Below are 51,632 nucleotides of genomic sequence, written 5' to 3' on the forward strand. Positions count from 1 at the left end.
GCTACAGCAAACGCCGCAGCAGCACGACCGCCACGACGCCGACCGCCACCGCGACCGCCATCGGCACGCGCCGGGCGATCAGGCAGACGAGCGCGGCGGCCAGCGCGTCCGACGGCCGCGACAGCGCGGCGGGGGCGACCAGCGCCACCAGCACGGCGCCGGGCGTCGCCTCCAGCGCCGCGTTGGCGGCCGGGCCGAGCCGGACCCGCGCGATCAGCCACGGCCCGCCGACCCGTGTCAGCCACGTCGCCAGCGCCCCGCCAAGGACGACGGCGAGGACGCTCCAGTCCAGCTCCAGCGCCTCAGGGCTCATAGCGCACCCTCCCCCGCCCCTGCCACGCCGCAACCGCTCCGCCCGCCACCGCCCCGGCCAGGATGTGCCACGGCCCGCCGGGCGACAGCGTGTGCACCGTGAGCGCCGCGGCGGCGCTGGCCAGCCAGGGCGGCAGCGACCTGACCCCGCGCCAGAACCCGGCCAGCAGGCAGAGGAAGACGGCGATGAAGGTGAAATCCAGCCCCCAGGCGGCGGGATCGGCGATCAGCGCCCCGGCCAGCGTCCCCGCCACCGTGCTGCCGAGCCACGCCAGATAGAGCGTCACCCCGACGCCGTACCAGTAGGCGAAGGCCAACCCCTCGCCCCGGCGCAGGGCCAGCGCCCAGACCTCGTCCGTCATGAAGAACAGCGCCGCCCCGGCGCGCGGGGCGGAGACGCCGCGCAGCCGCGGCGCCAGCGTTGCCCCCATCAGCAGATGGCGCAGATTGACCAGCAGGATGGCGCCGACCACCGCCAAGCCGGCGGTGCCCTTGCCCCACAGCTCGACCGCGACGAACTGCGAACTGCCGGCGAAGACCAGCCCGCTCATCAGCCCCATGTCGAGCGGCGACAGCCCGGCCTTGGCGGCGAGGCTGCCCAGCAGGAAGCCGAAGGGAACCGCGCCCGCCACCACCGGCAGGGCATGGACGACGCCCAGCGCGAACTCCTGCCGCGGGGACGCCGGAATGGTGAGAGTGTCGGTGCTCATGGCGGGAAGATTAGGCGGCGACGGCGGCGGTGTCTTGGACGGGATTGCTGCCGCGGCGGTAATGGCCGGGGGCGACGCCGACCCGGCCCTTGAACACCCGGTTGAAGTGCGCCTGATCGCAGAAGCCGCAGGCCAGCGCCACCTCGGCCAGCGGCAGCGGCCCGGCGAGCAGCCGCTTGGCGTGGCTGACCCGGCGGTCGGTCAGATAGCCGTGCGGGGTGGTGCCGACCGCGGCGCGGAACACCCGCAGCAGGTGGAAGCGGCTCAGCCCGGCCGCCGTCGCCAGATCGGCGAGTTCGACCGGGCTGTCGAGGTGGGCGTCGAGATACTCGCGGGCCCGGCGCACCGCCACCGGCTCCGGGCCGGCGGGGCGCGGGCGGGCGGTCAGGTCGCCGTGGCGCAGCGCCAGTGCGGTGAAGGCGCGCAGCGCGTCGATGTCGGCGCGCAACGGCTCGTGGTGTGCTCCCTCCAGCCCGTGGTGTAGCCCGGCGATGGCCTGGAACAGCTCCGGATCCTCGAACACCGTGGTGGCGAAGCGCGGCACGACGGGCTGCCCGGTCGCATCCTCCAGCAGCCGCTCGAACAGGGCGGTCGACGGGTAGAACATGCGGTAGGCGAAGCCGTCGTCCGCCGGCCGGCCGTCGTGCAGGATCTCGGGGTCGAGCGCCACCACCTGGCCGGCGTGGGCCGCCAGATCGACGACGCCGCAGCGGAACAGCTCCGTCCCGGCGGTGATGACGCCGACGACGAAGGTCTCGTGCGTGTGCAGGGCGTAGCTGTGGCGCTGGAACCGCGCGTTCAGGCACTCCATGCCGTCGAAGCGCGGCTCACGCCACAGCCGCGCGAAGTCGCCGCGCCCGGCCGGGGTCCCGGATTCCGCGTGCCCGGGGTTTGCATGGGTGAGTGCGCCGTTCTGGTCCATCGCCGCAGTCTAACAGCCGGGCGCGGCCATCGTCTTGGACAGGATTGCGGCAGCGCCGGAAGGTCGGTCCAGCGGCACGTTACACACGGTTACAGAGCGGGGGCTCGACGGATATCATCCGGTTACATCGGGGCGCGATCCTGGGGCCAACAAGAGAGACACCAAAAAAAGGCGATCCCCATGTCCACCACCACCTCCTCCACCGCCATGCCGTCGGCATCGCGGTCCTCCGCCTCCAGAACCCTGACGCGCGACGTCGTCACCCCCGTCACCATCGTGACCTTCGTCGTCTCCACCGTCACCGGCATCATGCTGCTGGGTCACTGGAACGCTGGGCTGGTGCGCTTCTCGCACGAATGGCTGAGCGTGGTCTTCTCCGCCATCGCGCTGTGGCACCTCGTGAAGAACTGGCGGGCCTTCACCGGCTATCTGAAGCGCAACGCCGCGCGGGCCGCCTTCGCCACCAGCCTGATCCTGTCGATCATCGTCACCGGGATGACCGGCACCACCGGCGGCGGCACCGTCAATCCGGGCGCGGTGTTCGGCGCGCTGTCCGGCGTCAGCCTGGACACCGCGGCGCCGGCGCTGGGCCTGCCCACCGACCAGGCCGTCGCCGTGCTGAAGGCCGCCAACATCGACGCGGCGCCGGGCGAGACCCTGACCGCCATCGGCACCCGCGCCGGGTCGAGCGGCGCCGCCATCGCGACGCTGCTGGCCAGCAAGCGCCCGCGCTGACGGCGGTCACACGTCAGCGTCACACGTCAGCGTCACTCTTCGGCGTCGTCGTCGCTCAGCAGATAGTCGATGTCGCCGCCGTCGAGGGCGCTGACCAAGCCCTTGCCTTCGATGGTGGCGGCGGACAGGCTGCCCTTGCGCCGCTGCAGGTCGAGGATGCGTTCCTCCACCGTGTTGGCGGCGATCAGCTTGTAGACGAAGACCGGCTTGTCCTGGCCGATGCGGTAGGCGCGGTCGGTCGCCTGATCCTCGGCGGCCGGGTTCCACCACGGATCGTAGTGGATCACCGTGTCGGCGGCGGTCAGGTTCAGGCCGCGGCCGCCGGCCTTCAGGCTGATCAGGAAGACCGGAACCTCGCGGTTCTGGAAGCGGTTCACCGGCTCCGCCCGGTCCAGCGTGCGGCCGGTCAGCTCGACATAGGGGACGGCGGCCTTCTCCAGTTCGATCTTGATCAGGTCGAGCATGGTGGTGAACTGCGAGAAGATCAGGATGCGCCGGCCTTCCGGCACCATCTCCGTCACCATGTCGACCAGGGCGGCCAGCTTGGCGCTCTGCCGGACCTTGGCGCCGTGGCCGCCCAGCGCGGCGATGGATTTCAGCAGCCGCGGGTCGCAGCAGACCTGCCGCAGCTTCAGCAGCGCGTCGATCACCGCGATGGCGTTCTGGCCCAGGCCGGATCCCTTGCCGCTGGCGGCCAGCGCCGCGCGCACCGTCTCGTTCACCGACAGGCGGATCGTCTCGTACAGGTCGCGCTGGTCGCGTTCCAGGTCGATGCGGACCACCACCTCGGTCTTCGGCGGCAGCTCCTTGGCCACCGCCTCCTTGGTGCGGCGCAGCAGGAAGGGGCGGATGCGGCGCATCAGCAGGTTGGCGCGGGTGTTGTCGCCGCGCTTCTCGATCGGCACGCGGTAGCGCTTGCCGAAATCCTTGCGGTCGCCCAGCAGGCCCGGCATCAGGAAGGCGAACTGGCTCCACAACTCGCCCAGATTGTTCTCCACCGGCGTGCCGGACAGGCAGAGCCGGTGCCGCGCCGGCAGCGCCGCCACCGCGCGGGTCGCCTTGCCGTCCGGGTTCTTGATCGCCTGCGCCTCGTCCAGCACGATGGTGTGCCAGCTCAGCCGCTTCAGCAGGTCGATGTCGCGGGCGACCACGCCGTAGGTCGTCACCACGATGTGGGCGCGGCCGAGGTCGGCCAGCTTGCCGTGGCGGTCGACGCCGTGCAGCACCACCACCCGCAGATGCGGGGTGAAGCGCCCGGCCTCCGCCACCCAGTTGGGCACCAGGCTGGTCGGCACCACCACCAGGCAGGGGTCGGTCAGCCGGCCCTCATGCTCCTCCATCGCGATGTGGGCCAGCGTCTGGGCGGTCTTGCCCAGCCCCATGTCGTCGGCCAGGATGCCGGCGACGTTGTTGGCGCGCAGGCTCTGCATCCAGGCCAGACCGGCGCGCTGGTAGTCGCGCAGCTCGCCCTGGAAGCCCGGCGGCGGCATCAGGTCGCCCGGCAGGTCGTCGGCGCGCAGCCGTTGCAGGTAGCCGTCGATCTGCGCCGTCTCGTCGCCCCGGCGGGCGATCAGGTCGTCGATGTCGAGCAGCGAATCGGCCTCGGCCAGCGGCACCTTCAGCCGGTCGCCGCTGCTGCGGCCGCTGTCCAGCATCGCCTCCAGCACGCTGAGCAGCCGCTCGATGCGCTCGGCCGGCAGGGCCAGCACGTTGCCGTCGTCCAGCACGATGTGGGCCCGGCCGTCGATGATCCGGGTGGTCGACAGGCCGCCCTTCTCGACCAGCCGCGACAGGATCGGCAGCAGCGGCTGGCGCTCGCCATCGATCTCGACGCCGACGTCGAGGTCGAACCAGCCGTCGCCGGCGTCGCGCACCGCGACCTCGACCTCGGCCCCCGGCTCGATCACCCGGGTGCCGAAATCGGCGCCGACCTCCATCGTCCAGCCGGCCTTGGTCAGGGCCGGCACCTCGTTGGCGAGGAAATGCGCCCAGCGCTCCTCGACGTCGCGGCCGGTCAGCCAGTGGACGCGGGCGCCGCGGGCGTTCAGCGCGCCCTTCGGCGGCTCGACGCGCGCCTGGGCGAAGCCGAGGCCGGACAGCCGATCGAGCGCCGCCTGTTCATCCGCCTTGTCGCGGCGGACGAAGGTGACCGAGCCGAACTCGTCCTCGTAGCGGGCGAACTGGCGCTGGTCGTCGGGCTCGATCTCCACCGGGTTGCCGGGGTCGCCATAGTCGAAGGACAGGCGCAGCACGTCGACCAGCCCGTCGGCCGGCGTCACCACCCGGCCCAGCCGGGCGATCACCCGCGGCGTCCGCTCGACGATGGCCGCCGCGTCGCCGGCGCCGCCGCGCACGCCGGGGATCGGGTTGTCGCGGAAGCTGGAGGGCGGCGGGGCGATGCGCGGCATCGCCGCCGGGGCGGAGCGCGACGGCCCGAACAGGCGCGAGGCCGGCTGGCCGGGCGCCTTGGCGGCGGGCGGCGGCACCGGAGCGGCCGCAGACGGCTTGGCCTTCGGCACCTCGACCACCTGGAGGTCGACCGGGAAGACGGTGCCGGTCGCGGAATCGACGCACCAATAGGACTGGCCCTTCACCAGCACGCTGCGGTCCGGCAGGCCGGTCGGCCGCAGCTTGCGGGTCGCCGGGTCGCGGAAGGTGCGGACGGTGCGGCCCGGCGCCTCGGCCAGCGGGGTGCCGTCGCGCCAGCGCAGCCGCCCGGTCGCCAGCAGGCGGCGCAGCAGGCGGTCGATCGCCTCGCCCCGGCTCTTGGCGACGGGGGTGCGCTCGCCACCGCCACCGCCGAGCAGCCGGGCGATGGCACGGTCGGCGTCGCCATCCAGGCTGCGCGGCGCCTTGGCCAGCACGTCGCGCGGGCTGGCCGGCGCGGTGTCGGCGCTGCCCTCGGCCACGAACTCCGCCAGGATGTAGCAGGCGATGTCGCCCTGCCCCGGCTCCAGCGTCCAGCGCAGGCTGCGCGCCGCCTCCGGGACGGGCAGCGGCGGAAAAGCGGACGGCGGCGACAGCGGCGCAACTGGCGGTGTGGCGGGCGGTGTGGCGGGCGGCCGGATCGCCGGCGGGCGAACGCCGCCCGAGCCCACCAGCGTCAGCGGCGGGGCCGGCGGCTTCGTCGCCTGGACGGCCATGGACTGGGTGGTCAGCGGCTGGGTGGTGAGCGGCCGGGCCGCCACAGGGACGGCCGGACGCGGCGGCTCGGCCGGCTTGGGCGGGGCGATCGGGGCGTTGACGTCGGCCACGTCGAACAGCGAGGCGCGGCGCCATTCCGGACGGGTGTCCAGCGCCATCATCGCCGCCGCCGCCATGTGGGCGCAGGCGTTGCGGCCGCAGGTGCACAGCCGGTCCAGCACGACGCTGCGCTTGCCCTGCACCGGCGTCACCGTCACCGCCAGCCGGCGGCCGAGGTCGGTGACCTCCGCCTTGATCCGGCCGGTGCCGGGCTCGCCCAGCGTCACCGCGCCGGTCATGATCAGGGTGCGCCCGCGCTGCAGCGTCTTGGCGTCGAAGACGCGGGTCAGGTCCTCCTGGGCGAAGGGGACGACGGCGCCGGCCGAATGGCCACGCGGCAAGGCATCGAAAAGCGACATGCGGGGCGGATGGGTCTCGACCGGAACGAAACGAAAACGGGGCGTCGGTATAGGGCCTTGCGCGGCAGGGCGCAAGCGTCACCTGGGTCGTGGCCGCCGCGACCGGGCGAACCGCGAACGCTCGTCATAGCACAGGATCGCCGCGGCATCACCCCGCATGAACATTTGACCGCCGATGTCGCGTCATCCCGGATGCCCGGGCGTCGGCAGGCCGGCGACGGCACACAGCCCGGCACCGCTGCCAAGCTGATGGGCGACCTTGCGGATGGCCCCCTCGACGAAGGACGGGTCGCCGGCGTGGACCAGCAGCGCCAGCCCGAGCAGCAGCAGCGCCAGCACGGCGGGCGAGGCGCGCAGCCGCGGCGCCCCATCCTTCCGGCTGGTCCACAGGAACAGCAGCACCGACAGGCCGCCGACCAGCAGCCCGGCCATCACCTCCGCGCCCGAATGGGCGGAGACGGCGACCCTGGACGCGGCGATGGCCAGCACCAGCAGCGCGGCGGCGGCCGGCAACCCCAGCCGCAACCAGGGCGACCCGGCGTCGCGCGCGGCCAGCGCGGCCACCGACCCGTAGAAGACGGCGGAGAAGGCGGCGTGGCCGCTGGGGCTGATGAAGCGGTCGCCGGCGAACAGCGCCGGGAACAGCGGCGGTTCCGGCAGGCCGCAGCCATGGCCGACCAGCTTCAGCACGACCATCGCCCCCAGGCAGACGGCCAGCGCCAGCAGCCAGCGCAAGGCCAGCGGCGCCGAATGCCGCCGCCACAGGGCGGTCGCGTACAGGGCGGAGAGGGGGACGAGAAGGCTGCTGCTGCCCAGATGGGTGATGGCACCGCTGGCGGTGGCGAGCATGGACGCTCCAGGCAACGGACAAGAGGGAGGTGGACGGCTCTGGGACATGGTGCGGCGCAGCACGAAGCGCAAGACCCGGCCCGGCGAGGCCGGCTCAGCCCACGCTCAGCCCCCGGTTCAGCCCCCGGTTCAACCGTCGAGCTGGTCGGCCCGCGCGTCGGCGATGACGCAGTTGCGCCCCGACCGCTTGGCCTCGTACAGCGCCTCGTCGGCGCGGCGGACCAGCCCTTCCGCGGTGTCGCCCAGCCGGCCGCCGACCGATATGCCGATCGAGACGGTGACGTTGATCTCGCCGCGGTCGGCCGACACGGTGAAGGGGGTGTCGGCGATGCGCGAGCGCAGCCGTTCGGCGACGATCAGCGCCGCCTCCCCGTCGGTGTCCGGCAGGATGACGATGAACTCCTCGCCACCCAGCCGGGCGACGAGGTCGAAGGTGCGCAGGTTGCGGCTGGACCGCGCCGACACCTCGCGCAGCACCTCGTCGCCGATGGTGTGGCCGTAGGTGTCGTTGACCACCTTGAAGTGGTCGATGTCGAACATCAGCACCGACACCGGCTTGTGGCTGTCGATGGCGCGCTCCAGCAGGCGCGGCAGGTGGGCGTTGACGTAGCGGCGGTTGAAGACGCCGGTCAGGCTGTCGGTCAGCGCCATCGACAGGCTCTGCTCGTAGTTCGAGCGCAGCCGTTCCTGGTAGCGCTTGCGCCGGATCTGGGTGCGGGCGCGGGCCAGCAGCTCGTTGCGGTCGACCGGCTTGACGACATAGTCGTTGGCGCCGAGTTCCAGCCCCTTGGCCACCTGCCCCAGCTCGCCCTCGTCGACCATCAGCAGGATCGGCACCTGCCGCGTCCGCTCGTGCGAGCGCAGCTGCGAGCACAGCCGCAACCCGTCCTCGTTCAGCAGGGTCAGGCTGACCACCACCAGATCGAGGTCGCCGGCCAGCGCGCGTTCCAGCGCCTTGGCGCAGGTGTCGGCGGCCATCACGCTGTTGTGGTCGCGCTGCAGCGTCTCCGTCACCTTTTCCAGGTCGAGGACGGAATCCTCCAGCACCAGCACGCTGGCGTGCTCGAAGGATTCGCTCAGCATGGTGCCGCTGCGCTCGATGACGCCGAACTGGCCCGACGTGGTCTCCCGCAGGCGCCACTCGTCCATCATCATCTTCAGCCGGACCAGCGAGCGCACCCGCGCGAACAGCGCGATGTCGTTCACCGGCTTGGTCAGGAAATCGTCGGCCCCGGCCTCCAGTCCGCGCACGCGGTCGGCGACGTCGGACAGCGCGGTCACCATCACCACCGGGATGTGCATGGTCGCGGGGTCGGAGCGGATCTTCTCGCACACCTCGAACCCGTCCATGCCCGGCATCATGACGTCGAGCAGCACGATGTCCGGCGATTCCCGGCGCACCAGTTCCAGCGCGTCCGGACCATTGAACGCCGTCAGCACATTGAAGTACTCGCGCGTCAGCTTCGCCGCGAGCAGCTTCACATTGGGCAGAACGTCATCGACGACGAGGACACGCGCTGACATGGACGGACGGAATCCTGCAAATTTTCACAAGCGGACTGGTCTGCACGCGAACAGGCTCAGTTGAGAAACTTCTTCACTGTTTCCAGGAACTTCACGACGGATATGGGCTTGGCCACATAGTCTTCACAGCCGCCCTGGCGAATTTTTTCCTCGTCCCCCTTCATGGCGAAGGCGGTGACCGCCACGACCGGGATGGATTTCAGGTCGGGATCGTCCTTGATCCAGCGCGTGACCTCCAGCCCCGACACCTCGGGAAGCTGGATGTCCATCAGGATCAGGTCGGGCCGGTGCCGGCGGGCGATCTGCATCGCCTCCATGCCGTCACGGGTCTGCAAGGTGTCGTAGCCGTGCGCTTCGAGCAGGTCATGAAACAGCTTCATGTTCAGCTCGTTGTCCTCGACGATGAGGACGGTCTTTGCCGGCTTCGCACCGGTCCCCGCTGGGCCGCCCGGTTCCGCTGACATGCATCCTCCCCTGGGCCTGGCCCGCGTTGACACCGCCCGTCTCGCCAGCCCCATGATCCGCGCGCCTTGCGGCCGCGGGCATGCACGCGGAGTCGAGAGTCCGGTATACCCCCTTTCTGAATAGGTCGCGACGGTTAAATTGTCGTTACCCGCGCTCGGAAAAGCGGTCGCGAACCACCGGCCGCAACGCGGCCGCCCCGGCGAAATGCCGAGCCGCACAACCAAATGGAACGTCGCCGGCGCAAAAGACAAAGCCGCCCGTGGAGGCCACGGGCGGCATGAGTTGTCTGTTCCGACAATCAGACAGGCTGTGGAGCGTCCGTCAGGCGGCGGACTTCACCTTGCGCTTGGCATCCCGGCGCCGGGCGTGCTTGGCGCCATACATCATGACGTCGGCCCGGCGCATCACCTCGTCCTCGCTGTCGTCGGCGCCGTAGGGTTGCGTCCCGACCGAGAAGCGCACCGGCAGGGCGTGGCCGCCCCACTCGACATGGCTGGCGTCGGCGATGGCGGCCAGTTGCCGGGCGCGGGCGAGGCCGGCGCCGGTGTCGGTGTTGGTCAGCAGCACCGCGAACTCGTCGCCACCCAGCCGGGCCACGACGTCCTCCTGGCGGACGTTGCCGACGATCAGGCGGGCCACCTGGCGCAGATAGCTGTCGCCGGCGATGTGGCCGTGGGTGTCGTTGATGGCCTTGAAGCCATCCAGGTCGATCATGACGAGCAGGCCGCCGGCGGTGCCGTGGCGGCGGGCGGCGGCAAGCTCGCGCCGGAAATGGCTGTAGAAACCCCGCCGGTTCAGCAGACCGGTCAGCTCGTCCGTCATCGTCAGGCTTTCGAGGTAGGCGATCCGCTCCTGCTGCTGCGCGATGGTTTCCTTGGCCTCGGCGAGCAGGGCGATCGTCTCATCCAGAGCTTGCCGCTCGGTCCCCCGCAGAAGCCCGACGCGCGACGCCAGCGCGACCGGCGACCAGTTCCCCGGCCCGTCGAAACGGTCGGAGACGTGGTGCTTCAGGTCCAGGGCGGCGACGATGGCGTTCATGGGTCGGCTCCTTGATGAAGGTCGGAACACTTCGCCATACCCCTAGCAACAGGTGTGCCAACCCCGCCGACCCGCAGATACGAAGCATTTTATCGATTGCGCCGCGGGCTCATCCTGCCGGGTTGGAGCCTCTTGCCCACCCCGACCCGGCAGCTTTTGCCGTCCGTCGGGAAATCCCTGCCGGGGCGCCGCCCCCAGAACGGCCGGGCACGGGGACAAAAACCGTCCCGGCCGGCCGCTCCCTGGGTCCTCACACCACCCGGTCGGGCGCGGTCCGGCCGGCCATCACGGCGTCGATGTTGTCCAAGGCCCGGAAGCCCATGGCGTTGCGCGTCTCCACCGTCGCGCTGCCCAGATGCGGCAGCAGGAAGGTGTTGGGCAGGTCGCGATAGCCCGGGTGCAGGTTCGGTTCATTCTCGAACACGTCCAGCCCGGCGGCGGCGAGCCGGCCGCGGGCGAGCGCGTCGATCACCGCCGCGTCGTCCACCACGCTGCCGCGCGCGGTGTTGATCAGGATGGCCCCCGGCGGCAGCCGCCCGATCCGGTCGGCGTTCAGCCAGTGGCGGGTTTCCGCCGTGGCCGGGAAATGCAGCGACAGGACATCGCACACCGGCAGCATCGCTTCGGGATCGGCGTGGTAGGTCGCCCCCTCTGCCAGCTCCGGCGGCAAGGGCCGGCGGTTGCTGTAGTGGATGTCCATGCCGAAGGCGCGGGCGCGGCGCGCCACCGCTTGCCCGATCCGCCCCATGCCGACGATGCCGAGCCGCTTGCCGCCGATGTGGGTCCCCATCAGCTGGGTCGGGGTCCAGCCGGTCCAGGCGGCGGCCCGGATCATCCGCTCCCCCTCCGACGCCCGGCGGGCGGCGCCCAGCAGCAGCAGCAGCGCGATGTCGGCGGTGGCGTCGGTCAGCACGTCCGGCGTGTTGGTGACGACCAGCCCGCGCGCCCGCGCCGCCTCCAGGTCGATGTGGTCGGTCCCGACCGAGAAGGTGGCCAGCACCTTGACCCGCGGCGGCAGCGCGGCGATGGCGGCGGCGTCCAGCCGGTCGCCGGCGCAGCACAGCACGGCGTCGGCCCCCGCCGCGGCCGCCCGGGCGGCGATCTCCGCCCCGCTGAAGGCGGTGTCGTCCGGATTGAGGGTCGCCGCATAGTCGCGCGCCGCCCGCGCCTCGACCGCGTCGGGCAGGCGCCGGGTCAGCAGCACGGCCGGGCGGCCGGACGGCATGCGCCCCGATGACGTGTCAAGCGGGTTCTCGGCAGGGCTTGTCATTCCGGCTGTTCCCTTCCATTGATAGGAATTGCGGGTGGCGGCTCTTTCGGACCGCGACGAAAACACCCATACTTCACCTCGAGCCGTCAATCACCTGTGGATCCCGACTTGTTCGACCGTCTTTACGCTCTCCCGGCCGCCCTGCCGGCGACCGTCGGCGCGGCTTTCGTCGCCGGGGCTCTCCTTGCGAGCGTCCCCGCCATGGCCCAGCCGGCCGCCACCTCGCTCGCGGCGGTCGCGGCGAAGATCCAGCCCCACCGGGCGCTCTACACGATGTCGCTGGCGTCCGCGCGCAACGGGTCGAAGGTCAGCGGCGTCCGCGGGCGCATGATGTTCGAATGGGCCGACGCCTGCGACGGCTGGACGACGGAGCAGCGGTTCCAGCTGCGCTTCGTCTACAGCGAAGGCGACGACATGGCGATGAACACCAACTACACCACCTGGGAGTCGAAGGACGGCCGCCACTACCGCTTCAACGTCCGCAAGCTAGTGAACGGCGAACTGGACGACGAGGTGCGCGGCGAGGCCAACCTGAAATCGGCGGACGGCGGTGGAACCGCCCAGTTCACCAAGCCGGAACCGCAGGAGATGGAGCTGCCGCCCAGCACCATGTTCCCGACCGCCCACACGCTGGCGATCCTGGACCACGCCGCCGCCGGCGAGCCCTTCTTCACCCGCACCATCTTCGACGGCTCCGACGCCGAGGGACCGACCGAGGTGTCGACCGTCGTCGGCAAGGCCGCGGCGCCGCTGGAATCCGCCAAAGACCCGCTGCTCAAGGTGGAGAAATCCTGGCCGGTCCGCATGGCCTTCTTCCCGACCCAGAGCGATTCCGCCCAGCCGGAATACGAGATGAGCCTGCGCCTGCTGGAAAACGGCATCGCTGAATCGATGCAGATCGACTACGGCGATTTCACCGTCAACGCCGTGCTGGACAAGATCGAGGCGCTGCCGAAGTCGGGTTGCTGACCGCCACACTCTTTCGGGTTCCACCGTTTCCCTGTTGATCGCGACTCGCGGCTGCGCTTAACTGTGGGTTGAGGTTTTGTGCAACAGGCCGCTCGCCCCATGCGGCGACCGGCCGTCCGAGGGTTCCGTCATGAGCAAGAAGCATGTCCAGATCGGGCAGGTTTTCCAACCGGTCGGCGGTGCCGGCGTCCGTGGTTGGCGGGTGACGGCGACGGTCAACCTGCTGGGCATTCCCCACGCCCGTGTCGTCAGCACCGAGGACGAAGGCGTGTCCAAGACCCTGAGCTGCTCCGTCCTCGCCGACTCCAGCCACTACCGCCTGATCGCCTCGGCCCCGGCCGGCGGCATCGCCGCGTAAGGCGGCTGCAACGCGTTTCGCCCGCTTGGCCACCGTCTCCCGCCAAGCGGGGGAGGGAGTGACGCGGCACGACACCGCCTCCTCCACGCCTCGCCTCCCCTACTCCTCGCCGCGCCGTTCCCGCAGCTTCGCCCAATAGTCCAGGCGCTTGCGGATGTCGCGCTCGAATCCCCGCTCCACCGGCTGGTAGAAGGCGCGCCGCTCCATCCCGTCCGGAAAGTAATTCTGGCCGGAGAAGCCGTCGGCCGTGTCGTGGTCGTACTCGTAGCCCTTGCCGTAGCCGATGCTCTTCATCAGCTTGGTGGGGGCGTTGAGGATGTGCTTGGGCGGCATCAGCGACCCGGTTTCCTTCGCCGCGCGCACCGCCGCCTTGTAGGCGGTGTAGCCAGCGTTCGACTTGGGCGCCGTCCCCAGATAGATGACCAGCTGCGCCAGCGCCAGCTCGCCCTCCGGGCTGCCCAGCCGCTCATAGGCTTCCCACGCGGCGATGGCCTGGGTCAGCGCGTTGGGATCGGCCATGCCGATGTCCTCGACCGCGAACCGGGTCAGCCGGCGCGCGATGTAGCGCGGATCCTCGCCGCCGTCGAGCATCCGGCTGTACCAGTAGAGCGCGGCGTCGGTGTCGGAGCCGCGCAGCGACTTGTGCAGCGCGCTGATCAGGTTGTAGTGCCCCTCCTGCGCCTTGTCGTAGAGCGGGGCGCGGCGCTGGATGGTGGCGGCGAGCGCGTTGGTGTCGAGAACCGTGTCCGGCGGCAGGGCGAACAGCTCCTCGCACAGGTTCAGGCAGAAGCGGCCGTCGCCGTCGGCCATCGCCTTCACCGCCGCCCGCGCGTCGGCGTCGAGCGGCAGGGGATAGCCCATCTCCGCCTCCGCCCGCGACAGCAGCTTTTCCAGCGCGGCGTCGTCCAGGCGGTTCAGCACGAACACCTGGGCCCGCGACAGCAAGGCGGCGTTCAGCTCAAAGGATGGATTCTCGGTGGTGGCACCGACTAGCGTGACGGTGCCGTCCTCGACATAGGGCAGGAAGCCGTCCTGCTGCGAGCGGTTGAAGCGGTGGATCTCGTCGATGAACAGCAGCGTCCCCTGCCCGGCCGCCCGCCGCGCCCGCGCCGCGTCGAAGACACGGCGCAGGTCGGCGACTCCGGAGAAGACCGCCGACAGTGGCTCGAAATGCAGGTCGGTGCTGTGGGCGAGCAGGCGGGCGATGGTGGTCTTGCCGCAGCCCGGCGGCCCCCACAGCACCATCGACGCCAGCCGCCGCGCCGTCACCATGCGGCCCAGCGGGCCGTCGGGCTTCAGCAGATGGTCCTGTCCGACCACCTCGTCGAGCGTGCGCGGGCGCAACCGGTCGGCAAGCGGGCGCGGCGCCGCCGACTCGAACAGACCGCCCCCCGCCCCTGCCCCGGTGTCGCCGCGCTTTGCCATCGGTCGGGCCTCAACGCACCGCGTTGCAGCGCTGGAAGCACTGCTTCAGCTGGTAGCTGCAGTTGTCGGTCGGGCTGAAGGGGGTCGAATCGGCCCGCTCGATGCCGCCGCCCTGGTTGCGGGCCGCCACCGAGTCCATGCAGACATTGTGGCTGCGCTCGCACTGGGCTTGGCAGGACGCACCGGCGCCGGAGCCGTTGTCCAGCCGCAGCGACTGGTCGTCCGCGCCGGCACGCGGCGTCGACGGACCGGGGACCACGGTGACGGTGGGGGCCGGCCCCGAGGCGGCAGGGCGCCCGGCGGGCTTGTCGGCGCAAGCCGAAAGACCGATCAGCGCAACGGCCAGCAGCGGAGCGATAAGACGGACCGGACGGAACATAGCCACGACGGCTCCTATTCTTCTTGTTAAGGAGATGGACATGGGCAGGGCGGAATGCCACACCCCCTGGACCATCCCCCGATCGGCCCCCACTATGCCGATAACCTGAGTAAGAAGGGAATGACTGAAATGACATCGAATTCGGGGAGCGGCCGCTCCCGCCGCGCGTCCTGGCGGTTGTTTCTCGGCCTGCTGGTCCTCGGTCTCGTCATGCTGGTGGCGCGCGCGCTGGCGCTGCCGAACATGAGCATGGGCGAGATGGTGATTCCGCTGATCGGCGGCCTGTTCGTGGCGGTCGCGATCGTCGTCATCGTCCGCCGCGACCGCGCCGACCGCAACGCCCTGCCGCCGTCCCAGCGCAACCGCCAGGACCAGGGCAACCCGGACTGACGCCGCTTCTGGATCAGACGAACTTGAAGCTGAGCAGGCCGCCGACCACCACGACCAGCAGGACGGTGGCCACCAGCATCAGGCGCTTTTCGATGATGTGCTGCACCTGCGGTCCGTAGAAGTGCAGCAGAATGGCAATCATGTAGAATCGGGAAAAGCGCGCGACGATCGAACACAGGATGAAGACCGTCAGGTCGAGGTGGGCGAATCCGGCGGTGATCGTCAGCAGCTTGTAGGGAATCGGCGTCACGCCCTTCAGGATCAGGAACCAGGGCCCGAACTCGCTGAACATCTCCTGGAAATGCTGGAACGACTCCTGCGCGTTGTAGAGGTCGATGATCATCCGTCCGATGCTCTCGAACAGATAGAAGCCCAGGGCATAGCCCAGCAGCCCGCCGATCAGCGACGCGAAGGCGCAGACGTTGGTGTAGAACCACAGCTTCTTCGGCTTCGCCAGGCACATCGGCACCAGCATCACGTCCGGCGGCAGCGGGAAGAAGGAGCTTTCGGCGAAGGAGATCGCCGACATCCACCAGACCGCGTCGTCGCGGGCGGCGAGGCGCTGGATACGCGTGTAAAGAGAACGCAACATTCGACCGGCCATATAAGAGAAAACCCTTCCTCCGGGGGAATGCCCCGAAGGAAGGGTCCAAACATGTCACCGATATCGGCGGCCCCGGCCCGTCCGGCAAGAGCGGTCATCGCTCTTTGCCGACCAAGCCCGCAGACCGGCCGATGACGCGGTCATGTTACTCCGCGGTCTCGGCCTCGGCCTCGACGTCCTGCGTCGGGCCCGAATCGAGGCCCTTGGCGGCGACGTCGCGGTCGACCAGCTCGAACACCGCCATGTCGGCGGCGTCGCCGTAGCGGAAGCCGGCCTTCAGGACGCGGCTGTAGCCACCCTGGCGATCCTTGTAGCGATCGGCCAGCACCGTGAACAGCTTGGTGACCGTGTCGTTGTCACGCAGCTGCGCAAACGCCAGACGACGGTTGGCCAGGCCACCCTTCTTGCCGAGCGTGATCAGCTTGTCGACGATCGGACGCAGGTCCTTCGCCTTCGGCAGGGTGGTGGTGATCTGCTCGTGCTTGATCACCGCGTTCGCCATGTTCGAGAACATGGCCTTGCGGTGGCTGCTGGTCTTGCTGAACTTACGTCCCGAAACGCCGTGACGCATGGCGGTCCTCCTTCATGGCTTGGCCCCCCTCGGGGAGCCGATCGTGAACCCCGCCGCCCAGACGAAGCGCTGGTACGGCTGCGGGTCGGGCCGGTGCGGCCCTGGGAACAGCGCCCTTCCCACACGATGGCGGAAAGGGCGCGAAACGCGCGAGATGCTTAGTACGGCTCTTCCAGACGCTTGGCCAGTTCCTCGATGTTCTCGGGCGGCCAGTTCGGGATTTCCATACCGAGGTGCAGGCCCATCTGGGACAGCACTTCCTTGATCTCGTTCAGCGACTTGCGGCCGAAGTTCGGGGTGCGGAGCATTTCCGCCTCCGTCTTCTGCACCAGGTCGCCGATGTAGACGATGTTGTCGTTCTTGAGGCAGTTGGCCGAACGGACCGACAGCTCCAGCTCGTCCACCTTGCGGAGCAGGTTCTTGTTGAACGGAACCTCCTCGTGCTTCTCCTCGGAGACGGCGTGCGTCGGCTCCTCGAAGTTGATGAACAGCTGCAGCTGGTCCTGCAGGATGCGGGCGGCCAGAGCCACCGCGTCGTCCGGCTTGACCGAACCGTTGGTCTCCACCGTCATCGACAGGCGGTCATAGTCGGTGACCTGCCCGACGCGGGCGTTGTCGACCTTGTAGGACACCTTGCGGACCGGCGAGAACAGGGCGTCGATCGGGATCAGGCCGATCGGCGCGTCTTCCGGACGGTTCTGGCTGGCCGGGACGTAGCCCTTGCCGGTCTCGACCGTCAGTTCCATGTTCAGCCGCGCGCCGTTGTCCAGCGTGCAGATCACCAGTTCCGGATCCATGACCTGGATGTCGGGACCGGTTTCGATCATGCCGGCCTTGACCTCGCCCGGGCCTTCGGCGCGCAGGCGCATGCGCTTGGGACCGTCGCCGCCCATGCGCAGACCCATCGTCTTGATGTTCAGGACGATGTCGGTCACGTCCTCGCGGACGCCGGGGATCGACGAGAACTCGTGCAGCACGCCGTCGATGTGGATCGACGTGACCGCGGCGCCCTGCAGCGAGGAGAGCAGAATGCGACGCAGGGCGTTGCCGAGGGTCAGACCGAAGCCGCGTTCCAGCGGTTCGGCGACCACGTTGGCGAAACGGTCGGCGTCGTCGCCGGGCTGGATGTCCAGCTTGCTCGGCTTAATCAGTTCCTGCCAGTTCTTCTGAAGCACGGATCGACCTCAAGATGCCATCGGGTGAACACGAACCCGCGGGGCCCGAGTCGTTCCCATGCTGAGAGGGCCGCGATGGCGGCGGCCCTCTGTCCCGGAACGGTCGGTCCCCGCGGGTGCGGAAACGGTAGGGGTGCTTTAGACGCGACGCTTCTTCGGCGGGCGAACGCCGTTGTGCGGGATCGGCGTCACGTCACGGATCGAGGTGATCTGGAAACCGATCGACTGCAGGGCGCGCAGGGCGGACTCACGCCCCGAACCCGGACCCTTCACTTCGACTTCCAGCGTCTTCATGCCGTGTTCCTGCGCCTTGCGGCCGGCATCCTCGGCAGCCACCTGGGCGGCGTAGGGCGTCGACTTGCGCGAACCCTTGAAGCCCATGGTGCCCGACGACGACCAGGCAATGGTGTTGCCCTGCGCGTCGGTGATGGTGATCATCGTGTTGTTGAACGAGGCGTTCACGTGGGCGACGCCGGCGGTGATGTTCTTGCGCTCGCGACGACGCAGGCGCTGAGAAGCGGCGGAGGGCTTGGCCATGTTGCGTTCGTCCTCTTACTTCTTCTTGCCGGCGATCGGCTTCGCCGGACCCTTGCGGGTGCGGGCGTTGGTGTGGGTGCGCTGACCGTGGACCGGCAGGCCCTTGCGGTGACGCAGGCCGCGGTAGCAGCCCAGGTCCATCAGGCGCTTGATGTTCATCGCGACTTCACGACGCAGATCACCCTCGACGCGGTAGTCGGCGTCGATGGTCTCGCGGATCTTCAGGACTTCGTCGTCCGTCAGCTCGTTCACGCGACGCTCGGCCGGGATCTCCAGCTTCGAGCAGATTTCCTTGGCCTTGAAGGGGCCGATGCCATGGATGTAGGTCAACCCGATCTCCACGCGCTTCTGCGCGGGGATGTTGACGCCAGCGATACGCGCCACGCTGCTCTCCTCGATCTCGATATCTCAACGGCAGCCCGTCGGGCCGCCTACACACCGAGCAAATCCCGTCCGACACCACGCCGGAACCAGGAACGCACAATGCTGCCCGCCACCTTTGCAAGGCGGCGAGAGGGTGCGACTATAGGAAACCCCCGGAACTTGTCAAGGCCGAATGCTGGTTCGGCCGGTTCCCCGCCACGGACAAGAGCGGTAGGCCGCCCCGTGGCGGAACACAGGCGCGCCCCACCCCTGGATGCGGCAAAGCAGAGGCTTGATCGACGCGAAGTGATGGGCAACAACCGCCGCACGACGATTGCCCGGCTGAACGGGCGACGCCGGCGCACCAGTCTCAGTTCCACCGGCACCCCCTCTGACGGGAAAGGTTCGTGTTCATGACCATGACTGGCAATGCCATCAAGATCCGGCGGTCCCGCCTGACCAAGATCGTCGCCACGCTCGGCCCGTCCTCCGCCTCGCCCGAGGTGATCGCCCGGCTGTTCGAGAGCGGAGTCGACGTCTTCCGCCTGAACTTCAGCCACGGCACCCACGCCGACCATGGCGCCCGGCTGGCGGCCCTGCGCGATCTGGAGGCCCGCACCGGCCGCCCCATCGCGGTGATGGCCGACCTGCAGGGGCCGAAGCTGCGGATCGCCACCTTCGCCGACGGCCCGGTCACGCTGACGGCGGGGCAGCCCTTCCGCCTGGACCTGTCACGCGAGCCGGGGGACCGCAGCCGCGTCGGCATGCCCCATCCGGAGATCTTCGCGGCGCTCAGCCCGGACACCGACCTGCTGCTGGACGACGGGCGGGTGCGGCTGCGGGTGACCGCCTGCGGTCCCGACTTCGCCGACACCGTGGTGGTGTCGGGCACCAAGTTGTCCGACCGCAAGGGGGTCAACGTCCCCGGAGTCGTGCTGCCGCTGTCGCCGCTGACCCCGAAGGACCGCGAGGATCTGGCCTTCGCCCTCGACCAGGGCGTCGACTGGGTGGCGCTGAGCTTCGTCCAGCGGCCCGACGATGTGGCGGAGGCGCGCAAGCTGATCGCCGGGCGCGCGGCGCTGCTGTCGAAGCTGGAGAAGCCGCAGGCCATCGCCCACCTCGCCGACATCATCGAGATGTCGGACGGCATCATGGTGGCGCGCGGCGACCTCGGCGTCGAGTTGCCGGCGGAGGATGTGCCGACCCTGCAGAAGCGCATCGTCCGCGAGTCGCGCCGGGCCGGCAAGCCGGTGATCGTCGCCACCCAGATGCTAGAGTCGATGGTCAGCGCCCCCGCCCCCACCCGCGCCGAGGCGTCGGATGTCGCCACGGCGGTCTATGACGGCGCCGACGCGGTGATGCTGTCGGCGGAAACCGCGTCGGGCGACTATCCGGTGGAGGCGGTGTCGATCATGGACCGCATCGCCCGGCGGGTGGAGCACGACCCGCTCTACCGCACCATCATGGACGCGCAGCACCCCGACCCGCAGCAGACCGCGGCCGACGCCATCACCGCCGCGGCCCGCCAGGTTGCCCACACCATCCAGGCGGCGGCGATCGTCACCTACACCACCTCGGGCTCCACCACGCTGAGGGCGGCGCGCGAACGGCCGGAGGTGCCGATCCTCTGCCTGACCTCGGCGCTGGAGACGGCGCGGCGGATGCAGATGGTGTTCGGCGTCCACGCCGTCCACACCGACGACGTCGCCAACTTCTCCGAAATGGTGCAGAAGGCCACCCGCGCCGCACACGCCGACGGCCTCGCGGCGGAGGGTCAGCGGCTGGTCATCACCGCCGGCGTGCCGTTCGGCACCCCCGGCAACACCAACATCCTGCGCATCGCCTGGGTCGAGGCGGAGTGACGCGGACGAGCACGGCGGGGCGGCGCGGGCGCTATTCGGCCGGAACCACCACCGGCCGGCCGGCGTCCGCGCCGGCATCGGACCGGGCTCCGCCGTCACCGGCACCGTTCTCCGCCATGACCTGCGCCAACGCCGGCTTGTGATGCGCCGGCCGGTGACCCGGCCAGCGGTCGGCAGGGCGCGGCGGCATCTGGCCGGACAGCACCAGCGCGCGGTCGCGGTTGACCTGCGGCAGGTCGAGACTCAGTTTCAGCTCGATGTTCCGCCAGATCTGGCGCAGGCGCTGGACATGCAGGTCCTCGCCGATCGCCTGCACCACCGACTCGAGGTTGGCGAGCGTGATGCCGCGGTCGGCCAGCAGCACCTTGCCCTGCCCGTCGGTCTTCGGGCAGTTCAGCGCCTCCATCAGCCGCGGCCGTGACTCCGGCCGCGCCATGAAGCGCTCGACGTCGAAGATCGTGCGGATGTTGATGGTCCGCAACGCCTCGACCTGGTCGAGATCGAGCGCCAGAAGCAGTTGCGCCTGCGCCACCCAGTCCATCGTCTCGTAGATGCCGTAGGGCGTTTCGACGAACAGAAGAATCGGGTTCGCCGTGGCGAGGTTCTGCACATCCTCGATCTCGAACTCGGCCAGCCGGAACTTGATCGCCGAGTCGATGCCCAGGATCATGTCGATCGGGTATTCGCGGATGAAGGCCTGGGCGCGCGGGTCGATGCGCCGGATCTGCAACTGCGGCACCTTGCTCAGCAGTGTCTGCAGGCCCAGCCGGGGGAAGAAGCCGACCAGGAAGGCGACCAGCAGTTCCGGCACGCGGTCGGTGACCGCGCCCTCCGGCATCACCTGTCCCATGTCCATGTAGCCGTGATGCAGGGTCACCGCGGTGATGCAGGCCAGGATGATATGGCCGGTCACCCGCAGGAAGGAGATCGGCGACAAATCGTAGTTGGAGATGCGGCGGATCAGATAGTCGATCGACCAGACATAGGCGCCGAAAAAGGCGAAGGACAGCACCGCGATGGTCTGGAGTTGGTAATGCACCAGATCCGTCCGCGTGACCTCGTCCACCCCATACAGCGTCATCCCGCTGAACAGGGGCTGGAAATGGTCCAGGCGCTCCTTGCCCAGCAGCATGCCGCTGGAGGTCAGGAAGCCGCTGAAGGACACCATGATGAAGACCAGGACCGGAAAGACATAGGCGCGCCATTCCGACCGCTGGGTCTGGTCCGGCCCCTGCGGCAAGGCCCGATACTTGTAGGCGGCGAATTCGAAGGACGGGATCAGCTGATCATGGTCCTGCCCTTCGATGCGGAACACCGACTCGAGGTCGGCGATGATCTTCTGCCGGACGTTCTTGATGTTGCTGCGCCCGATGAAGATCGTCAGCGGCAGGATGAAGGACAGGCAGAGCAGGCCGAGCGCGCTCAGCACCCGCAATTCACCGATCACCCGTATCGCCTCGTCGAACATACCGCCCCCGCGTGCAGGCACAAACAAGCGACCGCCCGACGGCCGCACCCGGAGCAATCATACTCCCATCGCGGGTTTTTCAGGAATGGGATACCCGTGACAATTGGTAACGGCACCGGCGGGTGTGGCGCCGGCCGCCGCACCGCCTACAGCGCGGTGCCCGTCGCCCGATGGCGGATCGCATCGGCCTGGGCCCGGACGCGATTCAGATGCGGGTTGATCGTCAGCGCCGCGTCGAAGGCCCGCAGCGCCCACTGGTCCTGTCCGAGCGCAAGGTAGACGAGGCCCAGTTCGACCAGCGCACCGAAATGGCGCGGTTCCAGCGACAGGGCGTGGCGCAGGTCCACCACCGCAGCGCCGTAGTCGCCGAGCATGTAATGGGTGGCCGCACGCTTGTTCCACCCCTCGGCGTAGGAGGGGTCGCGGGTGATCGCCGCGTCGAAGGCGTGCAGCGCCGCTTCGTAATCGTCGTCGTTCAGGCTGAAGACGCCGGCGCGCATGTCGCGGACCATCGCCGGGTCGGGATGCTCCAGCCAGAAATCCCAGATATGCTCTTCGACCGATTCGGCGTAGGCGGCGTCGGTGGTGGTGTGCAACGCGCTGAAAAGGCCATCCAAACGCAGGTTTCCTTGACCCGCCCCGGCCGGGACGCCGAGGGTGGTCAGCAACATCACTGTCAAGGAAAAGAAGCGTCGAATCTCCATGCTTCAAATTTGTGCACGGAATCGTCGTCTTGCCAACATTTTTTTGGTTGCAAAACCCTAGCGACTTCGACATGGGCGTTACAAACCCGCCCTAAGGCCGCGGAGATATGACCGGTATGACATCGGGTGAAGCACCAACCCTTTGAAATACCCTCGTAAAAGCCCTTTAAACCGCGCCCCGAAGCACCAGGGCGAAACACCAACGGCCGGCGGATCGCTCCGCCGGCCGTTGGGACTCAGGATTGCAAACCGGACTGCCGAACCGGCAATCAGGCGGCCTTGTTGCGGCCGGCCACGATCTCGTCGGTGACGTTGCGCGGCACCGGCTCGTAGTGGCTGAACTCCATGGTGTAGGACGCACGGCCCGAGGTCATGCCACGCAGCTGGCCGATGTAGCCGAACATTTCGTTCAGCGGCACAGTCGCCTCGACGGCGATGTTGGCACCACGCTCCACCTGGCCGACGATCGTGCCGCGACGACGGTTCACGTCGCCGATCACGTCGCCGAGGTAGGTGTCGGGGGTGACCACCTCGACCTTCATCACCGGCTCCAGCAGGATCGGGCCGGCCTTCGGCAGAGCCTCGCGGAAGCAGGCCTTGGCGGCGATTTCGAACGTCAGGGCGTTCGAGTCGACGTCGTGGTACTTGCCGTCCACCAGGCGGGCACGGAAGTCGACCGTCGGGTAGCCGGCGAGCACGCCGTCTTCCTTCTGGAGTTCCAGACCCTTCTTGACCGACGGGACGTATTCGCGGGGAACCGTGCCGCCGACGGTCTCGTCGAGGAACTCGAAGCCCTCGCCACGCTCGCGCGGCTCGAACACGATCTTCACCTCGGCGAACTGGCCCGAACCGCCGGTCTGCTTCTTGTGGGTGTAGGTGTATTCGATCGGCTTGGTGATCGCCTCGCGGTAGGCGACCTGGGGCTTGCCCATGTTGCCTTCCACGCCGAACTCCGTGCGCATGCGGTCGAGCGTCACTTCGAGGTGCAGCTCGCCCATGCCGCGCAGGATGGTCTGGCCGGTTTCACGGTCGGTCTCCAGGCGGAGCGACGGATCGGCGCGAACCATCTTGCCCAGCGCGATCGAGAACTTCTCCTGCTCGCCCTTGGTCTTCGGCTCGACCGAGACGCTGATGACGGGCTCGGGGAAGCGCATGCGCTCCAGGATCACCGGGTGGGCGGCGTCGCACAGCGTGTCGCCGGTCTCGGTTTCCTGCAGCGAGACCAGCGCGACGATGTCGCCGGCGCGGGCCTCTTCCAGCGCGTTGGCTTCCTTGGCGAACATCTCGACCATGCGGCCGATCTTCTCGCGCTTGCCGCGGGTCGAGTTCAGGATCGACATGCCCTTCGTCAGCACGCCCGAATAGACGCGGATGAAGGTCATCGAGCCGTAGGTGTCGTTCAGCACCTTGAAGGCCAGCGCCGAGAAGGGCGCCTCGTCCGAGCTGGCGCGCTCGCCGTTCGGGTTGCCGTCCTCGTCCACCGTCTTGATGTTGGGGACGTCGGTCGGGGCCGGCAGCAGCTCGACGACGGCGTCGAGGACCTGCTGGACGCCCTTGTTCTTGTAGGACGAGCCGCACAGCACCGGGGTGAAGGCGCTGTTCAGCGTGCCCTTGCGCAGGCAGGCGCGGATGACGTCCGGCGACGGATCCTCACCGGAGTCGAGGTAGGCTTCCATCGCCGCCTCGTCCTGCTCCAGCGCGGTGTCGACCAAGTCGGCGCGCAGGGCCTTGATGCTGGCGACGTTGTCCAGGTCTTCCTTGACGGTCAGGTTGAGCTTCTGGGCGAGATCGTCGGTGATCTCCCAGATCTCCCACTTGGCGTCCTTGTCGTCCGAGAACCAGACATAGGCCTTCATCTCGATCAGGTCGACCATGCCGCGGAAGTTGTCTTCCGAGCCGAGCGGAACCTGGATGCAGACCGGACGGGCGTTCAGGCGGGTGCGGATCATGTCGACGCAACGACGGAAGTTCGCGCCCGAACGGTCCATCTTGTTGACGTAGCAGATGCGCGGAACGTCGTAGTTGTCGGCCAGGCGCCAGTTGGTTTCCGACTGCGGCTCCACACCGGCGACGCCGTCGAACACCACGACCGCGCCGTCGAGAACGCGCAAGCTGCGGTTCACTTCGATGGTGAAATCGACGTGGCCGGGGGTGTCGATGACGTTGATCTTCTTGTCGCGCCAGAAGACGGAAACGGCGGCCGACTGGATGGTGATGCCGCGCTTCTGCTCCTGCTCCATGTAGTCGGTCGTCGTCGACGTCTTGAGATCCTTCGTCTCGTGAACGTCGATGATCGTGTGCTTGCGGCCGGTGTAGTACAGGATGCGTTCGGTCGTCGTCGTCTTGCCCGCGTCGACGTGGGCGATGATGCCGATGTTCCGAATGTCAGACAGTGGCGTTTGGCGCGGCATGTTGCGGTTCCATTGCAGTAACGCGGCAACCGAAGCGCGACCGTCATGGTCGTCCGCTTCGGCGGCAGAGGTTGGTCGGGGTTTTACGGGCGATCTGTTAAGGCGTCATTAACATTCCGTAAACCGACAAGCAAATGTCGGAATATTGAAGCGCGCGGCCCTCACAGCGTTCGGGCCACGCCGGCACACCCCAACCGAGGCTGCCGGGTCGCCCCGTTTTCCGCGGCCTTATTTAGCAGCGGTGACCTGAATTTCAACGAGATATTCGGGCGCCGCCAGCTTGGCCTCCACGGTGGCGCGGGCCGGCGTGTTGGCCGGATCGACCCAGGCCTCCCACGCCTTGTTCATGGCGCCGAAGCTGGCGATGTCCACCAGATAGATGGTGGCGGACAAGAGCTTGCTCTTGTCGCTGCCGGCCTCGGCCAGCAGACGGTCGATCTGGGCCAGGATCTGGGCGGTCTGACGCTCGACGTCGGGCGTCGGCTCGTCGGCGACCTGACCGGCGAGATAGACCGTGTCCTTGTGGACAACCATCTGGCTCATGCGCGGTCCGGTGTGGAAGCGCTGGATCGACATGACGGAAAGACTCCGGGTTCCGAGGCTAAAAAGACGCGCGTACCTCTATGCCATTCCCGGCCCCGCGCGAAGCGAAAAATGCGCCACGGCGGCTCAGGGCTGTCCCGCGATGCCGTCCTTCGCCAAAGATGCGGCAAAACGGGCCGCCGGAACCGCGAAATTGCGCACGGCGGGCGTGTTGCCGGCGGCCACGGCGACTCCGGCCACCGCCCAGCCCTCGCCGGTCCCGCCCGCCGTCCGCACCAGCAACGGCCCGCCGCTGGTGCCGCGCGTCGCGTCGCAATCATGGACCAGCAGGCCCGCGGTGGTCCCCAGGACGCGGCAATCACGGTCGGCCATCAGGATCTGCGCCCGGTCCTGGCTGTAGCCGCCCAGCATCACCGGCGCGCCCGCCGCCAGGGGGGCCGCCGCCACCGGCAGGGGCGGCACCGTGGCGGGGGCCGGCGCATCGAGCGTCAGCACCGCCCAGTCGGCCGACTCCAACGGCTGGCCGGCCGACGGGTCATAGGCCGGGTCGGTGACCACCCGCGCCACCGTGATGTGCTGGCTGTAGTCGCCGCGGGCGTAGCCGAACAGCACATGCAGCGACGATGCCGGCAGGAAGCGGCGGGTGCGCGCGTTGAACAGGCAATGGCCGGCGGTCACCACCGTGCGCGGCCCGACCAGCGCGCCGGTGCAGCGCCCGGCGAGGTTGGTCTGCACCCGCACCACGCTGCGCCACGGTGCGGCGTCGGCGTCCACCGGCGCGCGGCGGTCGCCCGGCCCCACGCCCGGCAGCAACGGCCGCTCCGCCCGCGCGACCGGCGCCGCCATCAGCAGCGCCAGCCCCCCTGCGACCAAAAAGACGCAGGCCCGGCGGCCGGCACCCCACGCATGTTCTTGCTCCGTTTCCCTCAATTCCGTATCCTCCCGGGCATGGCGACGCTGATCATCACCGAGAAATCCAGTCAGGCGAAAGACCTGCGCGCAGCGCTGGGCGACCGCTACGGCCGCATCCTGCCGGCGGAGGGGCACCTGCTGCGCCTCGCCGAGCCGGACGAGGTGGACCCCGCCTGGAAGCGCTGGTCACCGACCCTGCTGAAGCCGGACGGGCTCTACCCCACCCGCCCGGACAGCGGCGGCAACAAGGCGGCGAAGCTGCAGGCGATCACCGCCGCGCTGCGCGGCTGCGACCAGGTGATCCTCGCCACCGACTGCGACCGCGAGGGGCAACTGATCGGGCAGGAGATCCTGGAGCATGCCGGCTACCGCGGCACGGTGCGCCGCGCCCTGTTCACCGCGCAAGACCCCAAGACTCTGCGCGACGCCTTCGCCGCGCTGAAGCCCAACGAGTCGATGCGGCCGCTGTATCAGGCGGCGGTGGCACGCCAGCAGGCCGACCAGATCTACAATTTGTCGCTGACGCGCACCGCGACCAAGACGCTGCTGGCGCCGGGAACCCGCGGCGTCATCGGCATCGGCCGGGTGAAGACCCCGACGCTGGCCATCGTCTGCCTGCGCGAGCTGGAGATCCGCAACTTCAAGCCCGAGGATTATTTCGAGGTGGTGGCGACCGCCACCGCCGCCGGGGGCAGCTTCCAGATGCGCCACGCCCCGGCGCCGAAGGACCGCATCAAGGACCGCGCCGCCGCCGAGGCGATCGCCCGGGCCGCCGACCGCCACCGCGGCCCACTGACCGTCACGGTGGAGAAAAAGCGGCAGGCGCCGCCGAAGCTGTACGACCTGCCCGCCCTGCAGAAGACCTGTGGCCAGCGCTGGGGCTGGACCGCCGACCGCACGCTGGCGGTGGCGCAGGAGCTGTATGACGGCGACGGCAAGAAGCTGATCACCTACCCGCGCGCCGAGGCGCGTTACCTGTCGGAAAACCAGATCGCCGACGCGCCGGCCATCGTCGGCGCGCTGACGCGGCTGCGCGGATTCGCCCACCTTGACGAACACATGGATGTTCGGCGCCCCGTGATCCGCAAGGGCAAGTCCGGCCATTTCTGCGACAAGGCGCTGGACGGGGTGTCGCACCACGCGGTGATCCCGAACGTCAATGTGCTGGATGACCTCGAGTCGCGGCTGAACCGCCTGACCGACGACGAGAAGCGGCTGTTCGCCCTGATCTGCCGCTCCTATCTGGCGGCGGTGATGCCGGATTACGAATACCGGCAGACCAGCGTGACCATGCCGGTGCCGGTGGACGGCAAGCCGGTGGCCTTCCGCGCCGTCGGCCGCATCCCGCTGAAGCTGGGCTGGAAGGCCGCCTTCGGCTCGGCCGAGAGTGACGACCGCTCGGGCGCCAAGCCGGAAGAGGAGGCCGAGCAGACGCTGCCGCCCCTGACCGACGGCGAGCCGGCGACGCTGAGCGACCCCAAGGTGGAGGCCAAGCGCACCCAGGCGCCGCCGCGCTACAACGAAGGCACGCTGGTCGACGCCATGCAGAACGCTTGGCGCTTCGTCGAGGACCCGGCGCTGCGCGACCGCCTGAAGGAGGCGAAGGGGATCGGCACGCCGGCCACCCGCGCCGAGGTCATCAAGGGGCTGCGCAAGCAGAACCTGCTGGGCGCCGACGGCAAATGGCTGGTGCCGACGCCGGCTGGCCTGCACCTGTTCGAGACGCTGCGCGCCGCCGCCCCCACCCTGGTCGACCCCGGCACCACCGCGCTGTGGGAGATGAAGCTCGACGAGGTGGTGGTCGGACAGGCCGATTTCCGCACGGTGATCGACGCCATCGCGGCGGAGGCCGAGCGGTTGATCGGCGCGCTGGTCGGTCAGCGCGGCACCACGCTGGACCTCGGTGTTCCGGCGGCGAAGGCCCGTGTCTCCCGTCGCGGCGCCACCGCCCGCACCGGCGGCCCGGCCCGGTCGGGAACCGGCGCCAAGCCGACCCGCCGTCGCGCCGCCAAGGCCGCTCCGCCGGCCGACAACGCCGCCGGTGGCGGTGAGGCGACTGCGCCGAAGCCGCGCCGCACCCGCAAGCCCAAGGCCGTGGCCACGCCGGCCGCCGTCCCGCACGACGTCCCACATGACATCCCGGGCGGCCCACCGCCGGAGCAGGCGTCAGCCGCGGAGTCGCGCCGACGGCGCGAGCCGACCGACCGCATGGTCGCCTTCGCCCGCAGCCTGGCCGAACGCAAGGGCATCGCCCTGCCCGCCCCTTGCCTGCACGATTTCGACCAGTGCCGCAGCTTCCTCGACCAGCACGCGCGCTAGACCCGCTGTAGGGCCTCGGTACAGAACGAGCGCGCCGCATCGATCGGCGGCGCCGATGCGCAGATTCGTTCCTTTTCGAGCAGAATGGTCGCTTGCCACCACCCGCGCCGCAAGCAATTCTCATCGGCATCGCAATCAATGCTGAGCTTTGCTATGAGAATCTCCCCTCAAGTTCCTCGCCACGCCCTCGCCGCGGCGCTGTCTCTGGTTGCAGCGGTGCCGGCGCTGGCCCAGACCGCCCCCAGCTACAGCGGCGCCACGGCGACGCAGTGCATCCCGTTTGCAAACCCCCAGACCGTGTCGTTCACCTACGCGCCGCGGCTGAACTTCAGCATCGCCGGCAGTTCGACGATCCAGTCGGTGCAGATGGACACCGGATCGGTCGGCATCGCCATGTCCTACGACCAGATCCCGAACTACGACCAGTTGAAGACGCAGCCGGGCGCGGTGGCCGGCACGCAGTATCTGTCGAGCAGCAAGGTCCTGTGGACCGGCACCTGGGTGCCGATGACGGTGACGCTGTACGACCGCAACAACACCCCGGTGGCGACCTCGTCGGTGCCGGTGCTGGGCGTCGAGACGTCCGGCAAGTGCGCCAGCTATCAGACCGATGGACAGATCTGCCCGTCGCTGGCATCGGCGGCGGGCTCGGGAATTCTCTACATGGGCGTCGGTTTCGGCCAGGAGGCCGATTACCAGCCGCAGGGCACGCCGGACAAGAACGTCCTGCTGAACCTGACCAGCATCAACGGCCAGACCATCGCGCCGGGCAGCCTCAACAAGGGTTACGTCATCGGCCGCCAAGGCATCCAGGTCGGCCTGACCGGCCAGAACACCGACGGCTTCCAGTTCGCGAAGCTCCAGCCCTACGCCCAGTATCCCGGTGACTGGATGCCGCCGACCGGCTGCATCGTCGTCAATCCCGACGTGAACGGACCGAACTGCACCAACGCCACCGTCCTGGTCGACACCGGCATCCCGCAGAGCTACATGACCGTACCGCCCGGCATCCAGTTCAGCACGATGCAGCAGGCCGACGCCAGCGAGCCGACGAAACAGATCGGCGTGCTGGCCACCGGCACCAAGGTCGCGGTGAGCATCCCCGGCCTGCCCAACCCGATCGCCACCGACGCCTTCACCATCGGCGGCGGCACCCCGGTTGAGCCGGTGCAGGTCATCCCGTGGAGCACCAGCGAGCGCCCGCCCTTCATCAACACCGGCCGGCACTTCCTGCGCCAGTACCAGTTCCTCTACGACGCGACGCAGGGCTATGTCGGCATGAAGGTCCAGCCGAACGCCTGCGGCGAGCCCTGACACCCGCGCACAAAAAAGGCCCCTCGCGGGGGCCGGTCGTTCTTCGGGGTACCAAGGAAGTGGTGGGCGATGAGGGGATCGAACCCCCGACATTCTCGGTGTAAACGAGACGCTCTACCGCTGAGCTAATCGCCCGATCCGGACGCACACGGACCGGCAAAAACATTGGCCGGCCGGGCAAGAACCCGGCCGGCCGCACTATGCCCCGAACGGGCGAACCGGTTCAAGATCCTGTTCGGATCCCGATCAGTTCAGCGCGTCCTTCAGCGTCTTGCCAGCCTTGAACTTCGGCTGCTTCGACGCCGGGATGTCGATCTTCTCGCCGGTGCGCGGGTTGCGACCCTCGCTCGCGGCGCGCTCGGCCACCGCGAAGGTGCCGAAGCCGACCAGACGAACTTCATCGCCGTTCTTCAGCGATTCGGCGATGCTGTCGAACACGGCGTCGACAGCCTTCGTGGCATCGGTCTTGGACAAACCCGACGCTTCGGCAACATGCGCCACGAGATCGTTCTTGTTCACGCAATCCCCCTTCCGAATTCAGCAAATACTAAAACACAAAAGCCGCCCCACGACTTTGTGGACGCGAAGGATAATCACAGCGTTGGCCGCCCGTCAATTGCAGACGGGCGGCCAACGTCGTTTGGCAGCTGGCATCATGGGCGCGATGGTGGCGGCCATGATCCGGCCGACGCCGTCAGGCCCCGATCAGTGACGCAGGACCTCGCCGGTGTCGCCGGTGGTCTTCTCCGACTGGGCCTTCGCCGCCGCGGCATCGACCTCCGGTTCGGTCCATTCGATCGGCTCCAGCGGACGGACCAGGGCGTTGCGCAGCACCTCGTCGACCGTGCCGACCGGCAGGATCTGCAGGTTGCGCTTCACGTTGTCCGGAATGTCCGCCAAGTCCTTCTCGTTGTCCTTCGGGATCAGCACATGCTTGATGCCGCCGCGCAGGGCCGCCAGCAGCTTCTCCTTCAGGCCGCCGATCGGCAGCACCCGGCCGCGCAGCGTGATCTCGCCGGTCATCGCCACGTCCTTGCGGACGGGAATGCCGGTCAGGACCGAGACGATGGAAGTCGCCATGGCGACGCCGGCGGACGGGCCGTCCTTCGGCGTGGCGCCTTCGGGAACATGGACGTGGATGTCCTTCTTCTCGAACAGCGTCGGCTTGATGCCGAAGGCCACGGCGCGCGACTTGACGTAGCTCTCGGCCGCCTGGACCGATTCCTTCATCACGTCGCCCAGCTTGCCGGTGGTGGTGACGCGGCCCTTGCCGGGCAGGCCCACCGCCTCGATCGACAGCAGCTCGCCGCCAACCTCGGTCCAGGCCAGACCGGTGGTCACGCCCACCAGATCCTCAAGCTCCGCCTCGCCGTAATGGAAGCGGCGGACGCCGGCATACTTGTCCAGGTTGCGGCGGGTGACCGCGACCTTGGCGTTGCCGCCGGTCTTCAGCAGGATCTCCTTGACCGCCTTGCGGCACAGGTTGGCGATCTCGCGTTCCAGCGAGCGGACGCCGGCTTCCCGCGTGTAGTAGCGGACCAGATCGCGCAGCGCGTCGTCGGAGATGGTGAACTCGCCCTTCTTCAGGCCGTTCGCCTCGATCTGCTTCTCGATCAGGTGGCGCTTGGAGATCTCGACCTTCTCGTCCTCGGTGTAACCGGCGACGCGGATGATCTCCATGCGGTCCAGCAACGGCTGCGGCATGCGCATCGTGTTGGCGGTGCAGACGAACATCACGTCGGACAGGTCGTAGTCGACCTCCAGGTAATGGTCGTTGAAGGTGCCGTTCTGCTCCGGATCCAGGACCTCCAGCAGCGCCGACGACGGGTCGCCGCGCCAGTCGGCACCCAGCTTGTCGATCTCGTCGAGCAGGAAGAGCGGGTTCGACGACTTCGCCTTCTTCATGCCCTGGATGACCTTGCCGGGCATCGAGCCGATGTAGGTGCGGCGGTGACCGCGCACCTCGGCCTCGTCACGGACGCCGCCCAGCGACATGCGGACGAAGTTGCGGCCGGTCGCCTTGCCGATCGACTTGCCGAGCGAGGTCTTGCCGACACCGGGCGGGCCGACGAGGCAGAGGATCGGCCCCTTGACCTTGTTCATGCGGTTCTGGACGGCGAGATACTCAAGGATGCGCTCCTTGACCTTCTCCAGACCGTAATGATCGTCGTCCAGCACCTTCTGGGCCAGCTTCAGGTCGCGCTTCACCTTGGTGCGCTTCTTCCACGGAATGGACAGCATCCAGTCCAGGTAGTTGCGGACCACGGTCGCCTCGGCCGACATCGGGCTCATCGACCGCAGCTTCTTCAGCTCGGCGAGCGCCTTTTCGCGGGCTTCCTTGGAGAAGCGGGTCTTGTTGATCTTCTCTTCCAGCTCCGCCGATTCGTCGCGGCCGTCCTCGGTCTCGCCGAGTTCCTTCTGGATCGCCTTCAGCTGCTCGTTCAGATAGTATTCGCGCTGGGTCTTCTCCATCTGCCGCTTGACGCGGTTGCGGATGCGCTTTTCCACCTGCAGCACGCCGATCTCGCCTTCCATGAAGGCGTAGACGCGTTCCAGCCGTTCCGACACCGTGGCGCATTCCAGAAGCTGCTGCTTTTCCGGAATCTTCAGCGCCAGATGCGAGGCGACGGTGTCGGCCAGCTTGCCCGACTCCTCGATCTGGTTGATCGAGACCAGCACCTCGGGCGGGATCTTCTTGTTCAGCTTGATGTACTGTTCGAACTGGGAGACGACGGCGCGGCTCAGCGCCTCCAGCTCCTGGTTCTCGCCGACCTTCTCCTCGACGAGATCGGCCTGGGCCTGGAAGAACTCCTCATTGTCGGCGAACTTGGTGATGGCGGCGCGCTGGCCACCTTCCACCAGCACCTTGACGGTCCCGTCCGGCAGCTTCAGCAGCTGCAACACGGTGCCGACGGTGCCGACGCTGTAGATGTCGGCCGGAGTCGGATCGTCCTGCGCGGCGTTCTTCTGGGTGACCAGCAGGATCTGCTTGTCATCCTTCATCACGTCTTCCAACGCGCGCACGGACTTCTCGCGCCCGACGAACAGCGGCACGATCATGTGGGGGAAGACCACGATGTCGCGCAGCGGCAGGACCGGGTAGAGGGCACCACGGGAGAGTTCGATCATCGGCAGGGCCTCAATGAATGGATCGCCGCCAGCCCGGAAATGGGCCTGACACAGCCCCCGCCTTCTCAAAAGCGCGGGGATCGCCTACGGCACCGGACTAACGTGGCATACCCCCAGCCCCCCTTCAAGGGGCTGAGGGTCGGCCCGGGCGGTTTCCCGCCGCCAAACCAGGGACATCCGACGGCATTCCGGCCGCGTTTGCGGTCGGTCACGCCCTTTTGAGGCGGTTCACATACGCGTCGACGGTGGAACGCAGGGTTCCAGCCTCATCCGACAGCCCGCGCGACGCGATCAGCAGCTCTCCAGACGCGACACGGGTGCTTTCCGCGGTCGCCGCGACCTCGCCGATGTTGCCGGACACCTCGACCGTGCCCTGGGCGGCGGCCTGGATGTTGCGGGCGATCTCGCGGGTGGCGGCGTTCTGCTGCTCCACGGCGGCGGCCACCGCGGCGGCGGCCTCGCTGATCGCGGCGACGGTGCGGCTGATGGCGCCGATGGCGGTGACCGCGTTGCCGCTGACGCTGCGGATCTCGCCGACGCGGACCTGGATGTCGTCGGTCGCCTTGGCGGTCTGGCCGGCCAGGCTCTTCACCTCGCTCGCCACCACGGCGAAGCCCTTGCCGGCCTCGCCGGCCCGCGCCGCCTCGATGGTGGCGTTCAGCGCCAGCAGGTTGGTCTGCGACGCGATGGAGTTGATCATGTCGACCACCGAGCCGATGTCGGACGCCCGGTCGGCCAGGGTCGCGACGATCTCGGCGGTGCTTCCCGCTTCGCGCACCGCGTCCTGGGCGATGCGGGCGGCATCGTCGATGCGGCGGCTGATCTCGCCAATGGAGGACTGGAGCTGCTCCGACGCGGCGGCGACCGTCTGGATGTTGCTGTTCGCCAGCTCCGACGCCGACGCCACCGAGGAGGTCAGGGAGGAGGCGCTTTCCGCCGCCGCCGACAGCCCTTCGGAGTTTCCGCGCACCGCCTGGGCGGTGTTCGACAGATGGCCGACCACCGACTCGAGTTGCTCCACGAACTCCTGCGTCGCCCGTTCCATCACGAGGCGGTTGCGCTCGCGCTCCTCCTGGTCGGACCGGCGCCGGGCCTCGGCGTCGTCGGCCTCGCGGGCACGGGTTTGCAGCACCTCGATCGCCGCGGCCATCTCGCCGATCTCGTCGGTCCGCCGCCGGTGCGGCACATCGACGTCGCGCCGCCCGCCGGCGATCGCCCCGACCACCTGGGCCAGTTCGACGATCGGCCGGGAGGCCCGCCGGGTGATCGCGACCGCCACGCCGAGCAGCGCGGCGAAACCGACAACCACGACCCCGACCGCCAGCATCAGGTGGCGCAACGCCGTGGCATGATGGGCGCTCGCCATCTCACGGCCGACGGAGAAGCCGGCGTCGCGGATGACCAGCAGGTCCTGCAGCAGCGGGGAGGCCGACCGGCGCCATTCCGTGCCGTCCAGATCGTAGGGCTTGCCCGCCCGCGACGCCGTCAGAACGCGGTTCTTGAAGGCGCCGAATCCCTGGATGTAGCCCTTGCGCGCGGTTTCCAGCGCGGTGCGCAGCGCCGGTTCCATCTCGCCGGACACGATGTCGTCTTCGACCGATTCCCAGCTCGCCAGGATGCGCCCTTCCAGCATCATGGCCTCGGCCTCGGTCTCCGCCGGCATCGGCTTGCCGGTGCCCAGGCTGCGGAGGTACAGGACGGATTGCTGGCCGGCCTGTTCGCGCAGGGTGGCCGCGCGCACCGCGATGTCGGCCCGGTCACCGACCGCCGCATCGAGATCGTTCAACTGGTGGCCCAGGCGGGTCATCGTCACGCCGACCTGGCTGGTCACCCGGACGATGCCGGCGAAGAATTGGGCCGAAGCATCGGCCGGCCGGCCGGCGCGGTCCTTGGCCAGCCAGCCGTCGGCCTGGCTGCGCACACCCGACAGGCTGCTCTCCAGCGCGCTGACCTCGCCGGTCGCCTTGGAGTCACCCAGCGCCTTGGCGGCGGCGACGTAGCGGGCGAGCGCGCCGTCGGCCTGTGAGCGCGCCTTCGCCAGGGCCTCGCGGCCAGCGTTGTCGATGGCGCTGCCGGCCGTCAGCGGCAGGTTGACGACGCCCCGTTCCAGCGCCAGCGCCTCGTTCAGCGCCGTCGCGGCACCCAGCACATCGACCATGTCCCGTGCCGCCGACGCCCGGCCGGCCGACGCGGTTTCCTGCAGAGCCAGCCAAGTGGCGGGGACCGCCGCGACGACACCGACACAAGCCAAGCAAACGTAAAGGAAGCTTCGTATCTTCATTGCTCGCCCACCGAAATGTTCTTACACAAACAGCCGGAAGCGGCGAAAGACGAGCCGACAACGACGTGGCTGTCCACCGTGTCCAATGTTCCGGCGACGATCTTATCGCCCTATCTTTTGATATTCGTTAAAAATGCTCTTTGCACTGATATTTTCATCAGGTTGCGTTCGGTGAAATGTTTTTCATCGTTCGGTTTATTCTTTCCTTTGGTCAACTACCGGGCAAAGAAAAAGGGGCGCCGAAGCGCCCCTTTTTCCGTCACGGTACCGATGATTCCAGCCGGTGTCAGGCTCCCGGCGCTTCGCTGCGCCGTTCGGCGTGGACGTAGAGCGGCTTGGCCCGCCCCTCGACCACTTCCTTGTTGACCAGGATGCTCTCGACGCCGGTCAGGCCCGGCAGGTCGAACATCGGGTCGAGCAGGATGGCTTCCATGATCGAGCGCAGGCCGCGTGCGCCGGTCTTGCGGGCAATCGCCTTGTGGGCGATCGCCTTCATCGCGTCCTCGGAGAACTCCAGATGGACGTCCTCCATCTCGAACAGGCGCTGGTACTGCTTGACCAGGGCATTCTTCGGCTTGCTCAGGATCTCGACCAGCGCGACCTCGTCCAGGTCGGACAGGGTGGCCAGCACCGGCAGGCGGCCGATGAACTCGGGGATCAGGCCGAACTTCAGCAGATCCTCGGGCTCGACCTCATGCAGGATCTCGCCGGTGGCGCGCTCCTCGGACGACCGGACATCGGCGCCGAAGCCGATGCTGGTGCCCTTGCCGCGCTGGGCGATGATCTTGTCCAACCCGGCGAAGGCGCCGCCGCAGATGAACAGGATGTTGCTGGTGTCGACCTGCAGGAACTCCTGCTGCGGATGCTTGCGCCCGCCCTGCGGCGGCACGGAGGCGACGGTGCCCTCCATGATCTTCAGCAGCGCCTGCTGCACGCCCTCGCCCGACACGTCGCGCGTGATCGACGGGTTGTCGGACTTGCGGCTGATCTTGTCGACCTCGTCGATGTAGACGATGCCGCGCTGCGCCCGCTCGACGTTGTAGTCGGCGGCCTGGAGCAGCTTGAGGATGATGTTCTCGACGTCCTCGCCGACATAGCCGGCTTCGGTCAGCGTCGTGGCGTCGGCCATGGTGAAGGGAACGTCGATGATGCGGGCCAGGGTCTGGGCCAGCAGCGTCTTGCCGCAGCCGGTCGGGCCGATCAGCAGGATGTTCGACTTCGCCAGTTCGACGTCGTTGTGCTTCGTCCCGTGGGCGAGGCGTTTGTAATGGTTGTGGACCGCCACCGACAGCACGCGCTTGGCGTAGGACTGTCCGATGACGTAATCGTCGAGCACCGCATGGATGTCGCGCGGAGTCGGAACCCCATCGCGGGACTTCACGAGGGTGGTCTTGTTCTCCTCGCGAATGATGTCCATGCACAGTTCGACGCATTCATCGCAGATGAACACCGTCGGACCGGCAATCAGCTTGCGGACCTCGTGCTGGCTCTTGCCGCAGAAGGAGCAGTAGAGCGTATTCTTCGAATCGCCGCTGCTGGACTTGCTCATCGGTACTCCGTCATCTCGCGGGAGGCGTGATCCTTGGGGACCATGCCCGTACGCGGCGCCCCCCGACGCCGGTCCTACTTCAGTTTGTCGCGGACGACGCCCGCGACAAGGTCATGCGCCGATTTTGCGTCGCATCACGAACACCCCCGTCGGCCCCCCGGCGTTGCAGCCCGATGACCGGATCGTGTCACCGCCATTCAACATCAGCGTCACGACCCGATCAACCCTTTGTTGGGTGCACTCAGGAATGGCTGTGGTCGACGCCCGGCCGCTTCTCCACCACCTCGTCGATCAGGCCGAAGGCCTTGGCCTCTTCCGGCGACATGAACTTGTCGCGTTCCATGGCGGTTTCGATGGTGTCGAGGTCCTGGCCGGTGTGCTTGACGTAGATGTCGTTCAGGCGCGAGCGCAGCTTCAGAATCTCCTGCGCCTGGATCTCGATGTCCGAGGCCTGGCCCTGGGCACCGCCCGACGGCTGGTGGATCATGATGCGGCTGTTCGGCAGCGAGAAGCGCTTGCCCGGCGCGCCGGCGGCCAGCAGCAGCGAGCCCATCGAGGCGGCCTGCCCCATGCACACCGTCGACACCTGCGGACGGATGTACTGCATGGTGTCGTAGATGGCGAGGCCGGCCGAGACGTAACCACCCGGCGAGTTGATGTAGAGCGCGATGTCCTTGTTCGGGTTCTCCGACTCAAGGAACAGCAGCTGCGAGCAGATCAGGCTGGCGACGGCGTCGTTCACTCCGCCGATCAGGAAGATGATCCGCTCCTTCAGCAGGCGCGAATAAATGTCGTACGCGCGCTCGCCCCGGTTGGTCTGTTCGATGACCATCGGGACCAGAGCATTCATCTTCGGCTCGAAGTCGTACATGTGTTCTTCCCTGCCCCCGCAGTTGGCTGAACCGGTGATCGTTGCCGGCACGGAACCACATATAGGAACCTTTGGGGGCGGATGGTAGCCCGCCCCCACTCCTTTTGGGAGTTCAGGCCGCCGCGGACTCGTCCCCGGCCTCGTCCTCGTCCTTGGTCAGATCCTCGACGCTGACGGTCTTCTCGGCGACCTTGGCCAGATCCAGGATGTGATCGACCACCTTGTCCTCGAAGATCGGGGCGCGCAGGTTCTCGAGAGCCTGCTGGTTCTGCTTGAAGAACTCGAACACCTGACGCTCCTGACCGGGGAAGCGACGGGCCTCGTTGATCAGGGCGCGGTTCACCTCGTCCTGGGTGACCTGGATGTCGTTGCGGCGGCCCACTTCGGACAGCAGCAGGCCCAGGCGGACGCGGCGCTCGGCGATCGAGCGGTACTCGGTCTTCAGCTCGTCCTCGGACTTGTTGGCGTCCTCGCCGGCGTTGCCGTTCTTCAGCTCTTCCTGCAGGCGCGCCCAGATGCCCTCGAACTCGATCTCGACCATGCCCGGCGGCACGTCGAACGAGTAGGCCTCGGCGAGCTTGTCAAGCAGCTGGCGCTTCACGCGCAGGCGCGACAGGCCGGCATACTCGCCCTTGATGCGGTCGCGGATCGCTTCGCGCATCTTCTCAAGGCTCTCCATGCCGAACTCCTTGGCGAGGTCGTCGTTGACCTCGGCCGGGACGTTCTTGCGCAGCTCCTTGACGTCGACCTCGAACACCGTGGCGGCGCCCTTCAGGCGCTCGTGCGGGTAGTCCTCGGGGAAGGTGACGTTGATGGTGCGGTGCTCGCCGGCCTTGGCGCCGACCAGCTGCTCCTCGAAGCCCGGCACGAAGCGGCCGGCGCCGATTTCCAGCGGGTAGTCCTTGCCGTCCATGCCCGGCAGGGCCTCGCCATCGACCGAGCCGGCGAAGTCGATCACGGCGATGTCGCCGGTCTCGACGCCGCGGTCCTCGGTGACCGGGGCCTGGGTGGAGTGGGCCGAGGCCAGGCGCTGCAGCGCCTCTTCGACCGACTCGTCGGTCACTTCGGCGACCGGCTTCTCCAGCTCGATCGACGAGAAGTCGCCCGGCTCGACGTCCGGCAGCAGCTCGACGGCCATCTTGTAGGAGAGGTCGCCGTTCTCTTCGTACTTCTCGACCTCGATCTTCGGCTGCAGCGCGACGCGCAGGCCGCGCTCGCTCAGCGCCTGGCGCGAGCTGTCGGAGATGGCGTCCTCCAGCACCTCGGACAGCACGCCGCCGTGGTAGCGCTGCTTGATCACGCTCACCGGCACCTTGCCCGGACGGAAGCCCGGCAGCTGGACGGTGCGGCGCAGCTCTTCCAGCTTGCCGTTCACCTTCTCTTCGATGTCCTTGGCGGAGATGACGACCTGAAATTCGCGCTTGAGGCCGTCGGTGCTGGTCTCGGTGATGTTCATCGGAACGAAAGCCTATCTCGTTGTGCCGGCCCGGCGGCGCCCGTCCGGGCGGCCCGAATCCGTGTTTTCCATGCGGTCCAGAGGTTTGCCATGGTGCGGGCGAAGGGACTTGAACCCATACGACCGAAGTCACTGGAACCTAAATCCAGCGCGTCTACCAATTCCGCCACGCCCGCGTTCATGGCAAAAGGCAGCCGCGACGGGTGCCGGGACACCCGCCGGACCGCCGGCGAAGTCCGGTCTATAGCACAGCGGGGCGGAAGCAAACAGGCAAAATGGGGCGGATCGGTCGCAGGCGGGCCGGTCCGCAACCCGCCCGTTCGCGTCAGCCGCCGGCCTTGCCCAGCGAGCGCACCGCCGACGAGGTGATGATCCTCCCCTCGCCGGTGTAGGCCTCGTGGTTGGCGTCGATCTCGCCCAGCCGGTAGCGGTAGTTGATCATCATGCCGCAGGCCTGCTTCAACCCCTTGGTCGAGCGGTCGGCCAGCCAGTTCAGCCGCTCCATCCGGGCGCCGTTGGTCAGGTGGAAATGCGCCACCGGGTCCAGCGCCCGCGCCGGCGCGTTGCCGCCGCGTTCGCTCCGCCGGGCCGGCGCCTGGGCGGTCGTCAGGTAATGGACGCACAGCCGCATCAGCGGCCCGCGCAGGCGCTTCTGCAGCTCCTCGTCCTCGAACCAGTCCGGCCGGGACAGCGCGCGGGCCAGCAGCGGCGTCTCCTCCGCCCCGACTCCGCCTTCGGTCGCGCCGCCACCCCCGCCGCCGTCCTCGTCGTCGGCCTGCTCCAGCGCGGCCAGCCGCTCGGCGATGTGCTCGGCCTCCGGGTTGGTCAGCACGGCGTCGCCGTCGCGGTCCAGCGTGCGCTCGAACCAGCGGCGGAAACCGGGGATCGGCGACAGGGTGGCGTAGTATTTGATGTTGGGAAACTCGGTCGCCAGCCCGTCGACCACCCGCTTGATCAGGAAGTTGCCGAAGCTGATGCCGGCCAGCCCGCTCTGGGCGTTGGAGATCGAGTAGAAGATGGCGCTGTCGGCGCTCTTGGGGTCGCAGACCGGGGCCGACGGGTCGAGCAGCGCCTGGACGTTGTCCGACATGCCCTGGACCAGCGCCACCTCGACGAAGATCAGCGGCTCGTTCGGCATGCGCGGGTGGAAGAAGGCGAAGCAGCGGCGGTCCGAATCGAGCCGGTCCTTCAGGTCCTGCCAGCCGCTGATCTCGTGCACCGCCTCGTACTTGATCAGCTTTTCCAACAGCGAGGCCGGGCTGTCCCAGGTGATCCGGTGCATCTCCAGGAAACCGACGTCGAACCAGGCCCGCAGCAGGTTCTTCAGGTCGTCTTCCAGCGCCTGGAGCAGCGGTTCGCCGCGCGCCATCTCCATCAGCTCGGCGCGCAGGTCGACCAGGAACTTCACCCCCTCCGGCAGGGCGTTGAACTGGGTCAGCAGCCGCAGGCGCGGCGGTTCCAGCGCGCGGCGGAGCGCCCGTTCGGCGTGGCCGCGGGCGACCGGGTCGGCCGCCGCCTGGAAGGTCGCCATCGCGTCCATCACCGCATCGCGGTCGACGTCGAAGTCGCGCGCGAGCATAACAAGGAAGTTCCGCCGCCCCTGCGGATCGAGCGCCAGATAGGTGCGGCCGAGCTGGGCGGCGCGGGCGCGGGCCGACACCTCGCCGCCGCGCGATTCGAGGCAGGCCTCGATCTGCTCCTTCAGACGCTCGGCGTCCTCCTTGGGCAGATGGGTGCGGGGAGGCGCGCCGACCGCGCCACGCGCCGACGCGGCGATCTCGCGCCAGCGGGTGCGCAGGTTGTCCAGCGCGCGGTCGAGCAATCCGGGTTGCACCGCCGCCGCGGGCGGGGCCGGATCCTGGGGTGCCCCCGGGGTTGCAACCGGGGCTGCCTTGGGTGCTGCGGTGTCGGTCGTGTCGCTCATGCCGCCGAGTCTGGCCCCGCCACCGCCGCTCCGCAAGTGGACGCACGGACGCAGCCGTCGGGGACCGCCGTCAGGGGTACCGCGGAAGCCGGGCTTGCCTGGACCGCCGGCCTACGCCTGCCCCTTCAGGGCCTTCAGCACCCCGGGCAGGGCGCCGGGCAGATCGTCGGAGATCAGGCCGGGGCCGACCGCGTGCCCGGCCTCGCCGTGCAGCCAGACCGCGGCGCAGGCGGCGTCGAACGCGTCCATGCCCTGGGCCAGCAGCCCCAGCACCACGCCGGCCAGCACGTCGCCGGTGCCGGCGGTGGCGAGGTCGGGCGGCGCGTTGACGTTGACCACCGCGCGTCCGTCGGGCGCGGCGACCACGCTGTCGGCGCCCTTCAGCACCACCACCGCGCCGGAGCGCGAGGCGGCGGCGCGCACCCGCGACAGCTTGTCGCCGTCCATGCCCACCGAATCGCCGAACAGCCGGGCGAATTCACCCTCGTGCGGGGTCAGGACGCAGCGCGCGGTCAGCCGGTCGAGCAGCTCGTCGGCCGACTCGGCGAAGCTGGTCAGCGCGTCGGCGTCCAGCACGCAGGCCTTGTGGGCGTCCAGCGCCGCCAGCGTCGCCGTGCGGGTCTGCGTCCCCCGCCCCGCCCCCGGCCCGAGCAGCACCGCGTTCTTGCGCGGATCGCCGAGCAGCCGGATGAAGGCGCCGCCGTCCTCCACCGGATCGACGATCACGCTGGGACAGCCGGCGGCGTAGACCGGAAAGGCCTCCGGCGGGCAGGCGATGGTGACCAGCCCGGCCCCGGCCCGCAGCGCCGCCACCGACGCCAGCCGCGCCGCGCCCGTCATCCGCGCGCCGCCCAGGACCACCGCATGGCCGCGCGCGTATTTATGGCCGTCCAGCGCCGGCCAGGGGAAACGGTGGCGCCACAGCGCCGGCCCGTTCACCGCGGTCTGCGGCGCGATGCTGTCCAGCACGCGCTCCGGAATGCCGATGTCGGCCACCACCACCTCGCCGCACAGGGTGCGGCCGGGCAGCAGCACATGGCCCGGCTTGCGGCGGAAGACGGTGACGGTCAGCGCGGCCTGCGGCGCGGCGCCCAGCACACGGCCGCTGTCGCCGTGCAGGCCGCTCGGCACGTCGACCGCCACCACGGTGCGGCCCTCCATCGCCTCGACCACGGTGCGGGCCAGCCCGTCGAGCGGGCGGGACAGGCCGGCGCCGAACAGCGCGTCGATGACCAGGGGGTTGCCCTTGAGGATGTAGGGGTCGGCGGCCTCGATCGGGCCGGGCCAGCGGTCGGCCGCCACCGCGGCGTCGCCGGTCAGGGCGGACCGGGTGCCGAGCAGCGCGAGCCGCACCGGCCAGCCGGCCTCCAGCAGGAGCCGGGCGATGACGAAGCCGTCGCCGCCGTTGTTGCCGGGCCCGCAGAGCACGGCGGTCGGGTGCGGCGCCCAGCGTTCGCACACCGCGCGGACCACGGCGGCGCCGGCCGCCTCCATCAACGCCGGGCCGGGCACCCCGGCGGCGATGGCCAACTGGTCGGCCCGATACATCTCCGCGACGGACAGAAGCTCATCCATCCCGCACTCCCCCGGCACACGCGACCCCGGCACACCCGCGATGCGGTCGCCCTCTTCTTATCGTCCGGATACTCCGGACGCCGGACAAGCAAAAACGCCCGCAAAACGGCTTGGAAACCGTGCGGGCGTCAAACGGATCGGATCTTGCACAGCAAGAAGAAAGGGGATGGGGCGATGGATGGGACTCGAACCCACGACCACTCGGACCACAACCGAGGGCTCTACCAACTGAGCTACCACCGCCACCGTTGGGAGCCGCGTTATGCCCCAGCTCGGGACGGCCGGTCAAGCGCCTTTTTTCCCGACACCGAAAAAAGTTCCGCCCGCCTTCCGGCCACCATCGGGGGGCGGTTTTCGGCGGCGTCCCGCCACGCCGCGGCCGCTTTGACGCTCGGATCCCTTGCGCCTTGTGCACAAATATTGTTCACTTCGCCGCATCTTTCGGCAGCAGCCTGCTCCATCGGACGGCATCCAACCGTCCTATGCCGAGCGTCGACGCCGCCGGACGGGATCGGCCGATTGTGGCACGCTCCATGCTTACTGTTGTCGCTGTCGGCAGAGCCGTGGACGGTGCCTGCCGGCGTTGGCACCTCGTACACGAGAGACCCATGAAGAAGATCGAAGCCATCATCAAGCCGTTCAAGCTCGACGAAGTGAAGGAAGCCCTTCACGAGGTCGGGATCAAGGGGATCACCGTGACCGAAGCCAAGGGTTTCGGCCGCCAGAAGGGCCACACCGAGCTTTATCGCGGCGCGGAATACGTCGTGGACTTCCTGCCGAAGGTGAAGATCGAGGTGGTGATGGAGGATTCCCTGGTGGAGCGGGCGATCGAGGCGATCCAGCAGGCCGCGCACACCGGCCGCATCGGCGACGGCAAGATCTTCGTCACGCCCGTGGAAGAAGTGGTCCGCATCCGGACCGGCGAAAAGGGTGCCGACGCGATCTGACCCGCGTCCGGAACCGGTCTTTCCAACCACCCCGGCAACCCCTCCCTCCAAGCCGCCGCCAACATGCGCCGTTTTCCCCGCCCCCTTCCGCCGGCCCCGGCCGCACCCCCCGCCGAACGGCCGATGGCCGCCTATGCGGGACGTGCGACTTTTTGGGTTGGCGCGTTGTGCGGGGAAGAAAGGCGTGAGATAACGTCCGCCGCAAGCGCCGCCCCCCGCCATCGACAGCCGACGGCGGTTTGACGCAGCGGGACCCAAACCTCTTAAGCGTGGAAAAAGAGACATGTCCGACATCAGCAAGGTCTTCGACCTGATCAAGGAACACGACGTCAAGTACGTGGACCTGCGCTTTACCGACCCGCGCGGCAAGCTGCACCACACCGCCCAGCACGTCTCGACCATCGACGAGGACGTGTTCGAGGACGGCATCATGTTCGACGGTTCCTCGATCGCCGGTTGGAAGGGCATCGAAGAGTCGGACATGATCCTGCAGCTCGACCCGACCACGGCGGTCATGGATCCGTTCGCGGCCCAGCCGACGCTGAACATCCTCTGCGACGTGTTCGATCCGGGCACCGGCCAGGCCTACGAGCGCTGCCCGCGCGGCATCGCCAAGGCCGCCGAGCGCTACACCGCCTCGGCCGGCATCGGCGACACCGTGTTCTTCGGCCCGGAAGCCGAGTTCTTCGTGTTCGACGACGTCAAGTACTCCGTCGACATGAACAAGGTGTCCTACGAGTTCGCCTCGGACGAAGGCTCCTACGCCTCGGGCAAGGACTATGAGGACGGCAACCTGGGCCACCGCCCGGGCACCAAGGGCGGCTACTTCCCGGTCGCCCCGATCGACAGCGCGAACGACCTGCGCGCCGAGATGCTGAGCGTCCTGGCCGAGATGGGCGTCCCGGTCGAGAAGCACCACCACGAGGTGGCCGCCGCCCAGCACGAGCTGGGCATCAAGTTCGACACGCTGGTCCGCACCGGCGACAACATGCAGTACTACAAGTACGTGGTGCACAACGTCGCCCACGCCTACGGCAAGACCGCGACCTTCATGCCGAAGCCGGTGTTCGGTGACAACGGTTCGGGCATGCACTGCCACCAGTCGATCTGGAAGGACGGCCAGCCGCTGTTCGCCGGCAACCAGTACGCCGACCTGTCGGAGCTGGCGCTGTACTACATCGGCGGCATCATCAAGCACGCCAAGGCGCTGAACGCCTTCACCAACCCGTCGACCAACAGCTACAAGCGCCTGGTCCCGGGCTATGAGGCCCCGGTCCTGCTGGCCTACTCGGCCCGCAACCGTTCGGCGTCCTGCCGCATCCCGTACGTCGCCTCGCCGAAGGGCAAGCGCGTCGAGGTCCGCTTCCCGGATCCGTCGGCCAACCCGTACCTAGCCTTCGCCGCCATGCTGATGGCCGGCCTGGACGGCATCCAGAACAAGATCCACCCCGGCGACGCGATGGACAAGAACCTGTACGACCTGCCGCCGGAAGAGCTGGCCAAGGTTCCGACGGTTTGCGGCTCGCTGCGCGAGGCGCTCACCGCGCTGCGCGAGGACAACGAGTTCCTGCGCAAGGGCGACGTGTTCTCGGCCGACATGATCGACGGCTACATCGACCTCCGCACGGAAGAGATGATGGCCTTCGAGACCATGCCGCACCCGATCGAGTACAAGATGTACTACTCGGTCTGATCCAAGCCACTGATTTCCTGGGGTTCACGCCCGCTTCATGCGGATGTGAACCCCAGCGGTGGACCGGTCGAGTGGACCCCGTCGGCTTTATCGCCGGCGGGGTCTTCTTCATTCCGGGAGAGCCAATACCGGGATTCGGGCCTGGAACACCTCGACGACGTGCCGGCAGGCGGCCGCCCTCCCCTCACTCCCGCCAACCATCGGCCGACCGCGTCACGACACCGCGATCATGGCGGACGTCACCTGCCCGGTGGCGAGGCCGGGCAGGCGGACCACCAGCGTGGCATCGTTGCCGTAGGGAGTGGCGAGGTCGAGTCCGGTGAAGGTGGCGGTCAGCATCGGCGATGCACCTGGGACGCCGGTCAGGGTAAAACGGTCGGCGATCTGCTGCGCCGTCAGGCTGGTTCCAGTGAAGCGAAGGATGTCGGTTCCGGGTTGGAAGTCCGTGATGGTCGTCGTTCCGTTGATCATCGACTGACTCGGCACATAGTAGGCTGTCGTGCGCGGCTTCGTCATATCGAACAGGAAGACGTCCGCTCCGTCGCCACCACTCAACTGATCCGACCCGTCGGTGGCGATCAGCGTGTCGTTGCCGGCGCCGCCGAACAGCGTGTCCGCGCCGGAATAGAGCGCGGTTCCCGTCCACACGGAGGTGAGACCCCACCCCTCCGACCCCAGGACATCGTCCCCGTCATCGCCATACAGCAGCGACCCTCCGAAACCTCCGTTCAGGCTGTCGTTGCCGCCCCCACCATGCAGTTCCGTCTGTTGAGGGCGATTGCCAAAGCGAAGGTCGAGCGCGTCCGCAGCAGGGTTGATCCTGTTGTTCTGGTCATTGCCATAGACCAGCACCGTTTGCTGATCCTGCAAACCGCCGGATTGGAACACGGCATTCTCGAGATTCGCGGGCATGGAATAACTGCGGCGGTAGATGTAGGCGGTGTCGGTGCCACCGTTCGACCCCTCGCCTATCGTCACGCCCGAGCCATAGACGTAATAGGTGTCGTCGCCGGAGCCACCGTTGAGATTGTCGCTTTGGTAGCCGTAGAGAACATCGTTGCCCGTCTCGCCGAACAGCGTGTCATCGCCGGTCCCGCCTTGCAGCGTGTCGTTGCCGGCACCGCCATTCAGCCGGTCGCCATTGTTCGGCGCGCTGTATTTGCTGGAGATGGAGTCATTGCCGGCCAAGTCGGGCAAACTCCGCGGAAGCCGGCCCTCGCTCAGGCCAAACGCCTGCCAATGTTGGGCCGCGGTGGTGAGCCCCATCGCCACCGCATCGGCGACGTCGGGATAGGCGGCCAAGTACCATGCCTCGTCCACGGCACCGCTGCGATCGGGCTGCGACGGTGGCGGCGCCATATAGTAGGCGATCCCCTCGTACCGCATGTTCGGCAGGTTGGCGACGACGGAGGCCCGCTCCCCGTCGCTGGCCGTGTAGAAATGCGCCCCGGTGTCCCTGTTCCAGAAACGATAAACCGCCTGTGAGGCGCTTTCGGTCTGGGTTGAACTGGCGGCGAATCCGGCGCCTTCATAGGCATAGACATTGGAAAGATTGGCGATCACATCATCCCGCTCGGTGACGCTGGCCGTGTAGAAATGCCCCTCGGCGTCGAGCCGGCGGAACCGCCAGACGGTGGTGTTGGCCTGTACAGGATCGTCGAACGCCACCCCTTCATACCGCATGTTGTGAAGATTGGTGATCACCGAATCCCGTTCACCTTCACTTCCCGTGTAGAAATGTGTCCCGGTGAATGTATTAAAAAAGCGCCAGACCGGCATGATTCGCTCCAAATCCATCGTTCCGACACATCTTGAGGTCGTGGCCTGGAAATAAAAATTGCGCAATTCGGCATAGCAGACCGGCATACAGTAGAACCGCCACGATCGGAGCGGCGGCCCCGGCTCAGCGACGGGTCGTCCGGTTCCATCGTGCGACGTCCGGCGGCGGACAGGCGGCGCGCTGGGCGCAGTCGGCCTTGGCGCAAGAGCAGGACGGGAACAGGCAGCCGTCGCCGTTCAGGTCGGTCGCCCGCACCGCGAGGTCATAGCGGACACCGCGCATGATGCTGGGGCCGGCGGTGCTGTGGCGCTCGTAATGCTCCACGACGAGGCGCACGCGGGTGAGCAGTTCGCGCCGTTGATCGCGTCCCGGGTCCATGCCTTCGCCCCCAATCGCGGTGATTGCTGCCAAACAATGGGACGTCGGAAGACCGCGTCCTGTTCCGGCATCCAAGCGCGGTACGGCGCATGGACAATCCACCCCCGGGGCCGCCGCCCAGGAATGATGTGCCGGCCCGCCTGTTGCCACGGCAGTGACCAAGACGGGAGACCATGATGGATCGTGATCGGCTGCACCGCGTCGCCAAGGCATTGGGCGACGTCCGCCTCTACGAGAAGCACCACACCGGCGAGTTCATCACCATGCGCCTGCGCGACTCCCTGGCCGACAACCCCGGCTATGACGAGGACGAGGTCGACAAAAAGCTGCTGGAGTTGGCGCGGGTTGCGTTGGAGGCGGCCGAATAGCGGGGCCGAGGGTGACGAAGCGGCGGACGGCCTGTTGGTGGGGGTGACACCGATCCACCAGAGGGAGAGCGCCGCCATGGCCAAGGAAAAGACGTCCGACCTGCCGCAGAACGACCGATCCGGCAGCGACCGCCCAGGGACCAAGCCGATCCCGGTGAAGCCGGCGGTCGAGCCGATGAGCGACAAGGATGAAGCCCCGCCGGGCACGCCGGGAACCGGCGAGAACATCGACCCGAAGACCGGCGAGAGCTATGTGCAGGGCATCGGCGGGGCGTGATGGGTAGGCGTCGGCTGACGATGCCCCCTCCCTAACCTCCCCCTCTTCGAGGGAGAGGGGACTGCCGCCGCTCCGCAAACTCTACCCTCTCCTGCGAAGCGGGGGAGGGAGGGACCCGCTCGACAGAGCGGGAGGGAGGGGGCACCAACAACCACCCCCAAAACAAAAAGGGCCGGTTCCTGCGAACCGGCCCTTTTTCTGGTCAGATCAGACGCATCACGCCATGAAGGGCGGAACCGCCGTGACGTTGGCCGCCTTTTCGACGACCTGTCCGACGCGCAGCAGCGTTTCCTCGTCGAACGGCCGGCCGATCAGCTGCAGGCCGAGCGGCAGGCCGTCGGCACCGAAGCCGGCCGGGACCGACATCGCCGGCAGGCCGGCGAGGTTGATCGGAACGGTGAAGACGTCGTTCAGGTACATCTGCACCGGATCGTCCATCTTCTCGCCGATGGCGAACGGCGTGCTGGGGGCGGTCGGCGTCAGGATGACGTCGCAGCTCTTGAACGCCTCGTCGAAGTCCCACTTGATGCGCGTGCGCACCTGACGGGCCTTGTTGTAGTAGGCGTCGTAATAGCCGGCCGACAGCACATAGGTGCCGATCAGGATGCGGCGCTGCACTTCCTTGCCGAAGCCGGCGCCGCGGGTGTTCTCATACATCTCGCCGAGGCTGCCGCCCTCGACCCGCAGGCCGTAGCGCACGCCGTCGTAGCGCGCGAGGTTGGACGAGGCCTCCGCCGGGGCGATGATGTAGTAGGCGGCCAGGGCGTACTTGGTGTGCGGCAGGCTGATCTCCACCGGCTCGGCGCCGGCCTCCTTCAGCCAGGCGATGCCCTGGTCCCACAGCGCGGCGATCTCGGCCGACAGGCCCTCCACCCGGTATTCCTTGGGAATGCCGACGCGCAGGCCACGGATGTCGCCGGTCAGCGCGGCGCGGAAGTCCGGCACCGCCATGTCGACCGAGGTCGAATCCTTCGGGTCGAAACCGCACATCGAGCGCAGCATGATCGCCGCGTCCTCGACCGTGCGGGTCATCGGCCCGGCCTGATCGAGCGAGGAGGCGTAGGCGACGATGCCCCAGCGCGAGCAGCGGCCGTAGGTCGGCTTGATGCCGACGGTGCCGGTGTAGCCGGCCGGCTGGCGGATCGACCCGCCGGTGTCGGTGCCGGTGGCGCCCAGCGCGGCGCGCGCCGCGATGACCGCGGCCGATCCGCCCGACGAACCACCGGCGACGATCTTCCGCTCCCAGGCGCCCGGCGCACCGGGGCTCCACGGGCTGACCGTCTCGCCCTGGTGGGCGGTGATGGTGGCCGAGCCCATGGCGAACTCGTCCAGGTTCACCTTGCCCAGCATGACGGCGCCGTCGCGCCACAGCTGCGAGGTGACCGTCGACTCATACTCCGGCTTGAAGCCGTCGAGGATGTGGCTGCCGGCGGTGGTCGACACGCCCTTGGTGCAGAACAGGTCCTTCACCGCGATCGGCAGGCCGTCCATCGGACCGGCCTCGCCCTTCGCCCGGCGCTCGTCGCTGGCCTTGGCCATCGACAGGGCGGCGTCCGGCGTCTCGGTGATGAAGATGTTGAAGGGGCGCACGGCCTCGACCGCGCGCACATGCGCCTCGGCCAGTTCGACCGCGGTGAACTCCCTCGAAGCGAGGCCGTCCAGCGCCCCGGCCATGGTGAGATGCGTGAGCGCCGTCATCACTCGACCACCTTCGGCACGACGTAGAAGCCTTCGGCCGTTTCCGGGCCGTTCGACAGGACCTGCGCGGCATAGCCGCCGTCGGTGACCTCGTCCTTGCGGCGGCGCAGCTTTTGCGCGGCGACGCTGGTCATCGGCGGCACGTCCTTCGTGTCGACTTCGTTCAGCTGTTCCACGAAGGTCAGAATCTGGCTCAGTTCCCCGGCCAGGGATTCCAGTTCTTCGTCCGGCACCTTGATGCGGGCCAGATGCGCGATCTTGGCCACCGTGGCCTTGTCGAGCGACATGCCTCTACTCTCTTCCAAAACATTGGAAATCGGCCGCGAAGCTATCACCCGCGGTCGCCCACCGCAACGTTCGCGGCGCCCTGCCCGGCCGGCCGGCGGCCGATCACGGCAAAAAACGCCGTTCAGGCCGCCAGGCGGACGGTGGATTGCCAGGTCGCGCGGTCCATCCGCAGCTTGAACAGAGCGATCGGATCGCCCCAGGGCGTCACCCGGGTTTCCAGCGCGATCGGGGTCAGGCCGAGCTTCGCGTACAGCAGCAGCGCCGGCGTGTTGGTGTTGAAGCAGTAGAGCGTCAGCTCGGGCAGCCGGTGATGGTCGAAGGCGCGGTCCATCATCGTCCGCACCAGATAGTCGGCGATGCCGTGGCGGCGCAGCGACGGGTCGACGCTGACGTTGCCGATGCTGGCCGTGCGTCCATCCTCGAAGGTGGCGAAGTTGGCGTAGCCGACGACACGCTCCCGCCCGCCGTCGGAGCCGCCGGCGGCGGGGTCCGCGGGGATGGTCACCACGGTCGGGTCGCGGCGCACGTCCAACGTCGCCCGGACCTGATCGGGGGTCAGCGGCCACACGGCGCGCGGGAACAGGAAATACAGCTCCTCCGCGTTGCGCGGGAAGCCGCAGATGGTCGGGATGTCGGCGTCGGCGAGCGGCCGGTGCGACAGTGCCGAACGAGAGAGTGCGAGCGTCATGGTTAGAAGAATAAGTATCTTTAACAACAACTCAAGCGATCTTGCAGGGACACCGGCGCGGCCCTATGGTCGGGGTATGATCCACACACTCTCCGAACTCGCCGCCCGGCTGGGCAAAGGCCAACGTTTGCTGGGGCTTGACGTCGGCACCAAGACCGTCGGGCTGGCCGTGGCCGATCCGGGACTGATCGTCGCATCCCCCATCGGCACGCTGAAACGCACGAAATTCACCCAGGACGCGCGCGAGCTTGGCAAGACGATCCGCGATTACGGCATCGGCGGGCTGGTGGTCGGGCTGCCGCTGAACATGGACGGGTCGGAGGGACCGCGCGCCGAGTCGGTGCGGGCCTTCGCCAACAACCTGCTGGAACGGTCCGACCTGCTGGGCTGGAACGCCGAGATCGCCTTCTGGGACGAGCGGCTGTCGACCTCCGCCGTCGAGCGTTTCATGATCGGCGAGGCCGACATGACCCGCAAGCGCCGCGACGAGGTCGTCGACAAGATGGCCGCCGCCTACATCCTGCAGGGCGCGCTCGACATGCTGGCCAACCAGCGGCGCCTGGCGGCGGAGGCCGAGGACGACGACCGCGACGGCGATGATCAGGACCGGTGGGGCGACGGCGACCACCAGCGGGACTGACCGGCCTCAGTCGATGTTCAGCGCGAAGGACGCCCGCCCCTGCCCCGCCGCGGCGCGCTGCCACATGGCGCCATAGGCGGCTTCCAGCGCCCGGGTGAAGCGGATGCCGTCCAGCGCCGGCGACGCGGCCAGCCGGTCGCGCAGGCGGGCCCGGATGCTCGCCAGCCCCTCCGGGTCGGACACCAGCGCCGCGGCCATGGCGACATAGGCGTCCTCCCCCTCCACCGCCAGCGCGGGCAGCCCGGCCGAGGTGAGGTGCGTCACCGCGTGGCGGGCGCAGAAGCGATCGCCGCCCAGCGTCACCACCGGCACCCCCATCCACAGCGCCTCCAGCGTCGTCAGCCCGCCCGAATAGGGGA

Annotated in this window: 46 protein-coding genes, 3 tRNA genes and 1 pseudogene; 12 read left to right on the top strand and 38 right to left on the bottom strand. The window is 68.4% G+C overall.

What is annotated here, in order from left to right; all coding sequences use genetic code 11:
• Position 1: 1 nt before the first annotated feature.
• From TSO352_RS22920 to TSO352_RS22930, 3 genes are read right to left on the bottom strand one after another with little or no spacing between them, the layout of a single operon-like run.
• On the bottom strand, positions 2-313 hold the full coding sequence (locus TSO352_RS22920) for an AzlD domain-containing protein (protein ID WP_109109500.1): 312 nt from the start codon (positions 311-313) through the stop codon (positions 2-4).
• Entirely contained in the window at positions 303-1,022 is a 720-nt protein-coding gene (locus TSO352_RS22925) for an AzlC family ABC transporter permease (protein ID WP_109109501.1), read from the bottom strand. Before TSO352_RS22925 ends, TSO352_RS22920 begins: the two co-directional genes overlap by 11 nt.
• A gap of 10 nt (positions 1,023-1,032) precedes the next feature.
• Complete coding sequence (locus TSO352_RS22930) at positions 1,033-1,944, bottom strand: AraC family transcriptional regulator (protein WP_109109502.1); 912 nt, start codon at positions 1,942-1,944, stop codon at positions 1,033-1,035.
• Between the two features lie 180 nt (positions 1,945-2,124).
• On the opposite strand from TSO352_RS22930, the gene TSO352_RS22935 reads away from it, so the two are divergent.
• Positions 2,125-2,679, top strand: coding sequence for a DUF4405 domain-containing protein (locus tag TSO352_RS22935; protein WP_247872329.1), 555 nt, complete (start codon positions 2,125-2,127; stop codon positions 2,677-2,679).
• A gap of 32 nt (positions 2,680-2,711) precedes the next feature.
• Here the strand turns inward: TSO352_RS22935 and TSO352_RS22940 are convergent, their stop codons facing one another.
• The 6 genes from TSO352_RS22940 to TSO352_RS22965 all read right to left on the bottom strand — a co-directional run bounded on the left by TSO352_RS22940 (position 2,712) and on the right by TSO352_RS22965 (position 11,427).
• Entirely contained in the window at positions 2,712-6,281 is a 3,570-nt protein-coding gene (locus TSO352_RS22940) for a DEAD/DEAH box helicase (protein WP_109109503.1), read from the bottom strand.
• Positions 6,282-6,464: 183 nt separating this feature from the next.
• Complete coding sequence (locus TSO352_RS22945) at positions 6,465-7,130, bottom strand: phosphatase PAP2 family protein (RefSeq protein ID WP_109109504.1); 666 nt, start codon at positions 7,128-7,130, stop codon at positions 6,465-6,467.
• A gap of 129 nt (positions 7,131-7,259) precedes the next feature.
• On the bottom strand, positions 7,260-8,654 hold the full coding sequence (locus TSO352_RS22950) for a PleD family two-component system response regulator (protein WP_109109505.1): 1,395 nt from the start codon (positions 8,652-8,654) through the stop codon (positions 7,260-7,262).
• Positions 8,655-8,710: 56 nt separating this feature from the next.
• The gene (locus TSO352_RS22955) at positions 8,711-9,118 is read right to left on the bottom strand and encodes a response regulator (RefSeq protein ID WP_109109506.1); all 408 of its coding nucleotides are present in this window, start codon (positions 9,116-9,118) and stop codon (positions 8,711-8,713) included.
• Positions 9,119-9,440: 322 nt separating this feature from the next.
• Positions 9,441-10,157, bottom strand: a complete 717-nt coding sequence (locus tag TSO352_RS22960; RefSeq protein ID WP_109109507.1) for a GGDEF domain-containing protein — start codon at positions 10,155-10,157, stop codon at positions 9,441-9,443.
• A 250-nt stretch (positions 10,158-10,407) separates the two neighbouring features.
• Complete coding sequence (locus TSO352_RS22965) at positions 10,408-11,427, bottom strand: D-glycerate dehydrogenase (RefSeq protein WP_109109508.1); 1,020 nt, start codon at positions 11,425-11,427, stop codon at positions 10,408-10,410.
• Positions 11,428-11,535: 108 nt separating this feature from the next.
• Here TSO352_RS22965 and TSO352_RS22970 point away from each other — a divergent pair, with 108 nt between their 5' ends.
• Together TSO352_RS22970 and TSO352_RS22975 are read left to right on the top strand one after the other, a co-directional pair.
• Positions 11,536-12,396 carry a cell envelope integrity EipB family protein gene (locus TSO352_RS22970; protein WP_109110819.1) on the top strand — a complete coding sequence of 287 codons (861 nt, stop codon included), beginning with the start codon at positions 11,536-11,538 and terminating at the stop codon, positions 12,394-12,396.
• 130 nt (positions 12,397-12,526) lie between these two features.
• Complete coding sequence (locus TSO352_RS22975) at positions 12,527-12,754, top strand: hypothetical protein (RefSeq protein WP_109109509.1); 228 nt, start codon at positions 12,527-12,529, stop codon at positions 12,752-12,754.
• A 99-nt stretch (positions 12,755-12,853) separates the two neighbouring features.
• Here the strand turns inward: TSO352_RS22975 and TSO352_RS22980 are convergent, their stop codons facing one another.
• On the bottom strand, positions 12,854-14,179 hold the full coding sequence (locus tag TSO352_RS22980; RefSeq protein WP_109109510.1) for a replication-associated recombination protein A: 1,326 nt from the start codon (positions 14,177-14,179) through the stop codon (positions 12,854-12,856).
• A gap of 10 nt (positions 14,180-14,189) precedes the next feature.
• Positions 14,190-14,564: a hypothetical protein gene (locus tag TSO352_RS22985; RefSeq protein WP_146210785.1), complete on the bottom strand. Its 375-nt coding sequence runs from the start codon at positions 14,562-14,564 to the stop codon at positions 14,190-14,192.
• Positions 14,565-14,687: 123 nt separating this feature from the next.
• Here TSO352_RS22985 and TSO352_RS22990 point away from each other — a divergent pair, with 123 nt between their 5' ends.
• Positions 14,688-14,948 (top strand): hypothetical protein, encoded by a 261-nt coding sequence (locus TSO352_RS22990; protein ID WP_146210786.1) that lies wholly within the window; start codon positions 14,688-14,690, stop codon positions 14,946-14,948.
• 13 nt (positions 14,949-14,961) lie between these two features.
• Here the strand turns inward: TSO352_RS22990 and TSO352_RS22995 are convergent, their stop codons facing one another.
• The 5 genes from TSO352_RS22995 to rpsM all read right to left on the bottom strand — a co-directional run bounded on the left by TSO352_RS22995 (position 14,962) and on the right by rpsM (position 18,219).
• A complete protein-coding gene (locus TSO352_RS22995; RefSeq protein WP_109109513.1) occupies positions 14,962-15,540 on the bottom strand; it encodes a YqaA family protein in 579 nt (192 codons plus the stop codon).
• A gap of 157 nt (positions 15,541-15,697) precedes the next feature.
• Positions 15,698-16,123, bottom strand: coding sequence for a 50S ribosomal protein L17 (gene rplQ, locus TSO352_RS23000; protein ID WP_109109514.1), 426 nt, complete (start codon positions 16,121-16,123; stop codon positions 15,698-15,700).
• A 158-nt stretch (positions 16,124-16,281) separates the two neighbouring features.
• The gene (locus tag TSO352_RS23005) at positions 16,282-17,298 is read right to left on the bottom strand and encodes a DNA-directed RNA polymerase subunit alpha (RefSeq protein ID WP_109109515.1); all 1,017 of its coding nucleotides are present in this window, start codon (positions 17,296-17,298) and stop codon (positions 16,282-16,284) included.
• Between the two features lie 138 nt (positions 17,299-17,436).
• The gene (gene rpsK / locus TSO352_RS23010) at positions 17,437-17,835 is read right to left on the bottom strand and encodes a 30S ribosomal protein S11 (RefSeq protein WP_012974490.1); all 399 of its coding nucleotides are present in this window, start codon (positions 17,833-17,835) and stop codon (positions 17,437-17,439) included.
• Between the two features lie 15 nt (positions 17,836-17,850).
• Complete coding sequence (rpsM, locus tag TSO352_RS23015) at positions 17,851-18,219, bottom strand: 30S ribosomal protein S13 (protein WP_109109516.1); 369 nt, start codon at positions 18,217-18,219, stop codon at positions 17,851-17,853.
• 392 nt (positions 18,220-18,611) lie between these two features.
• Between rpsM and pyk the strand changes: the two genes are divergently transcribed.
• On the top strand, positions 18,612-20,060 hold the full coding sequence (pyk, locus tag TSO352_RS23020; RefSeq protein ID WP_247872330.1) for a pyruvate kinase: 1,449 nt from the start codon (positions 18,612-18,614) through the stop codon (positions 20,058-20,060).
• Between the two features lie 31 nt (positions 20,061-20,091).
• Here the strand turns inward: pyk and TSO352_RS23025 are convergent, their stop codons facing one another.
• From TSO352_RS23025 to TSO352_RS23045, 5 genes are all read right to left on the bottom strand, one after another.
• A complete protein-coding gene (locus tag TSO352_RS23025; protein WP_109109517.1) occupies positions 20,092-21,528 on the bottom strand; it encodes a hypothetical protein in 1,437 nt (478 codons plus the stop codon).
• Between the two features lie 146 nt (positions 21,529-21,674).
• Entirely contained in the window at positions 21,675-22,145 is a 471-nt protein-coding gene (locus TSO352_RS23030; RefSeq protein WP_247872331.1) for a tetratricopeptide repeat protein, read from the bottom strand.
• 356 nt (positions 22,146-22,501) lie between these two features.
• On the bottom strand, positions 22,502-24,643 hold the full coding sequence (gene fusA, locus TSO352_RS23035) for an elongation factor G (protein ID WP_109109519.1): 2,142 nt from the start codon (positions 24,641-24,643) through the stop codon (positions 22,502-22,504).
• Between the two features lie 228 nt (positions 24,644-24,871).
• A complete protein-coding gene (locus TSO352_RS23040; protein ID WP_109109520.1) occupies positions 24,872-25,219 on the bottom strand; it encodes a RidA family protein in 348 nt (115 codons plus the stop codon).
• Positions 25,220-25,312: 93 nt separating this feature from the next.
• Complete coding sequence (locus TSO352_RS23045; RefSeq protein ID WP_247872332.1) at positions 25,313-26,032, bottom strand: trypsin-like serine protease; 720 nt, start codon at positions 26,030-26,032, stop codon at positions 25,313-25,315.
• 102 nt (positions 26,033-26,134) lie between these two features.
• Between TSO352_RS23045 and TSO352_RS23050 the strand changes: the two genes are divergently transcribed.
• Both TSO352_RS23050 and TSO352_RS23055 read left to right on the top strand, forming a co-directional pair.
• Complete coding sequence (locus TSO352_RS23050) at positions 26,135-28,417, top strand: DNA topoisomerase (protein WP_109109521.1); 2,283 nt, start codon at positions 26,135-26,137, stop codon at positions 28,415-28,417.
• Positions 28,418-28,570: 153 nt separating this feature from the next.
• Positions 28,571-29,731: a hypothetical protein gene (locus tag TSO352_RS23055; protein ID WP_146210787.1), complete on the top strand. Its 1,161-nt coding sequence runs from the start codon at positions 28,571-28,573 to the stop codon at positions 29,729-29,731.
• A 60-nt stretch (positions 29,732-29,791) separates the two neighbouring features.
• On the opposite strand, the gene TSO352_RS23060 is transcribed toward TSO352_RS23055, so the two are convergent.
• The 11 genes from TSO352_RS23060 to TSO352_RS23110 all read right to left on the bottom strand — a co-directional run bounded on the left by TSO352_RS23060 (position 29,792) and on the right by TSO352_RS23110 (position 42,759).
• Positions 29,792-29,866 (bottom strand) — tRNA-Val (locus TSO352_RS23060).
• A gap of 111 nt (positions 29,867-29,977) precedes the next feature.
• On the bottom strand, positions 29,978-30,250 hold the full coding sequence (locus TSO352_RS23065; RefSeq protein ID WP_109109523.1) for an HU family DNA-binding protein: 273 nt from the start codon (positions 30,248-30,250) through the stop codon (positions 29,978-29,980).
• A gap of 186 nt (positions 30,251-30,436) precedes the next feature.
• Positions 30,437-32,860 (bottom strand): endopeptidase La, encoded by a 2,424-nt coding sequence (lon, locus tag TSO352_RS23070; RefSeq protein ID WP_109109524.1) that lies wholly within the window; start codon positions 32,858-32,860, stop codon positions 30,437-30,439.
• 208 nt (positions 32,861-33,068) lie between these two features.
• Positions 33,069-35,018 carry a methyl-accepting chemotaxis protein gene (locus TSO352_RS23075; protein ID WP_158284621.1) on the bottom strand — a complete coding sequence of 650 codons (1,950 nt, stop codon included), beginning with the start codon at positions 35,016-35,018 and terminating at the stop codon, positions 33,069-33,071.
• A 409-nt stretch (positions 35,019-35,427) separates the two neighbouring features.
• Positions 35,428-36,690 carry an ATP-dependent Clp protease ATP-binding subunit ClpX gene (clpX, locus tag TSO352_RS23080; RefSeq protein WP_109109526.1) on the bottom strand — a complete coding sequence of 421 codons (1,263 nt, stop codon included), beginning with the start codon at positions 36,688-36,690 and terminating at the stop codon, positions 35,428-35,430.
• A gap of 241 nt (positions 36,691-36,931) precedes the next feature.
• Entirely contained in the window at positions 36,932-37,561 is a 630-nt protein-coding gene (gene clpP / locus TSO352_RS23085) for an ATP-dependent Clp endopeptidase proteolytic subunit ClpP (RefSeq protein WP_109109527.1), read from the bottom strand.
• 112 nt (positions 37,562-37,673) lie between these two features.
• Positions 37,674-39,017, bottom strand: coding sequence for a trigger factor (gene tig / locus TSO352_RS23090; protein ID WP_109109528.1), 1,344 nt, complete (start codon positions 39,015-39,017; stop codon positions 37,674-37,676).
• A 91-nt stretch (positions 39,018-39,108) separates the two neighbouring features.
• Positions 39,109-39,193 (bottom strand) — tRNA-Leu (locus TSO352_RS23095).
• Between the two features lie 149 nt (positions 39,194-39,342).
• A complete protein-coding gene (locus TSO352_RS23100; protein WP_247872333.1) occupies positions 39,343-40,941 on the bottom strand; it encodes a malonyl-CoA decarboxylase in 1,599 nt (532 codons plus the stop codon).
• Between the two features lie 111 nt (positions 40,942-41,052).
• Complete coding sequence (locus TSO352_RS23105) at positions 41,053-42,516, bottom strand: NAD(P)H-hydrate dehydratase (RefSeq protein WP_109109530.1); 1,464 nt, start codon at positions 42,514-42,516, stop codon at positions 41,053-41,055.
• Positions 42,517-42,683: 167 nt separating this feature from the next.
• Positions 42,684-42,759, bottom strand: a tRNA-His gene (locus TSO352_RS23110).
• A gap of 365 nt (positions 42,760-43,124) precedes the next feature.
• Here TSO352_RS23110 and TSO352_RS23115 point away from each other — a divergent pair.
• Positions 43,125-43,463 (top strand): P-II family nitrogen regulator, encoded by a 339-nt coding sequence (locus TSO352_RS23115; RefSeq protein WP_012974531.1) that lies wholly within the window; start codon positions 43,125-43,127, stop codon positions 43,461-43,463.
• A 283-nt stretch (positions 43,464-43,746) separates the two neighbouring features.
• A complete protein-coding gene (glnA, locus tag TSO352_RS23120) occupies positions 43,747-45,156 on the top strand; it encodes a type I glutamate--ammonia ligase (RefSeq protein WP_109109532.1) in 1,410 nt (469 codons plus the stop codon).
• Between the two features lie 213 nt (positions 45,157-45,369).
• Here glnA and TSO352_RS34300 read toward each other — a convergent pair whose 3' ends face one another.
• Together TSO352_RS34300 and TSO352_RS23130 are read right to left on the bottom strand one after the other, a co-directional pair.
• Positions 45,370-46,935 (bottom strand): hypothetical protein, encoded by a 1,566-nt coding sequence (locus TSO352_RS34300; RefSeq protein WP_282183905.1) that lies wholly within the window; start codon positions 46,933-46,935, stop codon positions 45,370-45,372.
• Between the two features lie 124 nt (positions 46,936-47,059).
• Positions 47,060-47,314, bottom strand: coding sequence for a hypothetical protein (locus TSO352_RS23130; protein ID WP_109109534.1), 255 nt, complete (start codon positions 47,312-47,314; stop codon positions 47,060-47,062).
• A 173-nt stretch (positions 47,315-47,487) separates the two neighbouring features.
• Between TSO352_RS23130 and TSO352_RS23135 the strand changes: the two genes are divergently transcribed.
• Entirely contained in the window at positions 47,488-47,682 is a 195-nt protein-coding gene (locus TSO352_RS23135; protein WP_109109535.1) for a hypothetical protein, read from the top strand.
• A gap of 76 nt (positions 47,683-47,758) precedes the next feature.
• Positions 47,759-47,959 carry a hypothetical protein gene (locus TSO352_RS23140; protein ID WP_109109536.1) on the top strand — a complete coding sequence of 67 codons (201 nt, stop codon included), beginning with the start codon at positions 47,759-47,761 and terminating at the stop codon, positions 47,957-47,959.
• A 216-nt stretch (positions 47,960-48,175) separates the two neighbouring features.
• Here TSO352_RS23140 and gatA read toward each other — a convergent pair whose 3' ends face one another.
• The 3 genes from gatA to TSO352_RS23155 all read right to left on the bottom strand — a co-directional run bounded on the left by gatA (position 48,176) and on the right by TSO352_RS23155 (position 50,633).
• Positions 48,176-49,657: an Asp-tRNA(Asn)/Glu-tRNA(Gln) amidotransferase subunit GatA gene (gatA, locus tag TSO352_RS23145; protein ID WP_109109537.1), complete on the bottom strand. Its 1,482-nt coding sequence runs from the start codon at positions 49,655-49,657 to the stop codon at positions 48,176-48,178.
• A complete protein-coding gene (gatC, locus tag TSO352_RS23150; RefSeq protein ID WP_014248134.1) occupies positions 49,657-49,944 on the bottom strand; it encodes an Asp-tRNA(Asn)/Glu-tRNA(Gln) amidotransferase subunit GatC in 288 nt (95 codons plus the stop codon). Before gatC ends, gatA begins: the two co-directional genes overlap by 1 nt.
• 122 nt (positions 49,945-50,066) lie before the next feature.
• A complete protein-coding gene (locus tag TSO352_RS23155; RefSeq protein ID WP_109109538.1) occupies positions 50,067-50,633 on the bottom strand; it encodes a GNAT family N-acetyltransferase in 567 nt (188 codons plus the stop codon).
• A 76-nt stretch (positions 50,634-50,709) separates the two neighbouring features.
• Between TSO352_RS23155 and ruvX the strand changes: the two genes are divergently transcribed.
• On the top strand, positions 50,710-51,273 hold the full coding sequence (ruvX, locus tag TSO352_RS23160; RefSeq protein ID WP_109109539.1) for a Holliday junction resolvase RuvX: 564 nt from the start codon (positions 50,710-50,712) through the stop codon (positions 51,271-51,273).
• A 6-nt stretch (positions 51,274-51,279) separates the two neighbouring features.
• On the opposite strand, the pseudogene TSO352_RS23165 reads toward ruvX, so the two are convergent.
• A pseudogene (locus TSO352_RS23165) lies at positions 51,280-51,632 on the bottom strand (hypothetical protein); the annotation flags it as partial.

The sequence above is a fragment of the Azospirillum sp. TSO35-2 genome (genome assembly GCF_003116095.1).
GTDB lineage: Bacteria > Pseudomonadota > Alphaproteobacteria > Azospirillales > Azospirillaceae > Azospirillum.

Excerpts from the sequence above, each read along its gene's own strand:
- TSO352_RS22990 (WP_146210786.1), top strand. The coding sequence starts at position 14,688 with ATGACATCGAATTCGGGGAGCGGCCGCTCCCGCCGCGCGTCCTGGCGG.
- TSO352_RS22975 (WP_109109509.1), top strand. The coding sequence starts at position 12,527 with ATGAGCAAGAAGCATGTCCAGATCGGGCAGGTTTTCCAACCGGTCGGC.
- glnA (WP_109109532.1), top strand. The coding sequence starts at position 43,747 with ATGTCCGACATCAGCAAGGTCTTCGACCTGATCAAGGAACACGACGTC.
- clpP (WP_109109527.1), bottom strand. The coding sequence starts at position 37,561 with ATGTACGACTTCGAGCCGAAGATGAATGCTCTGGTCCCGATGGTCATC.
- TSO352_RS23040 (WP_109109520.1), bottom strand. The coding sequence starts at position 25,219 with ATGTCGATCCAGCGCTTCCACACCGGACCGCGCATGAGCCAGATGGTT.
- rplQ (WP_109109514.1), bottom strand. The coding sequence starts at position 16,123 with ATGCGTCACGGCGTTTCGGGACGTAAGTTCAGCAAGACCAGCAGCCAC.
- pyk (WP_247872330.1), top strand. The coding sequence starts at position 18,612 with ATGACCATGACTGGCAATGCCATCAAGATCCGGCGGTCCCGCCTGACC.
- TSO352_RS22940 (WP_109109503.1), bottom strand. The coding sequence starts at position 6,281 with ATGTCGCTTTTCGATGCCTTGCCGCGTGGCCATTCGGCCGGCGCCGTC.
- TSO352_RS23135 (WP_109109535.1), top strand. The coding sequence starts at position 47,488 with ATGATGGATCGTGATCGGCTGCACCGCGTCGCCAAGGCATTGGGCGAC.
- TSO352_RS34300 (WP_282183905.1), bottom strand. The coding sequence starts at position 46,935 with ATGCCGGTCTGGCGCTTTTTTAATACATTCACCGGGACACATTTCTAC.
- tig (WP_109109528.1), bottom strand. The coding sequence starts at position 39,017 with ATGAACATCACCGAGACCAGCACCGACGGCCTCAAGCGCGAATTTCAG.
- TSO352_RS23055 (WP_146210787.1), top strand. The coding sequence starts at position 28,571 with ATGAGAATCTCCCCTCAAGTTCCTCGCCACGCCCTCGCCGCGGCGCTG.
- TSO352_RS22935 (WP_247872329.1), top strand. The coding sequence starts at position 2,125 with ATGTCCACCACCACCTCCTCCACCGCCATGCCGTCGGCATCGCGGTCC.
- TSO352_RS23105 (WP_109109530.1), bottom strand. The coding sequence starts at position 42,516 with ATGGATGAGCTTCTGTCCGTCGCGGAGATGTATCGGGCCGACCAGTTG.
- TSO352_RS23130 (WP_109109534.1), bottom strand. The coding sequence starts at position 47,314 with ATGGACCCGGGACGCGATCAACGGCGCGAACTGCTCACCCGCGTGCGC.
- TSO352_RS22945 (WP_109109504.1), bottom strand. The coding sequence starts at position 7,130 with ATGCTCGCCACCGCCAGCGGTGCCATCACCCATCTGGGCAGCAGCAGC.
- TSO352_RS23025 (WP_109109517.1), bottom strand. The coding sequence starts at position 21,528 with ATGTTCGACGAGGCGATACGGGTGATCGGTGAATTGCGGGTGCTGAGC.
- TSO352_RS23115 (WP_012974531.1), top strand. The coding sequence starts at position 43,125 with ATGAAGAAGATCGAAGCCATCATCAAGCCGTTCAAGCTCGACGAAGTG.
- lon (WP_109109524.1), bottom strand. The coding sequence starts at position 32,860 with ATGATCGAACTCTCCCGTGGTGCCCTCTACCCGGTCCTGCCGCTGCGC.
- TSO352_RS23100 (WP_247872333.1), bottom strand. The coding sequence starts at position 40,941 with ATGAGCGACACGACCGACACCGCAGCACCCAAGGCAGCCCCGGTTGCA.
- gatA (WP_109109537.1), bottom strand. The coding sequence starts at position 49,657 with ATGACGGCGCTCACGCATCTCACCATGGCCGGGGCGCTGGACGGCCTC.
- TSO352_RS23045 (WP_247872332.1), bottom strand. The coding sequence starts at position 26,032 with ATGGCGGCGCCGGTCGCGCGGGCGGAGCGGCCGTTGCTGCCGGGCGTG.
- TSO352_RS22955 (WP_109109506.1), bottom strand. The coding sequence starts at position 9,118 with ATGTCAGCGGAACCGGGCGGCCCAGCGGGGACCGGTGCGAAGCCGGCA.
- TSO352_RS23075 (WP_158284621.1), bottom strand. The coding sequence starts at position 35,018 with ATGGTCGATGTGCTGGGTGCCGCGACGGCGCTGAACGAGGCGCTGGCG.
- TSO352_RS22950 (WP_109109505.1), bottom strand. The coding sequence starts at position 8,654 with ATGTCAGCGCGTGTCCTCGTCGTCGATGACGTTCTGCCCAATGTGAAG.
- TSO352_RS22995 (WP_109109513.1), bottom strand. The coding sequence starts at position 15,540 with ATGTTGCGTTCTCTTTACACGCGTATCCAGCGCCTCGCCGCCCGCGAC.
- gatC (WP_014248134.1), bottom strand. The coding sequence starts at position 49,944 with ATGTCGCTCGACAAGGCCACGGTGGCCAAGATCGCGCATCTGGCCCGC.
- ruvX (WP_109109539.1), top strand. The coding sequence starts at position 50,710 with ATGATCCACACACTCTCCGAACTCGCCGCCCGGCTGGGCAAAGGCCAA.
- clpX (WP_109109526.1), bottom strand. The coding sequence starts at position 36,690 with ATGAGCAAGTCCAGCAGCGGCGATTCGAAGAATACGCTCTACTGCTCC.
- TSO352_RS23050 (WP_109109521.1), top strand. The coding sequence starts at position 26,135 with ATGGCGACGCTGATCATCACCGAGAAATCCAGTCAGGCGAAAGACCTG.
- TSO352_RS22980 (WP_109109510.1), bottom strand. The coding sequence starts at position 14,179 with ATGGCAAAGCGCGGCGACACCGGGGCAGGGGCGGGGGGCGGTCTGTTC.
- TSO352_RS22960 (WP_109109507.1), bottom strand. The coding sequence starts at position 10,157 with ATGAACGCCATCGTCGCCGCCCTGGACCTGAAGCACCACGTCTCCGAC.
- rpsK (WP_012974490.1), bottom strand. The coding sequence starts at position 17,835 with ATGGCCAAGCCCTCCGCCGCTTCTCAGCGCCTGCGTCGTCGCGAGCGC.
- TSO352_RS23140 (WP_109109536.1), top strand. The coding sequence starts at position 47,759 with ATGGCCAAGGAAAAGACGTCCGACCTGCCGCAGAACGACCGATCCGGC.
- fusA (WP_109109519.1), bottom strand. The coding sequence starts at position 24,643 with ATGCCGCGCCAAACGCCACTGTCTGACATTCGGAACATCGGCATCATC.
- TSO352_RS22920 (WP_109109500.1), bottom strand. The coding sequence starts at position 313 with ATGAGCCCTGAGGCGCTGGAGCTGGACTGGAGCGTCCTCGCCGTCGTC.
- TSO352_RS22965 (WP_109109508.1), bottom strand. The coding sequence starts at position 11,427 with ATGACAAGCCCTGCCGAGAACCCGCTTGACACGTCATCGGGGCGCATG.
- TSO352_RS22930 (WP_109109502.1), bottom strand. The coding sequence starts at position 1,944 with ATGGACCAGAACGGCGCACTCACCCATGCAAACCCCGGGCACGCGGAA.
- TSO352_RS22925 (WP_109109501.1), bottom strand. The coding sequence starts at position 1,022 with ATGAGCACCGACACTCTCACCATTCCGGCGTCCCCGCGGCAGGAGTTC.
- TSO352_RS23155 (WP_109109538.1), bottom strand. The coding sequence starts at position 50,633 with ATGACGCTCGCACTCTCTCGTTCGGCACTGTCGCACCGGCCGCTCGCC.